Here is a 54169-nt window from a genome sequence, read left to right as displayed (position 1 = left end):
CCGTGGGGCGAAACCCTAGCTCCCAGTCCACGTGCAAACGGATCTGCCCCCGATTCCAGCCACACCTACGAAGCCATCAGTCCCGACACCGCTGTGGCGTTGTGTCACACCGCCCCCTCCGGCTTTGTTGATCTGGATCAACAGTCTCAGAAAGTGCTGTAGGAAAATTTCCACGCACCCCGACGAGTTCTAAACATGCCCGGTCCATTCGATTTCCTCAAACACCCGCTGGCAAAAGAAATCGGCCTGATCCTGCTGATCAAGCTCGTCCTGCTGATGGGCATCCGCAGCGTCTGGTTCGACGCCCCGGTCGACGTCAAGGATGACGGGGTGCAAGCAGGCCTGCATGTATTGGGCGCCCCTCCCGTATCTGATGAGAAGAACCCAAAATGATTTCGGAATCAGTCGTCGATCTCTCCCGGCTGCAGTTCGCGATGACCGCGCTGTACCACTTTCTGTTCGTCCCTTTGACGCTGGGCATGACGTTTTTGCTGGCCATCATGGAGTCGGTGTATGTCATGACCGGCAAACAGGTCTACAAGGACATGACCAAGTTCTGGGGCAAGCTGTTCGGCATCAACTTCGCCCTGGGCGTCACCACCGGCCTGACCATGGAGTTTCAGTTCGGCACCAACTGGGCCTATTACAGCCACTATGTCGGCGACATCTTCGGTGCGCCGTTGGCCATCGAAGGGCTCATGGCGTTCTTCCTGGAGTCGACCTTCATTGGCCTGTTCTTTTTCGGTTGGGACCGTCTCAGTCGGGTGCAGCACCTGGCCGTAACCTGGCTGGTGGCGATCGGGTCGAACATGTCGGCACTGTGGATTCTGATCGCCAACGGTTGGATGCAGAACCCGGTTGGCGCCGAGTTCAACTTCACCACCATGCGCATGGAACTGACGAGTTTCAGCGACCTGCTGTTCAACCCGGTGGCGCAGGTCAAGTTCGTGCACACCGTTGCATCGGGTTACGTGACTGGCTCGATCTTCGTGCTGGCGATTTCCAGTTGGTATTTGCTTAAAGGCCGCGACATCGGCTTTGCCCGTCGTTCGTTCGCCATCGCTTCGGCTTTCGGCATGGCCTCGATTCTGTCGGTGATCGTGCTGGGTGACGAGTCTGGATACGAGATCGGTGATGTGCAGAAGACCAAGCTGGCGGCCATCGAAGCGGAGTGGGAAACCGAACCGGCCCCGGCGGCGTTCACGCTGTTTGGCCTGCCCAACCAGGAAACCCAGCGCACCGATTACGCGGTGAAGATTCCTTACGTGATGGGCATCATCGCCACGCGCTCGGTGGACAAGCAGGTGACCGGCATCAAGGATTTGGTCAGCGAGCACCAAGGGCGTATCCGCAACGGCATGGTCGCCTATGACCTGCTGGGCAAGCTGCGCGCGGGCGACAAGAGCGAGCAGACCCTCAACGCCTTTAATGATGTGAAGAAGGATTTGGGCTACGGCCTGTTGCTGAAGAAGTACACCGACAACGTGGTGGACGCCAACGAGCAGCAGATCAAACAGGCCGCGCTGGATTCGATTCCTCACGTGGCGTCGATTTTCTGGACCTTCCGCCTGATGGTGCTGAGCGGCGTGCTGATGCTGCTGCTGTTCGCCTGCGCCTTCTACGCCTCCGCGCGCAAGAACGAAGCCAGCAAACGCTGGTTGTTGAAGTGGGCACTGTTCAGTCTGCCCTTGCCATGGATCGCCACACAGACCGGCTGGTGGGTGGCCGAGCACGGTCGTCAGCCATGGTCCATCGGTGAAGTGCTGCCGGTCCATCTGTCCGCTTCGACGCTGTCCAGCGGCGACGTCATGGGCTCGATCCTGGCGCTGGTGGGTTTCTACACCTTGCTGTTGATCATTGAGATGTACCTGATGATCAAGTTCGCGCGCCTGGGCCCCAGCAGCCTGCACACCGGTCGCTATCACTTCGAACAACGCGAACACGGCCCGTCCGCCATTCAACAACCGGCCCTGGCCTGAGGAGCCCATGATGTTCGATTACGAGACGCTCAAACTCATCTGGTGGGTCCTGGTCGGGGTCCTGTTGATCGGTTTCGCCCTGACCGACGGTTTTGACCTGGGGGCGGCGATGCTGATGCCGTTCGTGGGCCGCAGCGACAATGAACGCCGCGTGGTGATCAACACCATCGCCCCGCACTGGGATGGCAATCAGGTGTGGCTGATCACCGCTGGCGGTGCGCTGTTCGCGGCCTGGCCGTTGGTTTATTCAGCCGCTTTCTCCGGGCTCTACTGGGCTTTGCTGCTGGTACTGTTTGCCTTGTTCGTGCGGCCGGTCGGCTTCGACTACCGCAGCAAACTGGAAAACACCCGCTGGCGGCAAAGCTGGGACTGGGGCCTGTTCGTCGGCGGCCTGGTGCCTTCGCTGGTGTTCGGGGTGGCGTTCGGCAACCTGTTGCTCGGCGTGCCGTTCCAGTTCGATGACACCCTGCGATCCAGCTACCACGGCAATTTCTTTCAATTGCTCAGCCCTTTTGGCGTGCTGGCAGGCGTCGTGAGCCTGAGCATGTTGGGCCTGCATGGCGGCAGTTGGCTGATGATGCGCACAGACGGGGCGATTGCCCGTCGCTCGCGGCGTGCTACGCAGTGGCTGTCGCTGGTGTTCCTGGCGTCGTTCATCGGTGCCGGCGCCTGGTTGGTGTGGGGTGAGATTCAAGGGCTGTCGATCACCTCGACCGTCGAGGCAGGCGCGGCACTGAACCCGCTGGCCAAGACAGTCGAAGCCTCCAACCCGGGCTGGATGGCCAACTACCATGCGCATCCACTGACCGTGATCGCGCCGCTGTTGGGGATTTTCGGCGGTCTACTGGCACTGCTCGGTGCCAGCGCCGCGCAGGGCAGAACGGCGTTCCTCGGCAGCAGCCTGGCCATCGTCGGCGCGCTGTGCACCGCGGGCTTCGCGATGTTCCCATTCGTCATGCCCTCGAGCCTGGACCCGGCGTCGAGCCTCACGGTCTGGGACGCCGTTTCCAGCCACAAGACCTTGGTCATCATGACCCTGGCAGCGGCGATTTTCGTGCCGATCATCCTTTGCTACACCCTGTGGTGCTATGCCCGCATGTGGGGCAAGGTCACCACCGCGCACATCGACCAGAACCCCCACGGGCTGTATTGAACCCGGGACTGAAAAGAGGACGACATCATGTGGTATTTCGCCTGGATACTTGGCGTATTGCTGGCTTGCAGTTTCGGCATCATCAATGCCCTGTGGCTGGAGTCCTCGGACGCCAGCGCTGTGGAGAATGGCCGTGATCGCTGAGGTGCCGAGCACCCCCTACAAGCGTTCGTTGAGCCGGGCACTGTCGCTGCTGATGGCGGTGCCCTTGAGCCTGGTGCTGCTGATTCATCCGGCGTCGATGCTGGACGCCAACGGGCACTATTCCCACCGTATGCTGATGCTGGTCATGTGGGGCGTCGCCGCGGGCTTCGTCCACGGCGTGGGGTTCGAGCCGTATGCAAGGGCCTGGCGGCTGATGTTCCATCCGTTGCTGGCCTGGGGCTTGATGGCGCTGGGTTTTGGCATGTGGGTGATGGCGCGGCAGTGACCCTGGTGCAGGCGTGAACCTCGCCTGCCGGGTGTCCTTGGAAGCGCCGTGGAACGCCGCCGACCTTGTGTCGGCGGCGTTTTTGCGTACGCGGTTGTCCGGCACATGTGTTTCATGTCGGGTGCATCCGATCCTGCACCCACTTGTGCGAACCGCACCGCGCCTATGCCTTCGGTGCTGGTCTGCAACACCTCCCACAAGCAGCGCGCCTACCGATCCGCTACTATCCGGGCCACTTCAGTTAGCGCTTCAGTCGAGCCCCGCGATGGACAGATTTCAGGAAATGCAGGTTTTCGTTGCCGTGTGTGAAGAGCGCAGCTTTGCGACGGCGGCCCGCCGCTTGAACATGTCTGCACCCAGCGTCACCCGGGCGGTCGCGGCGCTGGAGAAACGCATCGGTACCTCGTTGTTGTCACGCACCACACGCAGCGTGCACTTGAGTGAGGCCGGGCAGCGGTACTTGACCGATTGCCGACGTATCCTCAGTGAGCTGGAGGAAGCGGAAGATTCGGCGGGCGGCAGCATCGCTTCGCCGGTCGGGCAGTTGACGGTGACGGCCTCCGTACTTTTCGGGGAGCTCTTCGTCATGCCTCTGGTGGTGGGGTACTTGAAGGCGTATCCGGGCGTGAGCGTCAATGCCTTGTTGCTGGACCGGGTCACGCAGATGGTCGAGGAGGGCATCGACGTGGCGGTGCGCATTGGCCATTTGATGGACAGCAGCCAGCATGGCGTCAAGGTGGGTGAAGTTCGCCGTGTGCTGTGCGCATCGCCCGGATACCTGGCGATTCACGGGCGTCCTCGTCATCCCACGGAATTGAAGGAGCACCGGTTGATCGTCTCGTCCGCCAGTGTGCTGGTTCGCCGTTGGGAATTCGTGGAAGAAGGTCGGCCGTTGCACGTGGATCTGCAGTCCCGCTTGACGGTCTCCGCGAACCAGGCGGCGATCACGTCTGCCAGGATGGGATGGGGCATTACCCGCGTGTTGTCCTATCAAGTGGCCAGTCAGGTGGCGAACGGCGAGCTGGAGCTGATTCTGCAGGATTTCGAAGAGCCGCCGCTGCCCATTCATGTCTGTTATCAGGCTGAACGCAAAGTCTCGGCCAAAGTCCGCACCTTCGTCGATTACTGCGTGGAGCACATGCAACAAGACCCTGCCATTCAAGCAGCAGGACGAGGGCACCGCTGATGGACCGTCATCGGCAGATGACGATTTTCGGCTGCGTCGCCCGCGAGCGGGGATTGGCGGCCGCTGCGAGAGCGCTGGGTGTGTCAGAGGCCACGGTCGGCCGCTCGCTGGCGGCACTCGAAAGGCGCCTTGGGACCCTGTTGTTTGAACGCAACACCCGAGGGGTCCAACTGACGGCGGCGGGTCGCCAGTTCGCGCTCGATTGCAGTCGCCTGCTGCAAGCGGCAGACGAGGCCGACGCATCCGCCAGCGGTCTGCACAGTGAACCCCGCGGATCGTTGACGCTGGTGACGCCCTTGCTGTTCGGCGAGCGGCTTTTGATGCCCGTCGCGCTCGATTTCCTCGACGCCTGGCCGGGCATCGAACTGTCGGTTGCCTATCAGGAACGGTTTCCCAATCTGCACGAGGAGGGCGTCGATGTGGCAGTGCTGATCGGCGCCTTGCCCGACGCCTACATGGTCGCGCGCCGGGTAGGGCAAGTGCGGCAGATGCTGTGTGCAAGTCCGAGTTACCTTCGGGATCACCCCGCCCCCGTCAGTCCGGACCACTTGATCAATCATTCGATGGTGGTGTGCGGTCACGACCATCGCGGGCTGGAGGAGTACTTGCAGCGCAGCGGCTCACCGCGCCGTTTGGCCCTTCGCCCTGGGTTGCGCTGCACGACGCAGCTAGCGACCCTCAAGGCAGCACTGGGTGGCCTCGGGCTGGTGTCTTGCTTGAGCCATGAGGTACAGGAGCACCTGAGAACGGGGTGTCTGCTCCCGGTGCTTGGGGCGTTCGAGCCCGAGCCGTTGCCCGTGCACCTGGTATACCGAGAGGGCCGACGGGCCTCGGCCAAGGTGCGCAGCTTCGTCGATTTTGCCGTCAACCGTCTGCGAGAGCACCCGCTGCTGAACATCCCGGGTGCTGATCATCGATCGTGAAGAGGGCTTGCGGAATGACCGGCGCTCCCAGGCAAACAAGGCGGTCCGTCAGGGATGTTCGGAGCGGGCTATCAGCTAAGTCCGAATAGAGGTTATTCAGGTGAGTTTCGAGGTATCGAAAATAAGCCGGACCGAAGATTGGGCCAGTTCCTGCGCCTGAGCGCGGACAGTTTCGAGCTCGGACCTCGCTGTTTCGTCCTGAGTATCATTGGCGCGGGCTTCGATTAATAGCGCCATTTGGTAAAGCGCATCAATCAGGCCATGAAGATTACGGTGCAATTGGTGCGTCACATTCTCAAAGTGTTCGTTATGCAGCGGATCAGGTGGGCGAGATGGAGACAAAGTGCTATCACTGTCACGCGGCCGTACGCCGGTCAACACATAGTTGATATCGACGCCTGCACCCAAGATGCGCAAAAGATAATCGGCTTTGGGCGAACGCACGCCATTTTCATAATTCCCCTGTGCATTGGTTTCAACCCCACCGATGGCGCCCAGTGCACTCTGCGATAACTTCAGGCGAGTACGTTCCTCTCTGAGTCGTGAACCGATCCCTGTCATGTGTGCCTCCCGCTTTTGTTCTCTGTTTTTAGCAATCCGTACCACACGATGACGGCATCAGAAAAACTCCATTGAAATATGAAATTATCGCCGGCCACTGCAAGTTGAGTGCGGTAAGGCAAGACAATACCGAATATCCGAATGGTGTGCGAAGGGATCCAAACGGTTGGGTGAAAATATTATTAAACAACCGTATGACACTCAGGGAATTCCAACATTTTGTCGGAAAGCTTTACTCGAATGAGTGTTGTTTTTTGAGTGATTAAATGAGGCACCCTTATTCGGATGCCTTAGTTCAAGTAATGGTGAGGCTGAACCCATTATGTCGGGCAGCGCAGATTGGGTTGACGGCTCCAGCCGGTGGCCGTTCTGGCAATTGCATCCGCCAGGGCCGAGACGGCTTTCTGGTGAGCCAGCACCAGGTTTTCCATCCCGCTGGCCGCAGGCTGGCGAATCACGCTGCTGCAGGTCAATGTCTGGCGAGGGGTGCCGGTGCTGCGCAGGCTGAGGTTCCAGACCACATCAATCAGTGCGTAATGATCCAGCACCGATTCGAACCGACGCACGTCGGTGCGGATGGTCAACACTGGCTGGTCGTTTTGCTTGGGCAGGCCCGCCAGATCCCGGCTGCCGAAGCGTCTTTCCAGTTCACCCGTCAATGCGTCATGGAATTCGTCGCCAAGCGGTGCCCCCCAGCGCTCGTTCTCCAGAATCGCCAAGCTGCCGTCTCCCTGGCGCACCACCAAGGGCGGTTGGTCCACTTGGACGGCCATCAGCACCGGTTGCATTTCGAATTGAAACGGGGCCTGCGCGGCGCTGGTTTGGGACTGACCGGCGGGGGCGATCAAGGTGTAATAGTGCGTCGGTGTGGACGCGCAGGCGCTCAGGCCCAATGCGCAGGCCAGCGTCAGTAAGCGAGAACGCACAATCATGGCGCGGGCTCCGGGGCAATTTCACGGGAAGAAGACGAACCTTTGTACGAACCGGGTGCTGCGTCGCCGCTGCGGCCACGGATCAGCGATTCGGGGTGGCGGCTGAGGAAGTCGGTCAACACCCGCACCGAACGCGCAGTGCGTTGCACTTCTTCCATCGCCTGGCCCAGCTGTTGACGCGCGGGCGAATCATCCGAGAACGTCGCATTGGCGTTACCCAAGGTTTTCTGGGCTTGCTGCAGCGTGCCCGTGACCTGGGGGAGCACCTGGCCGTTGACGTTTTTCATGGTCTTCTGCAGTTCGACCAAGCTGCCATTGAGGTTCGTGGCCAGCTCGTCGATCGGGATCTTGCCCAGCTTGTCCACGAACGCTTGAAGTTGTTCCTGCAACTTGTCGAAACTGCCGGGCACCGTCGGGATCTCCAGCGGGCGGGCCTTGGCGTTGTAAGCCACTTTAGGGGCCTTGGGATCGAAGTCCATGGCGATGTACAGCTGGCCGGTCAGCAGATTGCCGGTGCGAACCTGCGCACGCAGCCCGCGCTCGACGAACCGCCCGAGAATGCGCGACGTCTGTTCCTCCTCGTCGCCGCCTCCAGCCTGTTCCTTGAGCTTTTCGTTGGCCGCACCCAGGCGCTGCGGGTAAATCACCGCGCCCACGACGCCGGGAAACGCACCGGTGGCGGGGTCGTAATCGAGGTCCACCGACACCACACGGCCAATGTTCACGCCGAGGAAATCCACTGGCGCATTGACCACCAGGCCACGCAGTGACTGGTTGAAGCGCATGCGGATGTACTTGGGCTCGCCGTCGGGCGGTGCCAGAGCGGTGGCCTGATCCTCGAACAGCTTGAATTCGGTATTGGCCTCGGCCGGCTTGGCGTCCGGGCTGTACTTAGGCTCCCGGAACGCGATGCCGCCGGAGAGAATCGAGGTAAGCGACTGGGTCGACACCTTGAGGCCTGCGGCGCCGAGGCTGACATCCACGCCGCTGGCGTTCCAGAAGCGCGAGTCCGTCAGCACGAACTGATCATTGGGCGCATTGACGAAGATTTCGATGTCGACCCCTTTGCCATCTTTCGCCAGCTCATAGGCCACTACCTGGCCGACCTGGATCCGGCGGAAATAGACGGGCGAGCCGATGTCCAGCGAGCCGAGGTCATCGTTGTGCAGGATGAAACGTTTGCCCTTGTCGCCGTAGGTGATCGGTGGCGGTGTTTCCAGGCCTTTGAAGTTTTTCTCGGTCTTCTCGGAACTGCCGGGGTCGGCACTGATGAACGCGCCAGACAACAGGGTGTCGACGCCGGAAACGCCATGGGCACCGATACGTGGGCGCACCACCCAGTATTGGGTGTCGGCACGGGTGAACGGGACCGCCGACTGATTGAGGTCGATCGTGGCCAGAACGTGAGTCCGGTCGTCGCTCAACTCGATGTCGGTGACCGTGCCAATGACCACGTTCTTGTACTTGACCTGGGTTTTCTTGGCTTCCAGACCCTCCGCGGTGAGAAAGCTCACCACGACTTTGGGGCCGACGTTGAGAAAATCGTGGATGACCATCGACAGGCCGATCACACCGGCCACGATCGGCACCAGCCAGACCAGTGAAATGCGTGCCTTGCGGGCCTTGATAGTCGGTCGTACCGGCTCGGAGACCGGCGGGAGTGGGGTGCTATCAGACATCTTCAACCTCTGCGTCCCAGATCAACCGGGGATCGAAACTCATGGCGGCGAACATCGTCATCACCACGACCAAACCAAAGAACAGAATGCCCAGCCGCGGCTCGATGGTGCTCAAGCCACGAAACTGTACGAGGGCTGCGACCAGGGCCACCACCAGCACGTCGAGCATGGACCAATAACCGATCAGCTCGATGAAGCGGTACAGCCGGGAGCGTTCGCGCATGGCCCATTGGCTGCGCCGCTGGCACGTCACCAGCAGCATGCCGAGCACCAGGAACTTGACGCACGGCACCAGCACGCTGGCGATGAAAATCAGGATGGCGATGTCCCACGAGCCGCTTTCGGCGAACTCGATCACCCCGCTCATGATGGTGTTTTCACTGGCGCTGCCCAGCAGCGTGGTGAACATCACCGGCAGGGTATTGGCCGGAATGTAGAAAATCAGCCCGGCGATCAGGAAGGCCCAGGTTCGCGCGAGGCTGTTGGGCTTGCGCCGATGAACCGGTGAGTCGCAACGCGGGCAGTCATGGGCGTCTTCAGGGCAGACATAACTGCAGACATGGCACAGCGTGACCCGATGCTCGCGGGCGAAGGGAATACCGTTCATTCCGGCTCCACCCCCAGCTCGGTCCAGAGGCGGCGAATATCCTTGCCCGCGATCAGCACGATCAGCACCATCAGCATCGCCATGGCCCAAAGCCCTACGCCAGGGTGGACGTCCAGCATGCCGGCCAGTTTGATGATCGCCACCAGAATGCCCAGGAGACAGACTTCCAGCATGCTCCACGGCCGCAAATGTTCAAGGGTGCGCATGCAGGTCTTGAATCCCGGCGCGACCTGATTGCGGTGGGCGTGGACCAGTACCCAGAACAGCAAGGCGATCTGCAGCGCCGGGGCGAGAATGATGGCCAGCCCGGCAACCAGGGCGATCAAAGTGATCTGCCCCTGCGCCAGGGCCTGTACCGAGCCCCACAGCGTGACCTCGTTATGCAGCCCCTGCATGCTGATGCTGATCACGGGAAACACGTTGGCAAAGATGAACAGGATGCCCGCCGCCAGGCTCAGCGCCAGCAACTGCTCGATCGTCAAGCGATGGCCGCGATCGAGCAGGGCGGCGCAGCGCAGGCAATAAGCCGACTCGCTTTTGTGCAAGGGTTGGGCGGGGTACAGCGAGTCGCAATGCTCGCAGATGATCCACTGCTCGGGAGCGGTCTGCGGGCTCGGGCGATCGCTCATCGGCGCCGCGGTCGGGGATGTGGGCGTGTTCACGTTAGTCTGGCTTCAAAGGCGTGCGTGTCAGGACATTGACCACAATGCCAGCATGGCGTTCGGTGCCGGGCAGGGGGTCGTGAAAAACACCTGAATGAAAGCACGTTTGCGGTGGTGTCGGTGGCCGAGATGTTGCGGCATGTGTCGCCGAAAAAGGTGGCAAGTGTACCCTGTAACAACGGGTTTGGGCGTGCGAAAAAGCTGATAAGTCTCTGAAAAAAAGCGGCTCCTGCTGTGGGCGTAATCCAGTCCCGTCGGCGCCTCGCTTCCCCTGTTGGACAGTCTGCGCCCCAAGCGACTAGCATCGAGCCCTTTACCGGGTCGAAGGGGGGGCAGCAATGCCAACGCGACAAACGATCAGCTTGTGGATGGATCAACTCGATGAGCCCCCGTCACCCCGGCCCTCGCTGCAGCACGATCTGGATGTCGATGTCGCGATCATCGGTGCGGGTTACACGGGACTCTGGACCGCCTATTACCTCAAGCAGCAGGCCCCCGAGCTGAGCGTGGCGATCATCGAAGCGCAAACGGTGGGCTTCGGTGCTTCCGGTCGCAACGGTGGCTGGGTGATGGGTAACTTGCTCGGCGACGAGCGCCTGCTGTCCGGGTTGCCAGAGCCGGAACGGCGTGCCTCTTACCAACTGTTGTTCGACATACCGGACGAAGTGAAGCGTGTCATCGACCGTGAAGGCATCGCGTGCGATTACCGCAAAGGCGGCGCGCTGTATTGCGCGGCACGCTATCCCGAGCAGGAAAAAAGCCTGCGCGCACACTTGCAAGCCCTTTACGCGGCGGGCTTGACTGAAGCCGATTACCGCTGGCTCGACCCTGCACAGTTGAGCGAGCAACTGCGCATTGCCCGGCCCTTCGGCGCCATCCATTTTTCCCACTTGGCGACGATTCAACCCGCCAGACTTGTGCAAGGCCTCGCCTGGGCGGTGGAGCGTCTGGGTGTGTCGATTCATGAGCGCACCCCGGCTACCGACTGGCGTTCAGGGCATGTTTCGACACCCAATGGGCAGATTCGCTGTCGCTGGGTGGTCCCGGCCGTGGAAGGGTACGCCGCCGCGATGCCCGCGCTGAGCCGTTATCAGTTACCGGTCCAGAGTCTGATGGTGGCCACCGAGCCCCTTTCGGCGCGGGTGTGGGACGATATCGGTCTCAGCGAGGGGCAGGCCTTTGGCGAAAGCAGCCGCCAGGTGACCTACGGCCAGCGATCAGCCGATGACCGGCTGATATTCGGCGCGCGCGGCGGGTATCGTTTCGGCGGTCGCCTGCGAGAGAACTTCGACCTTACCGACAGTGAGATCCAGTTGCGCCGTTACCTGTTCGGCGAACTTTTTCCGCAATTGAAAGAGGTGCGCATCACCCATTCATGGGGCGGCAACCTGGGCATGGCCCGACGCTTTCATCCGCACATGCTGTGCGATCCGGCCCAGGGGATTGCCTTGTCAGGCGGCTACGGCGGGGAGGGCGTCGGCGCCAGCAACCTGGGCGGGCGAACCTTGGCGGATTTGATCCTGCAGCGCGACAGCCCACTCGTTCGGCAGCCTTGGGTCATCCGCGAAGGTGGCCTGAATCGCTTGCAGGCGTGGGAGCCTGAACCGCTTCGCTGGCTGGGTTACAACGCGATCATTCGCAGTTTCGTCAGCGAAGACCAGACCCTGGCCAATCCTCATGCAGCGCTTTGGCGGCGCAAGATGGCCAGCGGCATCGCCGACTTCATGGAGGGGTTCATGAAGTGATCGAGGGCTCGGCGGAACGAAATCGTGCTCGACCTGAGCCTGAGCCTACGCTCAGGCCAAACGAGCGCAGCAACCGACCATCGTTCATGGCGTACCCTCTGGCAGCGCTCGCCGTTGGCAGTTCGCTCATCTGGAAGACCATCGAACGCTGCCCCGCCAGCGCAGTTCAACCGCCGCTGGCGCCCAGGCTGCGTAATGCGGCAGCGGCCTGTTCGTTGCCTTGTTCGGACACGATGCGCAAGGCCGTCTTGCCTTCGACATCGACGTGGTCGGGATCGGCGCCACGCTGAACCAGCGTGGGCAGGAAATCCAGGCGGCCGAACAGCGCCGCGAAGGACAAGGCCGTCTGGCCGCTGTGGTTGCTTTGGTCGATCGGGCAGCGGTCCAACAGTTGCTCGGCGACCTCCTGTTCGCCTTTGAACAGTGCGCCCATCAGCGCCGTGTTGCCGTTGTTGTCGGGTATGCACGGATCGGCATGGCGGGCGAGCAGCGCGCGCACTTCCGGCAGATGGCCATGGTAAGTCGCCAGCACGAGTGCCGTGTAACCGGATGAATTCACGGCATTGACCGGGTAACCGGCATCCGCCAATGCATCGGTGATGTCTTGCCTGCCGGCGCGTGCAGCATCGAACCATTCCTGATCGTAAAGGTGAGGATCCACCCGCTCGACCTGGCCTCGCAACGGGATGCCACCCGGTGAAGCGGGCAACCATAGATTGGGCAGGAACAGATGGCTGGCCACGAGCGCGGCCCAGATGACGAGGACTGCCAGCAGGCAGACCACAGCCCAGCGCCATCGACGATCGATAGAGAACATAACGACTCCTGTTGAGAGTCGCTGGCCGGACGCAGGCGGCCAGCGAATCCGAGTGGATGCTGATCAGTCCTGAAGCCGGTCGGCCATGTCCTTGACCCGGCCAGCGTCAGCGTGAAGCGCTTTACTCAGGCGCGTCCCGTAATCGGCATCCGCCTTGTAGAAGTAAGAGAGCATGGTGTAGGTGTTCTCCTTGTTGTCGACGTGGGCAAGATCGCCGCTGAGCGCTTCTACCAACAACGTTTTATCCTTTTCACCCAGGCTTCGGTAATATTCGCCCGCCTGGAAGAAGTTTCGCGGCTTACCGGTCATCCGTTGTTGAGTTGTGCCGGTCACTGGCGTCTGGGCGTATTTGTATTTCGGGTCCTGATCCAGTGGTTTTATCCCGGAAGGCTCGTAATTGATTTCTCCCTTCCGGCCGCTTGCATTCATCGCCCCGTCCTGGCTGTTGTTATTGACAGGCGTGCGAGGCGCATTGATGGGAAGTTGTTGATAGTTGGCGCCCAGCCGATACATCTGAGTATCGGCATAAGCGAACAAGCGGCCCTGCAGCATTCGGTCTTCCGACGCTTCAATACCGGGGATCAGGCGAGACGGGGCAAACGCCGACTCTTCCGTCGACTCGAAGTAATTGTCTGGAACACGATTCAAGGTCAGCGTGCCCACTTTGCGTTCGGCGATGCCCGTCCAGACTTTTGTGTCATCCAGCGGATCGAAATCAAACTTGCCCAACTCACCCGGCGTCAATGTCTGGATGTACAAGTCCCATTTCGGGACGTCGCCTTTTTTAATCGCGCCATACAGATCATTCGTCATCAGGTTCCAGTCATTACCCACCGAGCCTGCGATTTGCTTCGGCTCCAGCCCGTGGACGCCTTGGCGACTGCGCCAACTAAATTTCACGTAATGAACAGTGCCTTGGGCATTGACGAACTTGAACGCGTGCACCGCAGAGCCATTCATGTGGCGGTACGAGTCCGGCATGCCCTCTACGGTGTAGAGGTGGGTCAGCATGTTGGTGGCTTCAGGTGTGTGGGCGAAAAAGTCGAACGCCAGATTGGGGTCTTGAACGCCGGTGACGGCGCTGGGCTTGTTGGCGTGTACAAAGTCGGGAAACTTGATGGCATCACGGATAAAAAAGATCGGCCAGTTGATCCCGACCATGTCCCAGTTGCCTTGCTCGGTATAAAACTTCACCGCGAAACCGCGTGGGTCGCGGGCTTGCTCCGGCGAGCCGCGATAGCCCATCACCGTTGAAAAGCGCACGAATACCGGCGTCTGGCTGCCGGGTTTGAAGACTTGAGCGGTTGTCAGGTCATGGATATCGCTGCTGGGTTCAAAGACGCCAAACGCCCCCGTGCCTCGCGCATGTACCACACGTTCAGGAATACGTTCACGATCGAAACGCTGCAGCTTCTCGATCAAATGGGCATCTTGAAGTAAGACCGGCCCAGTTTCGCCCGCTGTCTGAGAGTTTTCATTGTCACCGACCGGGCTACCGCTGTCGCGCGTCATGTATTCAGCGTGCACGGTGGTCACACTGGCTGCGGTCAGCATCGCAGCGAACGACAGGCGCCATAAGGAGGATTTATTGATCACTTTTAGATTCTCCGGAGTTTTTATAAAGGCGCTCGGATAATGGGTGGGGAATATTTAGCGAGCTATTTTGTTCTGTGCATGGTGTCGATCGAATTATTTGATCATCCCCACGATTCACTTTTTTTAATGGATTGATTATTCGGATGCGCGCGAATACGCCAAAGTGTGCAATCCATAAAGACTGGCATATTGATGTTGCGGCGCCTGAAGTCGTAGCGTCGGCAAGCGGACCGCTCGTGCACTGGCGGGCGGCTTCGCCGCCATCGCGTTGCCGATTGAATGTTCGACAAAAGCGCTTGCCCTTCCGCGGGAGGACTGTCGCAAGGTATTTCAGGAGGGCAGGAGCAGAAACGCACGCGCACCGAAAACGTCAAGTGGGTTCGGGGTCATGACCGGCAATCCTGAGTCAAGCTGGCCGAGCGCAGCTGTGAAGGAAGGCGCAAACCCGGACAGCCGGTGAAGGCTGTCAGTGATAAACTCCCGCCACTTCAGACGAGGAGCGACAGACGTGCGCAAGATGGCAATGATGGTGGCGGTGTTGATGCTGGCGGGCTGCGACGGTGGAAAGCCGAGCCCGACCGCCAAGGTGCCGAGCGTTGACTCGGTGGCGGAGGCTCCGACCCCGGCTTCGTCGCAATGGACCATCCGCGTTCATTTGAAAGAAGCGCTGAGCGACATGACCTACTGGCTGGTGGAGCACCATTACCCGTCCTACGTGGTCAAGGTCGATGGCAAGGAAGTGGTGATGATCGGCCCGTTTGAGTCGGAGGAGGCCGCGAGCAAGGCCAAGACCGATATCGACGCGGCGCTGGTGAAAGGTCATCGGTTGTCGCAGTTGGAAGTGATCGCCCCGAAACAGTAACGCGGCCGACGCGCTATAGGCTCAACCGCCCCCCTCAACGAAACGGCCTGCCAGCGGTATTGCGACCGCTGGCAGGCCGTATTGCTTGGGGTTGGACCCCGTCCTCGGGCAGGCGCTAACTCAAGCGGCGCGCCTGGCGGTGCCGTGGGCAAATCAACGGCGGCCGAGCAACAATCCCACGACCAGACCGAATCCTGCAGAAATGGCGACGGTCTGCCAAGGATGGCCACCGATGTAGGTTTCCGTGGCCTCTACGGCCGGTTTGGTTTTGTCGCGAACGCGTCCCAGCGAGTCCACAGCCTGTTTCAATTTCAAGCTCAGTTGTGCGCGAACGGTTTCTGCCTCTTCGCCCACCAGCGAAGCGCTGTCCTTGAGCAGTTTATCGGACTCTTCGATGAGGGCCGCCAATTCACTGAATGCCTGATCCTGGATCTGTTCGGCGGTGTTTTGGACAGCGGGTTTACGAGCCATGGCACATTTCCTTCAATTGATGATGGCAGTGAGCAATGGAGTCCCGTGGGACGAGAAAAGTTGCAGGGGATTGCCCGCCTCGCGCAAAAAGTCGGGCCGATGGGGTCGGGGATCGAGGACCACGGGTGTAAGATGCTGACGCTCCGCCACCGGCCATCGCCCGGGCACGGACCGTTTTGTTTTTGCACACAGAGGTAACGTCATGAGTTTCAACCTGGCCAACAAATCCCTTGCCGAGCGCGCTGCGATCGAAGACGAGAAATCCCGCCTGTTCGAACTGTGGCAGAGCAACCTGGGCAAGGCCAAGGGCGAAGCGGCCCGGCTGATGGGCGAGCGGTCCAAGCGCAAGGGCAAGTGGTCGGAATGGGTGCGCGCCGAACTCGATGCCATGTCGCCGCCGGAATACGCCAACATGGTGCGCGCCGAAGTGAATCGCCTGGTCGCTGCGGCGCGCGGCTGAATCAGGCCGCTGAATGCGGGAATGGCCTGCGCCGAGTGGGTCGGGATGTTCGAGGCTGCGTCGGTGCCCCTGAGCACGTGAGGCAGCGCCGCGCGGTGTGTGGTCGATGCGCACACCCTGCGGGTGAGTCCCAAGCTCGACAAACTTCATCCGCCATGCCGATGAAGCTGCCAGACGGCACCAGAATCTGCTCCCGGGCCACGAACTCTTCCAGGCTCAGGACCTGTGGCCCCCGGCGCCAGGCTGGCCGAATCGACCAGACACCGATAGTCGTCCCGGAATGGCCTTGCCAGCCCGTAGTCGACACAGTTGCGATCGCTATGGAAGTTGCGAAGCTTCAGGTTTGCCTGCGCATCTTCGAAGAAGCCTTCCGCGAAAGCCGAGCCGGTGGAGCCGATGCCACTGACGGCCACGGACGACAAAGATAAGCCTCCGTGATTTAGCTGTTCGGCTCCTTATCAATTTGTGTGGGACGATTTAACAATAACGGCGTGGGGGTCAGCCCACTGTTTGAAATCGATTGGCGCAAAACGAATGCACTTCCTCGGCGACCCTTCTCCCTCCGTTTTCGGTTGAGAATATCTCTACTTCTGCTGATCCGACATAGCCTGACGCTTCAATGAGGCGCCGCAACCTCGAAGATCAATGGCCCCATCACCCATCATGCTTCGATCAAGAAGAAGTCCTGGGTGTCGTGAAGCTAGTCGCAGACGTTGGCGTTCCCTGCCGATGCGACACCTTGAGCCCCGTCAAGACGTCAGGCTTGAACGGAAACGTCGCAGCGTCAGGTAGAAAAACATCAGGCCGAGTACTGCAAGCGCCAGCACCTGAGGCCATATCAATATCAAACCGGCATTGCGAAACAAGATCGCGGTGCTGAGGCTGACAAAGTGGGTAGAGGGCGAAAGTTGCATCATCCATTGCAGCCATAGGGGCATGCTTTCAAGCGGAGTGGAGCCTCCCGAGAGCAACAGCATCGGGATGATCACCGGAATCGCCAACAAGCCAAATTGCGGAGTGGAGCGCGCCAATGTCGCGAGGAATATGCCCAGTGAGTTTGTGGCGAACAGGTACATGGCGGTGAGGACTAAAAACAGCGTCTTAGAGCCTGTCAGTGGCACATCAAGGGCGAGCCTCACCACACCTTCCAGTGAGGCCCAACTGCAGGCGACCACGACGATGGCATTGGCACTGATTTTCGACAGCATGACCTCTCTGGGACTCAGAGGAAGCACGAGCAAATGGTCGAGCGTGCCGTGCTCACGCTCCCGAAGCACGGCAGTCCCCGAAAGGATGATCGCCAGTAGGGTGATGTTATTGACGATCTGGATCACGGCCAGAAACCACGCACCTTCAAGATTGGGGTTGAACAGCACTCGAGTCGTCAGTTGTATCGGTGGCGGCGACGCTGATTTGCCCTGGCTGCGGTAGTCTTGCAACACCGTTTGCAAAATCCTTGAGAGGTAACCGGCGCCCATGAATGCCTGACTCATGGCAGTGGCGTCGACATTGACCTGTATGGCGGGACTGCGACCGGCGTTCAGATCGCGTTGAAAATTCGCCGGTATATCGATGATGAAGGTGAAACGGCCGCTGTCCATTGACCGGTCCAACTGATCGTAGGGCAGGAGCACTGCCGTTTGAAACTCGGGAGGCAGCAGCGCCTCTATGATCAAGCGGGAGAGATGGCTGCGATCCTCATCGACGACCGCCACACTGGCGTTGTGCACACCCATCACCGAGCCTGCGGCCGGCATGTAGATGGCGATCGAGAAGGCGTAGGTGAGAAACAACAGCAGAACGTGGTCGTAACGCAGACTGGTCAGCTCTTTCATCGTCAACGACAGCACATTGGCAGCTTTGCTCATCAGTGCTCCTGCTTTTTCAACATCAATAGGCTGACGCCGCTGAAAGTCACAAAGAACCCCAACAGAGCGACACATTCCGGCCACAGATGGCGAAGATCTAAAGCCTTGGTGAATGTTCCCACCGCGATGTCCAGGAAATAGCCAGCGGGGAACAACGCACCCATCACGGCGGACGCGCCCTGCAACGACGACTTGGGCACGATCAGCCCGGAAAACTGGATGGTGGGCAGGCTGGTGATGATCATGGTCCCCAGGATGGCGGCGATCTGGGTGCGGGTGAAAGCGGAAATCAGCAGGCCCAGACTGGTGGTTGCCATCACGTACAAAATGCCGCCCAGCGCGAGGGTCAGCAGGCTTCCCTTGAATGGTACTCCAAACACCCATCGGTTCATGGCCGTGAGCAGGCACAGATTGACCAGACTCACTGCTATGTAAGGCAGCTGTTTACCGAAGAGGAACTCCACTCGCGTCAAAGGGGTGGCGAAGAAGTTGGTGATAGACCCCAACTCCTTTTCTCGGACGATGCCCAGCGCCGTGAGCATGGCCGGAATGAATGCAAGGATCAGCGCCATCACGCCGGGACCTATAGCATTGACGCTGACCACGTCCTGGTTGTATCGAAAGCGCATCTGGAGCTGGGCGTCGGGCGTCGCAGATGCCGGATGGCTGCTCAATCGCGCCATCTGTTGCAGGTTGGCGGCGTGCACGGCTTCAACATAGTTACGACTGGTTTCGGCTCGGAACGGCATGCCGCCCTCCAGCCAAGCCGCCACGGCCGGGTGCCGATTGGCGTACAGGTCGCGACCGAATCCCGGTGGGATCTCCAGCGCCAGTTCGATTTCCGAACTCTGCAAACGTTGATGCAGCTCCGCAGGATTTCGAATGGACGCATGCTCGGAGAAATAGCGTGAACCCCTGAATGCTTCCAGATATGCCCGACTTTCCGCTGTCTGGTCCTGATCGAAGGCAGCAAAAGCCAGGTTCTCGACATCCAGTGATATGCCCAGGCCAAAGATCACCATCATCAAGATGGCGCCCAGCAGGGCAAATGCCAGACGCACCCTGTCACGCAGCAGCTCCCGGCGCTCCTTCCCAGCGACCGCAAGCATGCGGCTGATGGGAGCGTAGCGGTGCGTCATAGGGGCATGGCTTACGGGTGCCGCGAAGGAAAAGTCGGCGATAGGTGCCGGGCTTTGCTCTGCCTGAGCTTGCTCCAGACAATTGATGAAAGCGAGCTCCAGCGTCTGCGATCCATACTGTTCCTGCAACTGCGCGCAGGTGCCACAAGCCAAGACTTTTCCGGCATGCATGAAGGAAATACGATCACACCGCTGCGCTTCATTCATGAAGTGGGTTGAGAGGAAAATCGTCACCCCCTGATGGCGGGACAATTCGGTCAGCGCCTGCCAGAAAGTATCCCGTGCCGCCGGGTCCACGCCGGAGGTTGGCTCATCAAGGATCAGCACCTCGGGCTCATGCAGGATCGCGACGGCCAGCGACAGTCGTTGGCGAATCCCCAGCGGCAAGGAGCCGGAGGGTTGGTCAGCGATGTCGGCCAGATCGAAGCGGTCAAGCAGGCGAGTGATGCGCTGTTCTCGCTCGTCTGCAGGTACATCGTAAAGCCTGGCATGCAGGGCCAGGTTCTGGCGCGCCGTGAGCTCACCGTAAAGCGAGAAGCTTTGGGTCATGAAGCCAATGCGCTGGCGGGTGTGCAGGTCGCTGGCGTCCACGGGTTTGCCCAGCAACGTTGCCGTTCCGGTTGTCGCGGGGATCAGGCCCGTAAGCACCTTCATGGTCGACGTCTTGCCGCAGCCGTTGGAGCCAAGAAATCCGAATATCTCGCCTTTGCCGATAGAGAAGCTGACGTTGTCGACTGCGGTGAAATCGCCGAAGCGTAAGGTCAGCGCACGGGCTTCGATGGCAATTATGTGTTTGTCCGACTGCTGGCTTTCGAGCACTTGGGGTGCTGGGGCAATCCTTGGCGTGCGGCCCTGAAAGTGAGTGAACGCATGGTCCAGCTTGCCACTGGGGGTGCTCGCAGCCAGCGCCGCGCGACTTCCTGCCGCGATCAACCGGCCCTGATCGAGCATCAGGCAGTGCTCGAACTGCTCCGCTTCTTCCATGTAGGCGGTGGCCACCAGAATGGTCAAATGCGGCCGTTGCAGACGCACCTGCTCGATCAGTTCCCAAAAGTGTCGTCGGGAAAGAGGATCGACGCCGGTGGTTGGCTCATCCAGTATCAACAGTTCAGGGTCATGAATGAGGGCGCAACACAACCCCAGTTTCTGTTTCATGCCACCCGACAATTTTCCCGCGCGTCGATCTTGGAATCGCAGCAGATCGGTCGCAAGCAGGAGCGTCTGCACGCGCTCGTGGATCTGGTCGGAACTCAGGCTGAAAAGCGCGGCGAAATAACGCACGTTCTCCTCAACGCTAAGGTCGGGGTAGAGGTTATTGCCCAATCCCTGCGGCATAAACGCAATCCGCGTGTACAGGGTACTGCGATGGGCACGGTCATTGATCTCACCGCCGAGCACTGAAAGCTGCCCGGTTTGTAGCGATCTCACACCCGCGATCAGCGCAAGCAGCGTCGACTTTCCAGCCCCGTCGGGTCCAATCAGGCCACAGCGAGTGCCGGCTGGAAGCTCAAGGTTGACGGCGGTCAATGCGGGAACGGAGCCGTAACAATGGCTCAGACCTTGAATAGACAGTGATGGGCCGGTCATGGCAGCACACTCGGCCACGGGACCGGGCGCGTCCTGACATAGCCTGTCCCTGGCATGCCAGGTTTGGCCTGTGGTGTTCGGGCAGGATCGATCAAGTTCACCTTCACCCGAAAGACCAGCTTCTGACGCTCATCCCGTGTTTCCACCTCTTTGGGCGTGAATTGGGCCTTGTCTTCCACGAAGCTGATACGGGCGGGCAGGGGCGTGTCGGCAAGCGAGTCGAGCACGATCCGCGCCTCGTCCCCCAGGGTCAGCTTGCCCACGGTTGCCGTCGGCAAATAGAGGTTCATGTATTGATCCTCGGTATTGATCATGACGAGCACCTGGCTCCCCGCAGCCACCACTTCGCCCGGCTCGGCCACCCGTAGTTGGATGACACCATCCACCGGTGCGCGCAGGCTGTCATCGTCGATCTCGCTTTGCAGGCTCGCGACCTGCGCCAAGGCTGCTCCGATAGTGGCCTGGAGCGCTTCGACTTGAGCTCTGGCAGCGCGCACTGCTGATGTCGCGGTGTCCAGGCGCGACGTCTGCTGATCAAGGGCCTGGGCGCTGTAGTAGCCGCGTTCGTACAGTTGGCGGCCGCGTCTGAGCTCCTGCCGAGCAAGCAACTGTTCGCTCTGACGCAATTGCAGCGTGGCCTGCGCTGCAGCCACGTTTTGCCGGGCGCCAGCCACGCCAGCTTCGGCTTGCCTCAACTGTGCATCGAGCGTGCGGGTGTCCATGCGAGCCAGCAGTTGCCCAGCCGTGACCTGATCGCCCTCGTGCACCAGCACCTGCGCCAGACGTCCCGCGGTCTTGCTGGCGATCTGTACTTCGGTCGCTTCCAGTCGGCCGTTGGACATATCGAAGTCCGGCGACAGTCGAGGCTTGCGCAGTTGCCAGTAACCGAAGACACCGCCGCCCAGTGTCAGAACCAAAATTGCGACTGTCCAGGTGATCCATTTTCGATGCTGTGCTGGCATAAAGCGTCCCCTTGTGTGAGGGGAGTCTGGACCGGTCGAGACCCCGGAGTTTGATCCTTATCAAACACACAGCCTTTTGACACCCACGTCTCGGTCACGCATCGGCAGAGCGATTCTGATCTACATCAAACCCGGCTGCCCCCGGTGCCGGACAATGGCAGCACATCCGCATCGGTTGAACCGCTGCGACCCGGTAAACAATGGAGGTGTGAGATGGCCGACATCGAGCGTTTGTTGCTTATTGCCCCACCACTGATGCAGCGTACCCCCGCGTTCGACCGAGCTGCAGCGCTGGCCAAGGTCAAATCCGCAGCGTTGCATATCGTTGCGTTCGATTATGTGGAGGGCATTGCGTCCGCGGGCCTGGTCAACGAGACCGCGATAAAGGAGGTGCGTGAAGGTTATCTGCATAGCCACCGACAGTGGCTGGATGAGCAGGCCAAGGGTATCCACCACATGGGTGTTCAGATCACCACGGAGGTGATGTGGGTCAAGCGCCCTCAGGAGGAAATCCTGACCCATGTGCGTGACATGAAGCCAGCGATGGTGATCAAGGATCTTCAGCATGAGTCCTGGCTGACACGGGCGCTTTTCACCACGCTGGACATGCGCCTGCTATACGACTGTGAGGCCCCATTGCATCTGGTAGCCAAGGTGCAACATGGCATTCCGCGCAAAATTGTGGCGGCTGTAGACCCGTTCCGGTTGGATGATCAGTTCGAGCGGCTTAACGACCGGATTATCAGGATGGCCGAGCAACTGGCTTCGCAATGCGACGCGCAACTGGACCTGTTGTACGCCTACGATTTGTCCTACATCTACGCGCTGGACGGCGGATTCGGGTATCAGCCGTCGGTCATGGACGAGCTGTACGACAACGAAATGCAGGTATTTCATCGGTTGGCAGACCGCTTCGGGGTTCCGGCAGACCGCAGGCACATGATCACGGGAAACCCTGCTCGGGTCATTGAGTCGTTTATGACCGATAACGCTGTGGATGTGGTGGTGCTCGGTACGGTTCACCGTGATGCCATGAACAAACTGCTGGGCAGCACGACCGAGCAACTGGCGAATCACTTGCCCAGCAGCCTGCTGACCATCAATCCGCGCAGCGCCGAATGATCCGGCTGGAGATCAGCAGACAGACGTGTGAGCGCCTGTCTGCAAAGCGTCGGCGCAATCCTGGTATCGACCCATGAGCCACTCATCAGGAGGCGAGCGTGCATCCAACGACGGATGTAACGACCGCTACGATGCCTTGCGGCGTCTGGCATTTGATCTGGGCATTCGCTGGTCAGGGGCGAACGAAGACATCTGGATGCGCTTGAATCCTGACGTGTGGCAGATGACCCATAACCCGTGTCTGGTCCTGAACGCTGTATCTCGGGAAAAAATTGACGAACATTTGGCTGACGACACGTTCGCTGTCCAACTGCAACGCATCATCGATCAGCATCAGAAACATTTGGCGGCACCCACATGGTTCACGACGCTGCCCGATGCTTCAGCGATTGGCCAAATCGCCTATTTCTCTATGGAATACATGCTCAGTGAGTCATTGCCGCTTTACTCTGGCGGATTGGGTAACGTGGCAGGCGATCAGCTCAAGGCGGCCAGTGACCTCGGTGTCCCCGTGATTGCGGTCGGCATGCTGTGGCAGCATGGCTATTTCCGTCAGGAGATCGACAGCGCAGGTCGTCAGCACGCGTTGTTTCCTGTCAATGACACTGCGCAGATGCCAATCGAGCCGCTGCTGCGACCGGATGGCAGTCTGTTGAGACTAGCGATCGATCTGCCGGGGCTGACCGTCTGGCTTCGGGGCTGGCAGGTGCGAATCGGGCGCAGCCGGTTATTGCTGCTCGACAGCAACGACCCGATTAACCCTGTGCCCGTGCGCTTAATCACTGAACAACTGTACGGCGGCGACGCTGAAATGCGTCTGCGCCAGGAAATCGTCCTCGGCATCGGAGGCTGGCGGCTGCTGGAAGCCGCCGGCCATCATCCCCGCATATGCCACCTCAATGACGGCCACGCCGCATTCGTGGCCCTAGAGCGGGCTCGCAATTACATGTGCGTACATTCGGTCGATTTTCAGGTGGCGCTGACTGCCACGCGTGCCGGAAACCTATTCACGACGCACACGCCGGTCAGCGAGGGGTTTGACTGTTTCGAGCCCGCCCTGATCGGCAAATATCTACGGCGCTACATCGAGCAAGAGCTTGAGCAGCCGTTGCAGAACATCATTTCGATGGGGCAGGCGCCCGGTGGCGCCGCGGATTCTGCCTTCAACACGGCCTGGTTCGCTCTGCGCTGTTCAGGGGCGGTGAATGCAGTCAGTCAACTGCACGCTCAGACCAGTCGCCGCTTGTTCCAGCCACTGTTTCCAAGGGTGCCCACCGATGAGGTGCCTATAGGGCATATCGTCAACGGAATTCATATTCCGACCTGGATGTCGACTGACGTTCAAGAGCGCTGGCAATCCACCCGCGGGGAGCAACACCCTTGGTCGGTCTCGATACCTGCGGATATCGGGCGGCTCTTGGGGGAAGTTGACGATGGACTGCTGTGGCAGTTGCGTCAGCAGGCGCGAGCAGTATTGGTTGCATTCGTCCGTCAACAATTGGCCAGAAGCGAAGCTGTCCGTGGAGAGTCTCTGTCAGTGATCGAGTGTGCCGGTGCCGGACTTCATCCCGAGGTGTTGACGCTAGGCTTTGCACGACGGTTTGCCCCTTACAAGCGGCCCAATCTCTTGCTCGCAGATCCTGATCGGCTGCTGCGTCTACTCAATCATCCTGCACGGCCGGTGCAATTGCTCATCGCTGGCAAGGCTCACCCTGCCAATCAGGTCGGGCAGGAGATGATTCGGCAGTGGCATCAATTCATTCGCAGGCCTGAAGCCCGAGGACGTGTCGCGTTCATCGAAGACTACGACATGCGTATCGCCCGGCATCTGGTTCAGGGAGTGGATGTCTGGATCAACACGCCGCGACGGCCATGGGAAGCCTGTGGCACGAGCGGAATGAAGGTTCTGGCCAACGGCGGGCTGAATCTCTCCCAGCTCGACGGTTGGTGGGCTCAGGCTTATGCCGCCGATCTGGGGTGGGCCTTAGGAGACGCGCAAGAGCACAGTGCTGAGCATGACACTGCCGACGCCGAGCAGCTTTATCTGCTGCTTGAAAAGCAAGTGATACCCGCCTTCTATGATCGTGGCGGGGATGGTCGTCCCGCGGGCTGGATAAAACGAATGCGCGCCAGTATGGGGACCCTTGTCGCTCAGTATTCCGCCGACAGGACCGTACGCGAATACGTGGAGCACTATTACGCACCGATGGCGCGGGCTTACGTTGCACGTGCCGGGCACGACTGTGCGCTGGCGAGGAATCTGGTCGCCAGATACGCCGATCTGGTCAAGCATTGGCCCGGTCTGAGCATCGATGATCCGGTGTTCGCGCAGGGTGAGGCCGGTTATGACATTCGAGTGATGGTGAAGCTCGGAGGAGTGGATGCTTCGCTGATCCAGGTACAGGTCTATCGATCCGCGCAGTCCTCCGAGCCTTGGAAAACCTGGAATCTGACGCCGGTTGCAGGTCCCGGCTCGGCCTCGGCTGTGTGCTATACAGGGGCGATTGCTGAAGCTTATCCCGTCGACTTCTATACCGTGCGGATCGTCCTCAAGCGTGAGGCGGAAATGGACGCGTGCGTGGCGGTGCCGTGGATCCTGTGGCAAAAGTAAGCCCGGTGGCGGCCTGCCACCGGCCGAGGGGTAAACAGTTCAGGCGATCAATATGTAGTTCTCTACGTGGGTTACTCCAGGGATGGACCAAGCGGCATTTTCCGCTGCTTTTCGCTCTAGCCACTGGTGCACGTGACCTTCCAGCTTTACGGTCTTGCCTTCGACCGTCACGCGCAGTTTTCTGCTGTCCAGCGCCGCATTGCGCGCGAACGCTGCTTCTATACGCTCTTTGATGTTTTCGGGCGTTTCTTTGGGCTTGAGTATCAGCATGTTGTTGATTCCGACCACCCCCGCCAGCTTGCGTACAGCACTTTGCGCGGCTTCTTTCTGATATTGCCAGTCGACTTCACCTTCGAGGGTGACCCAACCATTCTGAACCTTGATCTGCAAGCGCTCGTCGGGGATTGCGCTGTTCCAGCGGATCACATCCAGGCATCGGCCAGCGATTGCTTCATCGCTGATATCAAGGTCTTCGTTGGAGACGACCTTGATCTCCTCCGCCACGGCTTTCACCCCCTTGACGCTTTTGACCGCGCGTTCTGCAGCGAACTTCTGGGCGTAGGTCCTGACGTGTCCGGTCAGGCTCACCACCCCGTTTTCGATGGCAACGCCGATGGCGGCTGCATCGATATTGGGCTGAAATTCAAGCTCATCCAGGATCATCCGCCGCAATTCGAGATCGCTCATATTGCCTCCTCATGAAATGACTGGACTCAACGCGTGAGCCCGGTGCCGAACTGTGGGTATTAACCCTCTTGTCGAAGAGGCAGACATTGAGTTTTGTCAGACTTGCTGATGGACGCGCAATCCGCACCGGCCTCCATGGGTTTTCTGATATTCGTCAATAATGCCTCGACGCTTTCCTCGCAGTCTGAATCTGACGCATCCGCGTGTGACCCGCATGGCGCGGCGGACGGTGACAGTGACCCGATAGAGGACAGTGCGATGAAACCTTCCGATCAAAATGTTTATGTGTACGACAGTCATCACGACGCAGAAGAAGCGATCCGCTCGCTCGGCAAGGCAGGTTTCGACGTCAAGCAGCTTTCACTGGTAGGGAAGGGGTATCACACCGAGGAGCATCCGGTGGGTTTTTACTCCACAGGCGACCGAGTGAAATCCTGGGGTGCGACGGGGGCCTTCTGGGGTGGCATCTGGGGCATGCTGATCGCACCAGCGGTATTTCTGTTGCCGGGCGTAGGGGTGCTGGCGATGGCGGGGCCGGTTGTATCGGTACTGGTCGGTGCGCTGGAGGGGGCGATTCTGGTGGGCGGTATTTCCGTGTTGGGTGCCGTGCTCAAAAGTATCGGTGTCGATGATGATGAGGTCGTCAAGTACGAAACCGCGCTGAAAGCCGATAAGTACTTACTGATCGTTCACGGCACGCCGGAAGAGCTGTCAAAAGCCCGAACCGTACTGCATCGCTGACCGTAACTGCCCGGCGCAGCGCCAGGTTCCATCGTTGCCGAGGTCCGGGCTGCGTTGCATTCGTCTACCCATCCTCGTGTCGGAGACCTGCCATGTTCGCCAACCCCCACACTGCCGCCCTTATTGCAGAAATGAACAAAGCAACACCCGGCGAGCACTGGCTGGAAGCCTTGCGCGGGGGAACACATGTGCTGATTCGGCCCGTGTGTGCGCAGGATCATCAGCGTTTGCTCGCATTCTTTCAGCGGCTGTCCCCGTTGTCGTTGAGATTCCGGTTTCTAGGTGCGATCGCCCACGTCGATGACTCTGTTGTCGATGCCTTCATGAGCGTTCCCGACGACTCATGCATGGTGTATGTGGCACTCATTCACAACTTCGGGGAGTTGCAGATCATCGGGATCAGCCGTTACCGACGCCTGGATGACCCGCACGCCTGCGGATGCGCGGTGGCCGTGGCGGACGCCTGGCAGCGAAAAGGCTTGGGCCGGCTATTGCTCACCCACTTGATCACCGCCGCTCGGCGAAATGGTTTCGAGCAAATGACCTCCACCGACCTGTCCACTGACTATCCTGTACATCGTCTGTACAAAAGGCTTGGGTTTACGTCGGCCTACCTCGGGAAAGATTTCGAGCGGATCGTTCATGATTTGCGACTCTGAATGCGCCGACCCAATCCTGCGTCTACACGGGTTCTCTTTCGTCGCAAAATCTCTGAGTCGCCCCTTGTGCTCTAGCGTTTAGCAGGGCGACTCAACCGTCCGGCCGATCGGGCCGTTGACGTTATTTGCGTGTGGCTTTTTCCAACATCCTAGTGGCGCGCTCGTTGGCCTCGTCCGCGGTTTTCTGGGCTTGCGCCGCAGCGCTTTGTGCCATGTCGGCCTTGTTGTACGCCTCATCGGCTCGCAGCCGTGCAGTGGCAGCAGTGTTCTCAACGGCCTCGAGTCGCATGTCTACTTCCTGGGCATGTTTATGGCTGCAACCCGTTGTCAGGGCCAGGGCTGTGGTCAGCATCGTGATCAACCGTGTGCGTTGCATGGCGAGTATCTCCATTGATGTACAAGTCGGATGTTGCAATGACCTTGAAACGGTAACGGCGGGGTACCTACGGCGCTTGATCAAGGTCAATCTTCGGGGCTGATCAGGCTGGAAACTCACCCTCATTCTCAGCGTTTGGGGAGGCAAAACCGGAAGTTCGGGCCAGTTGATTTTTATCAAGTCCACGAAGAGTCAAAGCGCGACATTAAACGGGCAACGTCCGGGATGCGACGCCACGCCATCCTGTTTTTCCAACCCTTCCCATGAGGATCCTGCCATGGCTCAGTCCTTGAAGAAGCTCCACTCCCGCAATGACGAACAAAATCGCGAGGTCGCTATCGACTCCGGGAGCTGGCATCCCTTTGAGCATGTACGTCGTCAGTTCGAACACCTGTTTCAGGATGTAGCGAACATGCCCTCGCTGTTTTCCAGGCAACCACGGTTCGATCTGGAGCCTTTCTGGAACAGTGATTTCACGATGATCAAATCGCCCGCCGTGGACATCGTGGAAAACGAAAAGGTGTTTGAAATAACGGCGGAAGTGCCAGGCGTCGATGAGAAGAACCTGTCCGTCAAAGTCGTCAACGGCACATTGCTGCTAAAGGGTGAAAAGCGTGAGGAGCGCGATGAAACCTCAAAAAGTTATCACCTGACCGAGCGTCGCTATGGCGCTTTCGAGCGCGTGTTCAATCTGCCGAAAACCGTCGACGCTGATCACATCAAAGCCGCTTTCAAATCCGGTGTGCTCACGGTCACGCTGCCAAAAAAAGCAGAAGCGATGCAGCCGGAAAAAACGGTCGAAATCAACATCAACTGATCATTGATATTCATGCTCTGCCCGCTGAGTCAGGAGTCCGGCGGGCTTTATCTGGAGGTGTCTTGTGGCACAACCCAAACGACTATTGTTAATCGCGCCCGGCAAGATGATCACCACGCTGGCCTTTGAACGTGCCGCTCAACTCGCCCAAGGTTTGGATGGAACATTGCGTATTGTGGCGTTCGTCCCGCCAGACCAAGGGATCGTCTCGGCAGCGCGGTCCGATATCCCTGGCAGCCAGCGTTCCCCGTTGTGGGCATTCCAGCGCTGGCTCAACGCAGAGGCGGGCCTGCTAGGCAAAGGTGGATTGCATGTCTGCGCAGAAGTGCTGTGGTGCCCGCGCACGATCTCCAACCTATGCAGTTATATCAGGGAGGCAGAAGTCGATTACGTTATCAAGGACATGGAAGAGGATCAGTCGGCAGAGGGGCCGACGCTCTCTGCACTCGACTGGCAATTGCTACACGAAAGCCCGGTTCCTGTGCTGTTGGTCAAACCCCGGGGAGATAAACCATCGCGCCGGATCATTGCCGCTGTAAATATCCTTCACTGTGAGCCTGAAGTCAGGGAAATGAATCGCTGCCTGATTGAAACAGGTTATCTGCTGGTCAGGTCCTTCGGCGCCAGCCTACACCTGTTGTCCGTTTATGACCGACATGCGTTACCCGTCGCGCAAGTGGATGAGCACCGTCCAGCTTCGATGCTGAGCTACCACCAGGCTCGCCAACGCTTCGATGCCTTGGCGGACCAGTACGCCATCGCCTTGCAAAATCGTCATTTCGTCGTCAGTGAAGCGGCCGGCAATATCGGCCACTACGTCAGCCGAAACGGATTCGATGTGCTGGTGTTCGGCACCAAGGACTACCTGTCCACCGATCTGTTGCTTGGACGCACGGAGCACTGCGTGCTGGGCGATCCACCTTGCAGCGTGCTGGCCTATAAATCCCCCAGCTTTTCGACGAGTAACGTGATCCATGAGGCCAACAACTTCGTGGCGATGCATGCTCCTTGACGCCAGTTTTCATAGCGGCGTCCGACGTCATCCGAATGCCCTGGATGACGCTGGCCGCCTTCACATCGATGCAGGTGCCTTATGACCGTGATCAAGACCGCGAGGAAAAGCGATGCTGCAGGCCACCGATGGCAAACCGCTGTCTCGACGGTCAAAACCCGGCTGGTGTTGAAGATTCGCACATGGCGACATGAACTTCTGGTGCTGGCGCTCATCGTCGCGGTCACGTTCGCAGGCTATGCCTTCATCGTGCATTCGGCAGCGCTGGCGATGGAAAACCTCACGCAGAGCTGTGCGGCCCGGTTCGAGATCGAACTGCAAAGTGAGGACAACCCGCCTCCGCCACCTGTCCTGCTAAACGCGATGTGCCGATGCCTGGCTCAGGCATTGGCCGAGCGCAATAGCGTGTGGCAGCTGGCTTTGGTCCAGCAGGGCTGGCGGGATCTGCGAGCCCTTGAGCCGGTGACCGAGGATGATGAAATGATGTGTGTCGATGCGATCATCGAACCGGAAGTGGAACTGGCAAAACGTTAGAGCGTCTGAGTGCCGCACGGCGACCTCGCTCTCAATGTAGCTCACAGGTTGTAACGGGATCGGACAAGGCGTGCGATCTGTCCTAGGGCGCTCTCGCTGGCCATCTTGCTGTCGGATTCGATCAGGTAAGTTTGATTGGCCAGCATGTCGTCGTGAATCACCTCACGGAACCAGTGTGAGAAGTCGTGAGCGGCCAGGTGTGAGCCAAGCACTGAATCCTGAAGTTGCGATGACAGCGTCAGAAAGTCCGTGAGATTGACTGCGCGGCGGTCCAGTGCAGGAAAGTAAAAGGCATGCCAAGGGCCAACATCGCCAGCAACATATTTGCCGCTGTGTCGGTGATGTCTCTGCTGAGGCCGAACCAGGTCCAGGACCTTAACCTCCCTGTCGTCATGAAGGTCCCATAGGCACGCGTATTCGAGATTCTGGGCGCGCTCCGGGAACGCCGGGCAACTGCGCTGTCTCAGTTGAGCGAACCGCACAATCAGCTCCCTGTTGGTACTGCCGAGCGCCACCAGTGTGTCGACGCTCTCCAAGACAGCTGGGCAGACTTGCTCGAAATCCAGGGCCACGATGATAGCGCCCATGTTGCCGAGAAACCCGGACGGCCACACCGCGCAGTGGGGGAGCATGTAATGAGCCTCATCAAGGATGAGCCAATAGGGGCGACCGGAGGTTTTGCGAAGCGCTTGCAAAAATGGCAATAGATCACCAAACAACTGCACGCGCTCTTGAGCGCTGAGAGCCAGCGCGCTGACCACAACATTGAGTTCGGCCTGCAACAGATGATGGACTGACTCTTCGGTGGTCGGCGGAGCGGTTAACCCCCCAATCGTGACGGCGTTATCCAGACTCAGGTAATCACCCTCGGGATCGACAATGCAAAACCCCTGGTGTGCTTGAACCATGCGCTCGGTCAACCAGGTGACGTAACTGGATTTGCCAGCGCCGGAATTACCGACGATGAGCAAGATCGATTCCGGAGGCAACCAGACATCCTTCGCATCGCCGGCTTGACCCAAATGTATTCCGATGCGGTCGACCGGTACCAGCGCGGCATCCTTGAGCAACAGCTGATCGATCAGTTCACAGACGCCTTGACCGTGATCACGCTCCAGACGTATGTCGGCGCAGGACTTGATCGAGGCGATGGCGTTGCTGACGGCGGCGGAACAGCCACAGATCGACAGAAAGGAATGGTCATTTTCGGCATCCCCAACGCCAACCACGTTCTGCTCGCAGATGCCCAAGTTTCGCAACGCGGCGCGCAAGCCGAAAGCCTTGTTGACGCCGGGCGGCAGCACCATGATCGCATCCTTGTTGAAGGTCATCTGCAGTTCCAGGCCCAGATCCCGAATACTGTTGATCACAGCTTCCTCGAACGGGTGCCAGGTGGCGATAACCGAACGCCCGACCGATAGCGGCGCAACTCTTTTTTCGCGCAAACTGCGGACCAACTCGGTCGAGGCACCGTCCGTCAGGAGTTCATCTCTATCGGTCGCTGGGTCATAAAGCACGGCGCCGTTTTCTGCGATCACGCGGTCGAACAGTGCCAGTTGCGGAAAATGATGCTTGAGGGCTTGCAGTTCCCGACCCGTCACCAGCAGCAATTTGCGTCCGCTGTTCTTGAGCTGGAGCAACGCTGCCTGGACTTGCGGTGACACGTTGCCGTTCTGGGCAATGGTCCCGTCATAGTCCACTGCCAGGGCCAGGAAATGCATGCGCTCATCCTTCAGGGCTGATGCTCGAGGGGACAGGATCACTGCCTGCTACGGATTTGATGACTGACGTGGCCAGGACCTACGCCACCACCAAGTGGTTTTCCACTTTTCTCACGCCAGGCACCGACCAGGCCGTGCGCTCTATCGCGTCGCGCTCATGCAGGATATTGATTCGCCCCTCCAGCGTAACTACGTCGTCCTTGACGCTGACCTGGATCTGCTGGGCGTCGACCTCGGCACTGCGTTGAAGCGCGTCATCGATCCGCTGTTTTATGTCTGATGCAACGGGGTGCCTGCGGAGTCTGATGAGGTTGGTCACGGCAACCACGCCGCTTAACATGCGCACAGCGCGCACGATGGCGTCACGCTGATATTGCCATTCCACTTCACCGTCCAACTCGACCCAGCCGTCCTGGACCTTGATCTTTATCGTTCCTTCCGGCAGATGAGCCGTCCAGTTGATGATGTCGGCGGCGCGGGTCGCGATCTGATCATCGGCAACCTGTTTACCCACGGCGGGACGGACCTTTATTTCTTCGGCAATCGCGCGAACGCCCTTCATGCCTTTGACAATCTTCTCGATTGCGGCTTTCTGGCTGTAGGCGCGCACATGGCCTGAGAGCGTCACCACCCCGTGTTCAACGGTAACTCCGATCTGGGCGGGATCGATATCTCCTAATAACTCAAGCTCATCAATGATGTTATCGCGCAGGTTATGGTCGTTCATGGGGGCTCTCCAGTGTATGTACAGGGTCACACGCCCTGATGGTGGAGCCTGTAGTTCAACGCCGGCGCGAGGTTCCGGTATTGAGTTTTATCAACTCTCTTTCTCTACCGATCCGACGTCATCATCGATGCGCGGCAGCCATGGCCACACCGTATCGAAGTGCGTAAACCTTGATGCAGGTCAAGCGCGCTCAAGGCGCAGTGGTCACGCTCACACTCAATACTGGCGGGAGGGCCGCACATGGTCACGCGCGTTGTTTTCAAAGCGCCAATGCCGATGCTATTGCGTGCGTGCTGGCAGGTGTCGGGGTTGTGCAGCGCCGCCATTCTCCTGAGCTGTACACCTGCCGAACAACCGCCAATATCGCCTCCTGGTGCCCTTGTGGCCGATGAAGTCTGCTCGTTCTGCCATGGGGTGACAGGCCAGTCCATCGCCCAAGAGGTTCCGAAGCTGGCCGGACAACAGAAGGCATACCTGACCAAGCAGTTGACCCGTTTCAGGGGGCATGAGCATCTGGGCGAGTTCAGTGCCCGGTATATGCGCCAGTTCGCGCAACTCACCGATGGCCAGATTGATGAGTTGAGCGAGTATTTCTCTGAGCAGCCGCCCATGACTGCCCAAGGTGACGGCGAGCATACCGTCGGCGAAGCAATTTACCGCAGCGGGTTGCCAAACATAAGCGTACCTGGCTGCGCTTCCTGTCACGGTGCGCAAGCGCAGGGGAGCGGCAGTATCCCTCGTCTTGCCGGGCAACATGCTCGGTACCTGAGTCAACGGCTTGAAGTGCTTGCCGCTGCGCAAGGCAGCGTTTCATCCAGCCATTTGCTGCCGCCTGCCGCGGCTGAAATGGTCGCCCTTTACCTGGCGAGCCTGGGGGCGAACAAATGAATAATTGCATGCGCCCCTTTGGTCGTCACAAGCCCCGCGAGAACCTGAGCCATGAACACCGCCGATCGTCTTGTTTTCCGTATTCTGAGTTTGCAGGTCAGGCTCTATCACGACTTCGTGCGCGTGAAAGAGTCAACCGATTCGGAAGCGCTACATGATTTGCGTATCGATGTCAGACGCCTCAGGAGTGTGTTGCGCCCGTTGCGTGCGTCTTCTGAAATCGCGTCGCTCGACCAGGCTGCCGCTGCGGTTGCCAACCTGACGACCCGTGCGCGCGATCTGGAAGTGCTCATCGCGGAACTCAAACGCCACGGGCAGGCACGACAAGCGATCACGCGACAGGCTGCCTTGCACGCGCTTTACTCCCGGGTAAAGCGCAGCTCGGTGATCCCGACGTTGCTAACTGCGCTGGATGATTGCCCCGAGGCAGTGCGTGCCGTTGAAAACGAGCGGGGCAGCCACCGTATGAAGATCAGGATTCAGCGCGCTGTTTGCAAGCAACTGAAACGTCTAGAACATGCCATTGAAACGCCGGGCTTTGATCGGCACCGCTTGAGGTCGACACTCAAGCGGGTGCGTTATCTGATCGAAGCATTCCCGTCCATTTCCCCCATTTCTCGTGAGGCAGTGCAGGCAATGGCGGCCACCCAGGCGGCACTGGGTAAGTGGCATGATCTCGACCTGTGGTGCCAATTGTCGTTCAAGGAAGACGACCTGCAACGCCTGCGCCATGACTGGAGCCAACGGACGGAGGCGGCACTCGATAACGCCGAGGTGCATCTGAGGTCACTGGCACATCGTCTTCCCAAAACCAAAGTGTCACGTGTCGCCGTTCGCGGGCTCCCCGCCGCTCACACAGCCGATAATCCGTTTGAAGGCGTGATCGATGTCGAGACCGGGCTGCCTGTTTGAGTGTCCGGCGACTCAGGCGGGCTAAACAATCAGCGCTGATCGAGGCTTTGGTAAAGCTCTTCTTCCTGGGCAAAGTGCAATGCGACGAGGGTGTCCAGGCGAATCAGCGTGTCGTGCACTTCGTCGACCCCAAAAACGTTGGGGTCCTTGGCAAGGCCGGCGCTCATGCGTGATAGCAACCTGACCAGACGGAAAATCTCTCGATGGGAATGGCTGAGCGGGGCCAAAGGGTCGTGCCCGCGTAAATAGGCGATCAGGTAAGGGTGCAGCTTGCTTTCATCGTCGCGTTCATGGGGCACGAGTTGCCGCTCCAGCAAGTCGGTCAGCTCGCCCAGTTCCGATCTGGCCGTTTCGGGTGTCAACCGCCGGAAGTTATGACTCAACTGATCAAGCTTCTCCAGGACCTGCTTCAGATCAGTGTGGTCACTGGCCATCTGCTGCAGCCGCAAAGCGTCCAGCGCCGGTGTCGGTAGCCACCCCGGAGCACCGAGCGCACGCAGTGCGTTGAGGATCACACCGACGTCGATGATCTCCTGCAGGATCGCGCCCGCCAGAGGGGGCAGATAGCCGACTGCGGCCACCAGCATGGCGACGGCAGAAAGGCCCATCCCGACCAGCATGCTCTGGCGGGCGATACGACAGGAGCGTCCGGCAATTTTCAAGGCCTCCGCCACCCGATCCAGGCGGTCGAGTAACACCACCACACCGGCAGCTTGTGACGCCGCGCCGGCGCCATTGGCCCCCATGGCCACCCCGACGTCTGCCGCTGCAAGTGCGGGAGCGTCGTTAATGCCGTCGCCGATCATCAACGTGATGCCTTGGGTTCGGCTTTTCTGCACAGCCTTGACTTTGTCCTCAGGACTCATGTCTGCCTGGACCTCGTCCACACCGGCAGCGATGGCGACCGATTGGGCAGTGGCCAGCCGATCCCCCGTGATCATGGTGACGCTTTGCGCGCCGAAGTGCCTGAAATTGCGTACGGCGGTGGCGGATTCTCGGCGTAATGGATCCGCGAAAAGAATGGCGCCTTGTAACGCATCATCCACCGTGATGAAGCTCGCGCCCAGGCCCTGATAATCCAGACGCATCAGCAGCGTCGATGACCAGGCGTTGCCGTCACCGCTGACAAAGGCCAGCGTCCCCAATTTGATCCGGTGGCCGTCCAGGTACCCACTGATGCCAGCGCCGGGGGTCTCTTCTCGCATGGACGGCGTGCCCAACGGTTGTCCGGCACGCTCGGCAGCAGTGCTGATCGCAGATGAAACAGGATGGGAGGAGCCTTGGGCGAGCGACGCGGCCAGGCGCAGCAGGTCGTCGCGGCTGATGTCTCCCGATGTTTCGACGCTGTGTACAGACACATGGCCAGTGGTCAGGGTGCCGGTTTTGTCCAGCAGGATATGACGGGTCTGCGCGAGCGTTTCGAGTGTGGCGCCATCCTTGACCAGAATGCCCCGTCGCGCACAGCGCGAAATGCCTGACAGCAGGGCAATTGGAGCGGCCAGAATCAAAGGGCAGGGCGTTGAGACAACAATGACGGCCAGCGCGCGAAGCGGGTCTTTGGAAATTAGCCAGGCCCCACTGGCAAGTATCAGCGTGAGGGGAACCCATAGCAGCGCATAGCGATCCGCAGCGCGCATGAAGGGGGCGCGTGAGCGTTTGGCGCTTTCGGCCATACGCACGATGCCGGCGTACGTACTGTCTTTCGCGCTACGGGTAACTCGCAGGGCGAAGGACTCGCCAGCGTTGACGCACCCGCTGTTGAGCATCTCTTCGCTATGATGCACCACGGGAACGGGCTCGCCGGTCAGCGCTGACTCATCGATTGTGGCCGTGAGCGCCAGCAGTTGGCCGTCGAGAGGGATGACATCGCCCATGCGGACCATGATGGTGTCGGCAGGCATGATGCTTTCGACCGAAACACGCCGGAGCGTGTCGCCGTCCTTTTTCAAGGCGAAGGCGGGGGCACGATCAATCAGGCGTTTAAGCTCACGCTCGGCGCGCTGTGAACTGAGGTACTCCAGCGTACGTCCCGAAGCCAGCATGACGGCAATAACGGCAGCGACCAGATATTGAAGGAAGTACAACGCACCGGCGATCGACAGCAGTGCGGTCAGGTCAACGCCAATCTGTCCTTTGAGCAGATCGGCGATGACTTCAACCGCGAGTACCACGCCCATCAGGATGGACGCCGACGCCCAGATCCAGTGGCACAGCACCACGTCGCCGCTCGCATTGATCATGGCCCCGACAGCGAGCGCGGCGGACGATATCAGCAACAGTGCGGGATCGAAAATACTTCTGTTCATGCTCGACTCGCGCTGACGAGAAGTTGACCGCCAACCGTAGGGGGACAAACACGGGCGGGGATGCATGCAATGGAAAAAAACCCCCGTGGCCTTTCGCACGCGGGGGTAACTCCATGCCCTTTGCTCGGGCGTTTTTTCAGCCCTTTGTAGACGGCCTTCTGGGGTGGACGTTTCGAGCGCAGGCAACTCGGCAGTCCTTTGCCGTGTTTCGTAGATCCGGATCAAGCGACCTTCAAGTGATCTTCGATTTTGCGAACCCCGGGGACGGCCCAGACGGCGCGCTCGACCACGTCACGCTCATGCAGCATATGCACCTGACCTTCGAGCGTGACGACATCGCCTGTGACCTGAACCCGGATTTGCTGGGCATCCACCTCGGCACGGCGTTCGAGCGCTTGCTCAATGCGATGCTTGATATCCGTGACGCTCAGACGCGGCCGCAGGGTCAGCATGTTGGTGACACCCACGACACCTTCTATTTTGTGCACTGCACGCAGAATCGAGTCTCTCTCGAACTGCCAGTCAACCTTGCCTTCAAGGTCGACCCATCCGGCCTGGACTTTGATCTTGATCGCGCCCTCCGGCAGGTTGGTGGTCCAACTGATGATATGCGCAGCGCGCGCTGCAATCATGTCGTCCGTCGGCCTCATTGTCCCCTCGGGGCGAACCTCGATTTCTTCGGCGATGCCCCGTACTCCTTTCATGGTTTTCACGGCGCGCTCAGTCGCGATTTTTTGGGCGTACGTTGTCACATGGCCAGAGAGGGTCACGATGCCATTCTCGACGGTCACGCCGATGTGGGCGGGATTAATGTCGGGGCGGAATTCAAGCTCGTCCAGAATGTTTTTGCGAAGGCTCAAGTCACTCATGGCAGTGTCTCCTTGGCAGGAAGATGGGCGTATTTCCCTTCACGGGTGCCTGTTTTTGTACGCGCCTGCACCTCGGCCGTATTGAGTTTTATCAATTCTTGGTCAACAAGACCGAACGTGCCGGGTAGTACACCGGCCAGAGACCCTCACGTTTTCTGATGTGCATCAAGCGCGCACGCTCGCCATTGCCGATGATTCTGGCTTTACGGTGTCCATTGGGAGGCCTGCATGGCTGCTGATACTGTCAGTCCAGAGATTCCTGGTACCGACCGGCTGGAAGAACCGCCGTTCAGCCGGTCCGCCCTTTGGATCACCTGGTTGCTGGGTGCGGCCACGCTGGCCGCAGTCATCGCAATGGCCTTGCACTTGAGCGACGTCGAATCGTTTATGACCCTCTTCATGAACGCCCAACCGCTCTGGCTCATTGCCGCAGTACTGGCGCAAAGCCTGACATACGTCGCCCAAGGGCAAATCTTTCGCACCGTGCTCGCACAGGGAGGCCATGCGCTTACCCGCTGGGCGGCGATCAGACTCAGCCTGGTGAAATTGTTTGTCGATCAGGCTTTGCCCTCGTCAGGCATCAGCGGGGCGTTCGCCGTCGTAGCATTCTTCATCAGGCTCGGCCTGCCCAGGCCGGTGGTATTGGCATGCCTGGCGCTAGACCTGGCAGGCTACTTTCTCGCTTACGTGGCGTCGGTCGGGGTGGCCGTTCTGATCCTGATGGTGCAAGGCCATGCTTCTGCGCCCCTGGTTGCGGCCTGTCTGGCTTTCATCTGCGTTGGGTTGATTCTGGCGCTATCCGGACCGAGACTCGCGGGTAACCGATCATTGGCAAGGCGGGTTCCAGGACAGCGTTTTGCCTTGGTGAGCAAGGCGCTGGCCTTATTGACAGGCGCCGATGTGCGGCTGGCCCGGAGTCGGCTGTTGTTGCTCCGCGTCACGCTCCTTGAGCTGGCGATCATCGTGCTGGACAGCGCCACGCTGTGGCTGCTGGTCTTGGCGCTGGGGGTATCCGCTCCCGCATTGGGGCTGTTCGCCGGGTTCATGGTCGCCAGTGTCGTACGCAGTGTAGGCATCATGCCGGGAGGGCTTGGCGCCTTCGAAGGCGTTCTGGTCGTCACGTTGCATTGGGCAGGCGTGGATCTGGCCGTGGCCTTGTCCGCGACTCTGCTGTTCAGAGGATTGACGTTCTGGCTCCCTATGGTACCGGGCCTCTGGATGGCACGTCGCGAATGGCTGCACGATGCGTCGCCAACGCGCACTCAACCTCAGGCCGACTACTGGAGCGGTCCGATCGAGCAGTTGTTCATCGACTGCAACAGCGCCCCCTCAGGTTTGAGCGACGAACAGGCCCGCGCGCGCCGACAGCCTTCAAACCACCCATTCAAGCAACGACCGCAAGGATTCATGTCGCTGGCGCTCAAGCAACTCATGACGCCGCTGGTCTTGATCCTGATGACCGGGGCGATTATTGCGCTGGTCATCGGCGACTGGCTGGACGCCGCCATTGTCTGGTGCATCGTGGCGTTGAGCGCGGTGCTCAGTGCCTGGTACGAAAACCGCGCCAGCACGGCCGTCGAGCAATTGCGCAATAAAGTGGCGGCCCGTGCGACGGTAGTAAGAGACGGCAAATCGCGTGATGTGCCTGCCAGTGAAGTGGTGCCCGGCGATGTCATGCTGCTGAGTGCTGGCAGCCTGATCGCAGCGGATGGCCGTATCATCGAGGCAACGGACTGTTTCGTCAGCGAAAGTCTGCTCACCGGTGAGACCTTTCCGGTTGAAAAAATGCCCGGGCAAAGCGCACCGGATTCCAGCCTGGTCGATCGTCGTAACTGTGTGTTCATGGGGACTTCAGTGCGTAGCGGAACGGCTCGGCTGTTGGTAACGCGCCATGCAGAGGACAGCGAGATGGGGGCTATTGCCCATGCGCTGTCATCAAGACCCCCAGAAACCGAATTCGAACGCGGTCTTCGCCATTTCGGCGGTCTGCTGCTGCGCATCATGCTGGTGATCACGATTGTCGTGATGGGTACCAACATCCTCCTGCAGCGCCCGCCACTGGATACTTTGCTGTTCGCCATCGCATTGTCGATCGGCATGTCGCCAGAGCTGCTCCCGGCAATTTTGAGCATCACGCTGGCCAAGGGTGCCCAGCGCATGGCCGCCAAAGGGGTGATCGTGCGTCACCTCAATTCAATCGAGAACCTGGGTTCGATGGATGTACTGTGCACTGACAAGACTGGCACTCTGACCCGTGCTTTGGTGGTGCTTGACCGGGCCGTCGACGTCTGGGGTGTCGCAGACGCTCACGTGTTATTGCTGGCCACCCTCAATGCAACGCTACAAACCGGAATGCGCAATGCCATAGATGACGCCATCGCTCTGGCGGGCAAAGACGTCGACGTATGGCCTGGCATCGTCAAGCGCGACGAAATTCCCTATGACTTCGTGCGCAAGCGGTTGAGCATCATCGTGGGTAACGTGCCGCACACGGGATGCCTGATGATCACCAAGGGCGCGGTCGAGACGGTGCTGCAAGTGTGCACGCACGCCCAGTTCCGGGGGCAGACCTGTGCCTTGGGGGCCGCCGAGCTCGCTTCCATCGGAGAACGGTTCGCGCAATGGAGCGAGCAGGGTTATCGCGTATTGGGTATCGCCAGCCGCGCGATGCCGGAGCAGCCGCACTACGGCAAGCAGGATGAGACAGGCCTGACTTTCCTCGGTTTTCTGCTGTTCTTCGATCCGCCGGAGCCCGAGATCAACGACACCCTGACCGCGCTGGAGCGCCTTGGCGTGCAGGTGAAGATCATTAGCGGCGACAGCCACCTGGTCACACGTCATGTGGCCCAAGCGGTGGGGCTGCCGGATTTGCAAATGCTCACCGGCGCACAATTGATGCAGATGAAGGACGAGGCACTGATGAGGCTTGCGCCGACAACGACCTTGTTCGCTGAAGTCGATCCCAATCAGAAGGAGCGGATCATTCGAGCGCTCCAGAAAACCGGGCACGTCGTAGGTTATCTGGGGGACGGGATCAACGACGCGCCGGCTCTACAGACGGCGGATATCGGCATTTCCGTGGACCACGCGGCGGACGTCGCGAAACAGGCGGCGGACTTCGTCCTTTTGGAACATGACCTGAACATCGTTCGGGAGGGCATCGAAGAGGGACGTCACACGTTTGCCAATACGCTCAAATACCTCTCGATTGTTTCCAGTGCCAACTTCGGCAACATGGTGAGCATGGCGCTGGCTTCGCTCGTTCTGCCGTTCTTGCCGTTGCTGGCCAAGCAGATTCTGCTGAACAACTTTCTGGCTGACATTCCCTCCATGAGCATTGCCAGCGACAACGTCGATCGCGAGTGGGAGCGAACTCCGCATCGCTGGAACATGATTGATATCCGAAACTTCATGGTGGTCTTCGGGCTGGTCAGTTCGGTGTTCGATATGGCGACCTTCGGAGTGCTGTACTTGATGGTCGGAGTCGCGCCTGACCTGTTTCGCAGCGGCTGGTTCGTCGAGTCGCTGCTGACCCAATTGCTGACGATCTTCATCGTTCGAACTTACAAACCCTTTTACCGCAGCAGACCCGCACGGTTGCTGCTGATCAGTGCAGTGACCATTGCCGCCGCAACGGTCGCCTTGCCTTATAGCGTCGTCGGCCAGTGGTTTGGTCTGATCCCGCTCCCTGCGCAGTTGCTGCTGGCGGTATTGGCCGTCAGCCTGTTTTATGCAGCAGCGGCTGAGCTCACCAAGCGGGTGTTCTACCACCGCTCAGACGCTGCGCTTACGCTGACGTCTGGACATACTTCCTCGAGCGGTGCTTGAACCAAGGACAGTTCCTCAATCGTCACGTCGCCACGTGATGCTCAGGAAGAAGGTGTCATCATTGTAGTGATAATGCGCCTCTCCCTTGAATGCATCCCTCAGGGCGTGGGCAATACGGCCCGCCAAATGCAGGCCTGTGGTACTGACGACCAGCTCACCGTTTTTCTCTTCGACGCTCATTAATCGTTCTAGGGCGTGCTCGGATTTCTCCAGCTTTTCAGCGTGGTAGACCAAATTGCTGATGGCGTCGCGATGGACCGCCCAGAACTTACCCGAAAGGGTCACGACGCCCGCGGGCATGTGCTCGGCGATGCGCCTGCACGCGGGGCAGGTGACTTGGCGCGGTGCCTGCGTCAATGCTTCCGGCCGTCGCCATTTCCAATTGCCTGAGTAGTAGAACGCCTCGCATCCAGGGCATATCGCGCTGCCAGTGAAACGTTGTGAGGCGAAGGGGTCATGGAATCTGGTTTTGAACAGCTTGTTTTTCTGGCTGTGCTGATATTTGGTCACAACATCCTCCCAGCCTGCGACGCGCATCTGCCCAGGCTAACAGTTCATTGACCTGAAACGACCGGATTCAGGGAGCGCTCCATTGAAGCACCACAGCCCGCCGGCAGTTTGATTAATGTCAGCTGATGGTGTGACCCATGGTCGGACGCTGGCACCCGCCCGCGAGAAGGTGTTGTCGGGTGCGACTCAGTTGGCCAATGCGGTCAGGGTGACACTGGGGCCAGAATCCAAATCGATTCTCATGCAAAACAAATGGGGCGGTCCGACTGTATGCAATGACGGCGTCATCTTCGCTTACAGGATTGATCTGCCTGATCCTGAAGGGAATCTGGGCGCCCAGATTCTGCGCGAGGCCGCTTGGCGCCGGGTGATGCCGTCGGCAACGGCACGAGTACGGCAACAGTGCTGGCTCCTGCGATGCTTGCCGATGCGCTGGAAAGTCGGCGTCGACGGTGTCGTGAGCATTGAGGAGTCGAAAACCATCGAGACTGTGGTTGAGATCATGGAGGGGATGCGTCTGGATCGCGGCTCTGTCTCCCCCTATTTCGTCACCGATCTGGAAAAAATGCAGGTTGAGCTCGACGAGCCTGATCTGCTGCTTTGCGACCCTAAGGTCGGCATTCTGAAAGACTTGCTAGGTTACTGGACATGACCGCCAAGAGCGGCAGACCGCTGGTGCTCATCGCCGAAGACATAGAAGGCGAAGCATTGAGCACGTTGGTCATCAATCACATTCGCGGGGTTTTGAAAGCGGTGGCGATCAAAGCCCCCGGTTTTGGCGACAGGCGCAGGGAGACGTTGCAGGACATCGCCGTACTGACAGGCGCGACCGTCGCGGCGGATGAGCTGGGTATCAGCCTTGAACAGTTTTCCCTGGACCAGTTGGGTCGGGCTCATCGAGTGATGGTGCAAAAGGACAGTGCATCGCTGATCGGTGGTGCGGGAAGCGATGAGGCGATCAACACCCGCAAGCAACAGATTCGCGCTCAGATCGACAATACCAGCAGCGAATATGATCGTGAAAAACTACAGGAAAGGCTGGCCAGGCTGGCCGGAGGTGTCGCGGTAATACGCGTCGGTGCGCCCACTGAAGCAGAGATGAAAATCCGCAAGGACGCGTTGGATGATGCGATTTCAGCCACGCGGGCAGCGATTGCCGAAGGCATTGTCGCCGGAGGCGGATTGGCGTTGCTTAAAGCCACGTCGGCAGTCCGGGCGAAACTTGCCGGGCACGAAGGTGATGTGCGCACCGGTCTGCAGATTGTATTGCGAGCACTGGAAACGCCTGCGCGGGTGATTGCAGAAAACTCAGCGGTAGATGGCGGTGTCGTGGTCGCCCGGATGCAGGACGAGCCCGGTAACCAAGGTTTCGATGCAGCGACAAACCAGTACGTCGACATGTTCAAGGCCGGGATCGTGGACCCGGTCAAAGTGGTGCGCATTGCACTTGAAAACGCGGTCTCGGTCGCCAGCGTCGTGCTGCTGACCGAAGGCATCATGACCGAGATTCCCGAACCGGCATCAGAGCCCGCTGAGAACGCGCCCTTCGCGTCATGACGTATTAACGGCGATTGATGCCATGGGGCTTGGGCGAGCTTGATAAGTATCAAATTCAGGTCGCAGCGCATATGGCATGTTGTAATTGTCCTGTGCAGCCCGGGGTTTGGTCTCGGTCAGGATGAGCCGCCATCACTGATCCCGTACCGTCATTGCCAGATTGCGCGAGGTGTCCAATGACCATGTCTGCTTCAAATGAAACGCTCTATGCTGACCGCATTGTTGCAGGTCAAAGCTTGGTCACACTGCTATTGCATTACGCTCATCAACCATCGGTTGTCGTATTGGCACTCCCGCGTGGGGGTGTCCCCGTGGCGTATGAAGTGGCCACTGCGCTGAACGTTCGACTCGACGTGATGCTGGTTCGCAAACTGGGTGTGCCGTCACATGAGGAGTACGCAATGGGCGCGATTGCCAGTGGCGGAGTGAAAATCCTTAATGAAGGTGCGCTGCATGCCTATGAGGTTGGTGCCAGTCAGCTTCAAGAGGTGTTGGACCGTGAGGCTGGGGAGTTGCAGCGCCGTGAGCAGGTCTATCGAGTGGGACGGGCGCCGTTGCAGCTCAAGGACCAGACCGTGATCCTGATCGATGACGGAATGGCCACCGGTGCCACCATGATGGCCGCCGTTCATGCGGTACGGACTTATTCACCTGCGCGCATCGTCGTAGCAGTGCCTGTGGCTGCACTCGAACCTCTTGAGGTGCTCCGCGGGGAGGTCAACGAAGTCATCTGTCCGATGGTGCCGCAATGGCTGATATCCGTGGGTTACTGGTACCAGAATTTCCCTCAAGTCTCCGATCAGGATGTCATTGCGCTGCTCAAGCGCGCATGGATGAGAGAGGCCCAGGCAACTCTTTGAAGGTGTCCATCCGACCGGCTCTCGACTTCGATATCATCGTGCACAGCCTCTTGGCAAAGAGGCTTGCCCGCATGTTCATACGCCAAACGGGTAAAGCTCATTTTCTGGCTCCATATGCTGGGATTCAGGAAGGGGCAGGGCGGTTACCGACCGCGTCTGTTCAAACCAGATCATTGCGTCGAACTGATCCGCCAACACCGACTCAAAGTAGTGGCTCATGCGTTCGGTGTCGGGGCGGTAGATGACCCCGATGGCGCGGGCGAGCAGCGGGATGCAAAGGCTCTCACGCAGCGCGTTTCGGCCCGGGTTGCGCCAGTCGGTAAGAGATGCGGCGACGCCGGCTTTGAGAAATTGGTGTTCCCAGCTGTCTGGTCGGGACGCAAGAACGTCTTTGATCTGCATTTCGCCATCCCAGTCATCGGCGGCGGCGACTTGACCGCGGTCTGTCGCCATGCCAATGAGCACGACATCCCTGCCAAAGGCTTGGCGGGCCAGTTGACCTATATTGAACTGCCCCTTCCATCCCATCTCGGTTGCACCCGCGTTGCCGATATGGGAATTGTGAGCCCAGACCACAGCCCTGGCGTCGGATCCGCGGTGTTCCAATAGTGCACGCAGTGTGTCGAACATGTGCCTGTCACGCAGATTCCACGAGGTCGTGGACCCTCGGTAGATCGCTCGGTAGTACTGCTCAGCGGCCATCACCACCCGCGCATTTTGCGTCGCATTGAAGAGCACTTCGTCGTTCTGAACGAGTCCCGTCAGTTGCTCTGCCAGCATGACATTGAGCTGCTCGACGACGCCTTCTTCACAGGGCATTACCCCGTCACGCTCGACGAAATGGCCATACAGCGAAGGGTCATCCTGCCACGGTGTCAGACAGCCATAGCGGCGTCTCGCTTCGCCGGCCTGCTTCGCGTCGACACGATCAAGATAGCTCAGCACCTCATGTATGGAATTGCGTAAGCTGTAGACATCCAACCCGCGGAATTCGACGCGAAGGCTGGGCTGCAGTGAGTGATTGTAGTCATGCAGCCAGTGGGTAAATGCCTTCACTTCACTGTTACGCCACATCCAGGTCGGGAACCGGCTGAAGATGTGGCGCTTCCAAGCCGAGTGCGCTAGACCTCGGACGTATTGATCGACGTGGCCGGCGTCCGGCCAGTCCGCCTCTGCAGCGACGATATTGAACCCGTGCCGTTCAATCAGCCGTCGCGTGATCGCAGCGCGGGCGAGATAGAAATCGCGAGTGCCGTGGGTCGCCTCGCCAATCATTACAACCCGCGAGTCGGCATAGCGGTCGAACAACTGGCCGAATTCAGGTGTGTCTATCTCCGGCAGCGGTTCAGCGTATTGGCGTAGCAAAGGTGGCAGATGAGCTACGTCGATGGACGGTTGCTTGCCATGGAGTGTTTCCAGCCATTGATGGGAGGTCATGTTCATGAACGTTATCCCCTTGAGGTGGGTCGTTCTCAGCAGCGTTACGCGCTATGCCGGGTGCTCCGGCACGGGGCCGATCGGTTCGCGGCACATTGATTGACCCCATGCCTCATGGGGACTGCTGACTTATTCCACTGCGACTTCGTGGGTGATTGGTTGAGGTTTGTCAATAAACCAGACCATTCAGGGGTAGAGGATTCTTCAGGCTTATCGAGAAGAGCTCATCCATGGCGCAGCTACGCGGTGTTTTATACCCAAAGTATTCTGGCAACGATGTCATTGCGGTTCACTTCGACGAGATGGCTGACCTTCTGGAGCTTCAGGGTGCCAATCCCTTCAGAGTTCGCGCGTATCGTAATGCAGCAAGTACCGTGCGAAAGACGAACATCGATTTGGGGCAGCTTATCGCCTGCGGAAAACCGCTGCCCAAATTGCAGGGTGTTGGTGATGATCTGGCCAGCAAGATCAGGGAAATCGTCACCACCGGAGACTGCGCTCTCCGTCAACGCTTGCGTGCCACGGTGCCGTCGGGGATGGTCGAATTGTTATCCATCGCAGGTCTTGGCCCCAAGCGAGTCGGCCGCCTTTATCAGGAACTGGGCGTCGAGAACATTCAGCAGTTGTGCCAAGCCGCTCAACAGGGCCGCATTCGCCAGTTGACCGGTTTTGGCCGGAAGATAGAGGCACAGTTGTTGAATTCAGCGCTGAGGGGACTCAATAAGCATCGGCGCTTTCCGCTGGCTGACGTCGCTCCGCTGGCTCAGGGGTTGATTCGAGAAATTGCCCGCATTCCGGGCGTCGAGCAAGCCACTGTCGCAGGAAGTCTGCGACGCATGCGCGACACGGTTGGCGACATCGATATCCTGGTGGCTGCTGGGCCGGAGGTAGGTGTCATCGCACGGTTCATTCAGCTTGAGACGGTATCCACTGTACTGACGAAGGGGCATACCCGGGCAAGTGTTTTGCTCAGATCGGGCTTGCAGGTTGATCTGCGCGTCATCAACCCGGACGTTTACGGGGCCGCGCTCGTGTATTTCACCGGCAGCAAGTTGCACAATATTGCGCTCAGGAAAATGGCGCACAAAGCCGGTCTTAAACTCAGTGAGTACGGCCTGTTCGGGGCCCACGAAACCTTCACGTGCCGTTCCGAAGCCGACGTTTATCGAGCGCTGAAGTTGCCCTGGATTGCGCCCGAATTACGAGAGGACCGAGGTGAAATACAGGCTGCGCTGGCTGGCCAGTTACCCAGACTGGTCGAACTTGGTGACCTCAAAGGTGACCTGCACGTCCATACGCTGGACTCGGATGGTGATAACAGTATCGAAGAAATGGCGTTGGCCGCGCGAAAATCGGGGTTGGAGTATCTTGCGATCACGGACCATTTCCATTCGCTTCAGATGGCCCACGGTCTGATCCGTGAGCGTCTGCTCCAACAGATCGATCAGATAGATGCCCTTAACGCGCGTATGGGCGGAGTCACACTGCTCAAAGGCATTGAGGTCGATATTCTCGAGGACGGTAGTCTGGGCCTGCCTGATGATGTCCTGAGTCGCCTGGATGTGGTGATAGGAGCCGTTCACACCCATTTCAACCTGTCACGGAGCAAACAGACGGCGCGCTATTTGAAGGCTATTGAACATCCTTATTTCTCTATCCTTGCACACCCGCTTTGCCGGCTCATCAACAAGCGCGAGCCGGTAGACCTGGATCTGGACGCAGTTATCAGGGCCGCTGCTGCTCGTGGCTGTAGTCTTGAACTCAATGCACAACCTGAGCGGATGGATCTTTTTGATATCCATTGCCAGCACGCAAAAAGTGAAGGTGTACTCATCAGCGTCAGCTCCGATGCACGTGATGTGGCTGATTTCTCCAATTTGTACTTTGGAGTGGCCCAAGCCCGAAGGGGCTGGCTGCGAGGCCAGGACGTACTCAACACACGTCCCGTCTGCGCCATCAAGTCTCTTCAGTGCGGAGTATGACCAATATCAAGTTCTGAGCTGCACATCAGCGCAAACTGATCATTCCCAAGCAGAGAATGCGAAGGCAAGGAGGTCAGTATGAGCCTGATGAAAGCCGCTGTGTTCGTTGAAAAAAATCGCATCGTCCTAGAAGACAAACCCATTCCTGACGTCGGACCGCTCGACGCCCTTGTACGCATTACCACGACAACGCTGTGCGGCACCGATCTGCATATCCTCAAGGGCGAGTACCCGGTCGTGCCTGGGCTGATCGTCGGTCATGAACCTGTCGGGGTGATCGAGCGTCTGGGCAGTCAGGTCAAAGGCTTCGCAGAAGGACAACGTGTGATCGCAGGGGCCATTACACCCAGCGGACACAGTTACGCCTGTCTCTGCGGTTGCGGGGCGCAGGATGGTCCAGCAACGCGACACGGCTTCAAGGCGGCGGGGGGCTGGAAGCTCGGCAACACGATCGATGGATGCCAGGCCGAATACGTGCGGATTCCAGATGCCATGGCCAATCTTTGTGCCATACCGGACACGTTGAGCGATGAGCAAGTGCTGATGTGTCCGGACATCATGTCTACGGGTTTTTCCGGTGCCGAGCGCGGTGAAATTACCATTGGCGATACGGTGGCGGTCTTCGCCTTAGGTCCTATCGGGCTATGTGCAGTCGCGGGTGCGCGGTTGAGAGGGGCGTCGCGCATCATCGGCATCGACACCGTCACCGAGCGTCTCAAAGTGGCGCGAAAAATGGGCGCGACCGATGTGATCGATTTCAAGACCGCAGATGTGGTCGAGCAGGTGTTGGCACTGACCGATGGTCGGGGCGTCGATGTGTCGATTGAAGCGTTGGGTACGCAGACCACATTCCAGTGGGCGCTGCGGACACTGCGGCCAGGCGGACGGCTGTCTAGCCTGGGCGTATATTCCCAGGATCTGAATATTCCCCTCGGCGGGTTTGCTGCGGGGCTGGGGGATTACAGCATCGTCAGCACCCTCTGCCCCGGTGGCAAGGAGCGTATGCGCCGTCTGATGACTGTTGTCGCAGCGGGCTCCGTCGACCTGGCCCCTCTGGTTACCCACCGTTTCAAACTCGATCAGATCGAAGCAGCGTATGAGCTCTTCGCCCACCAGCGGGACGGGGTGATCAAGGTGGCTATTTCGCCTTGAACGATCAGGCGCCCGTCCTGCGGATAAGGGCAGGGCTGACGCCATTCGCGTTCACAGGCTTTGGTTTCGATGAGTTTCCACTGCTGTCTCGTGAAGGGCGACTTGGCCCGCTTTGTGAGAAGGCTTATGGCGCTCCAGCGTTCAATCTGCACAAGCGCTTCACTGAGCAACGTGGCTCAAGCGTGTTGTATCAGTTCCCCCAATACCGCAAGACAGTGCAGGCATTGGAGAAACGGACATCGATCAGACAGACCTGCGAACCAGCGAGATCCTGACTTCACCAAGGAGCATGATCATGAGCCAGTATCAACGATTGTTGTTGGTCATTAACCCAGATTTGCGCCATTCCCCGGCGATCCTACATGCTGCGGCGCTGGCCAGGGTATGCGCTGCAACTCTGCATATCACAGCCTTTGCATTACGCTCGAGCATGCTGGCGTTGCTTGAAAAGGAGGAGCGGGAAAAACTCCTCAAGACCTATCTTGAGGACCATCAGCGCTGGCTCGACATCCAGGTGAAGCGCCTGCTTGATCGTGGTCTATCGGTCACCGCTGAGCTCATCTGTGCCGAAGACCTGCCGCACGATTTGCTTGATTACGTGAAAGAGCAAAATCCCGATCTCCTGATCAAGGACGTCGAGTATGAATCCATGCTCAAGCGGGCCTTTTTCACCCCGCTGGATTGGCGTCTGCTGCGCCACAGTTCCGTCCCTGTGTATCTGCTGGGTGGCTGGGAACATGCTTTGCCGCGCAAAATCGTGGCTGCGGTAGATATTTCCAGTGCCACCTCAACCGATGAGGAGCTGAATGATCGCATCATTCGACACGCCTTGAGCCTGGCGGTGCAATGCGCCGCCGATTTGCACCTGTTGTATGCATGCGAGCGCTTCGCGGGGTATCTGGCTGATGTCTATGCCTTAGGTTTTGGTGATCTGATGGGGGCGTTGCACAGGGCTGAGGAACGAGCGCTCCGCGATCTGGGCGACCGCCATGGCATCGCTGCGGATCATGTGCATTTTGTGGCCGGCCCCGCTGTTTCCGTACTGAGCCAGTTCGCCGTACAGCGTGAGGTCGACATGGTCGTGATGGGGCGCGTCCGGCCCAAGGGACTTGAAAAGTGGCTGGGCAGCACGACCGAGCATGTCTTGTACCAAGTGTCCTGTGACGTGGTCGCGGTTTGACAGTATGCCGTTTGGGACAGTCGATATTCGCGGGTAAATCGGTAGGTCCCATCGTGCCGGAGATCTGCTGATCTGCCGCATTGGCTGGGGACTGTGCAGGTCGAGCGCTGCCTGTATTCTGCGGTGAACCTCGCGCTGACGTTATTCTCTGATCCATATCAAGCGTGCCAAGTCGAGCTCGGAAACAATATATCCAGTGCCTCGGCGCGGCGAGTGCTGAGGATCATCCCGTCAGGAGGTGCGAGATGGCCGAGATCGAACGCTTGTTACTCATTGCTCCACCACGGATGAACCGCACGCCAGCCTTCGACCGCGCAGCTGCGTTGGCAAAAGTCAAATCGGCTTCTCTTCATATAGTGGCGTTCGACTACGTCGAAGGCGTCGCTAAAGCTGCGCTCGCCAACGATGAGGCGATCCATGTCATGCGCGAGGGTTACATGGACAGGCATCGTCACTGGCTGGAGATGCAAGCCGATGGCATCAGACACCTGGGGGTGCAAGTCACGACAGAAGTGGTCTGGGTGGCTAAGCCATTCGACGAGATACTCGCGCATGTCCGAGGTATCAATCCGACCTTGGTGATCAAAGACCTGCACCACGAGTCGTGGCTGTCACGCGCCTTCTTTACCTCGTTGGACAGACGATTGCTGCATGATTGCCCGGTCGCGGTGCATTTGGTCGCCAGCGTGCGGCATGGCATTCCACGCAAGATTCTGGCCGCCGTGGACCTGTTTCGGGTCGACGATCATTTCGCACACCTGAACGATCAGATCATCATCACAGCTCTGCGCCTTGCCGAGCAGTGCGATGCTCAGTTGCACCTGCTGCATGCCTACGATTTGTCCTATATCCACTCCCTCGATGGAGGTTCCGGATATCGGAACGCGGTCATGGATGAGTTATATGAGAACCAGCAACGGGCGTTTAGCTTTTTCGCCGACCTTTTCGGCGTACCGGCAGAGTGCAGGCACCTTGTCACCGGAAATCCTGTGCAGGTGATCGAGTCGTTCATGAACGACCACGACATCGACGTCGTCGTTATGGGCACCGCACACCGTGATTGGATGAACCGATTACTGGGCAGTACCACTGCACACCTGGTCAACCATTTACCCAGCAGCCTGCTCACCGTTATCCCGCGAGCTGATGAAACGCCAAACGCGCAGGTATGAGCCGGCTGGAGCCGAACATCGAGCAGAAACATTCGGAGGCTTCGTATGTACGCCATGTTGCTGCGCGCACCTGGGACCCCGCTGGTGTACACCCGATTGCCTGACCGGCTGCCCGGCAATGATCAGGTTTTGATCGAAGTGGGTGCTTGCGGCGTTTGCCGAACGGATTTGCACGTCGTTGATGGCGAACTTGCGCATCCCCATCTGCCGCTGATTCCAGGGCATGAAATCGTTGGGCGCATCACAGCGTTGGGTAGAGGCGCCAATGGGTTGGCTCTCGGCCAGCGCGTCGGCGTGCCCTGGCTGGGACTGACATGTGGCGCGTGTGCCTATTGTCTGAGCGGGCACGAGAATCTGTGCGACCATCCGGGCTTCACCGGTTACACCCTCGATGGGGGATTTGCCACGGCGGTCGTTGCCCATCAGCGCTATGTCTTCCCTCTCGGAGAGCGCGGCTCGGACGAGTCCCTTGCGCCACTGCTGTGCGCGGGGCTGATCGGCTGGCGAGCGCTGAGCATGGCAGGCCACGGCAGACGCCTGGGGTTGTATGGCTTCGGCGCCGCGGCTCACATCATCATTCAAGTGGCGATCGCGCAGGGAAGGGAGGTCTTCGCCTTTACCCGCCCAGGTGACGTGGCGGCGTGCACGTTCGCCCGACAATTGGGGGCGATCTGGGCAGGTGGTTCGGATGAACACGGGCCGGAGCCGCTGGATGCGGCGATCATCTTCGCGCCTGTCGGCGCATTGGTTCCCGTGGCGCTGAGGGCTGTGCGCAAAGGTGGGCGGGTGGTATGCGCAGGCATACACATGAGCGACATTCCAGCCTTTGCCTATCGCTTGCTGTGGGAGGAGCGTTCGCTGCTGTCGGTCGCGAATCTCACCCGGGAAGACGGCGTGACGTTCTTGCAGTATGCCGCATCGATGGACATTGCCACTCACACCCGATCCTATCCCTTGCAGCAGGCTAACCAGGCCCTCGACGATCTACGCAATGGCAATCTGCAGGGCGCTGCGGTGCTGATTCCTTAACCGCGGGAACACCTGTGAGTCGTGCCGGCAACATGCACAGTAGGTCATTTCTTCCAATACTTCTGCATTTCGATGAAAAGGAAGGAGGCCGTCCAAGTGATCAGCACGAGGCCGGTCAAGGCTTCCAGTCCCGTCAAAAACTTCAGCGGGCCGATGGGAGTTATGTCGCCAAAACCGATGGTCGTGAAGGTGGTGAAAGAAAAGTACACCGAGTCCAGAAAGCTGCCGTCATGGTTGCCCGTCAGCTTGCCCATGCTGTCGGAAGCGTTCATCAGGTAATAGCCCAATGCGAATATCCACACTTCGATGGCGTGGGCCACCAGGGCGCCCAATACACCGAACACCACTCTGAATCGGTGCCAGATGTTTAGCGCCGGCATCAACAGGTTCAATCGCAGCAGGCACTCGTAGTGAACGAAGACGGCGCTGGTGATGATCAAAAAGTTGATGAGGGTGGCGAAGATCATGACATGTTCTCCCGGACCTCATCAGTCTGCGACGCGGCGAGGCCACAAACGTTGACGCAGATCATCCTGCCGACTGCCTGCCTTGCATGGGGAAATTATGATCTGCATCAATTCCACGCCCGAGCCAATCTCCACACTGATCATGAATGCGCCGCCGACGGCTTTGCACGGCGGTGTCAGGTTCTAACCTACGTCTGAGGTTGCCATGAACGAGTCGCCCCGTTTGTTGCTAATCGCGTCATCCCGCATGGAGCGCACTGCTGCCTTCGAACGGGCAGTCGCGTTGGCTCGCGCTGGTGGCATGAGCCTGCAGATCGTTGCGCTGGACTACATACGGCTGCTGGAGCTGTTGGGACTGTTTAGCCAGGACACCGTCCCCACCTTACGTGACGGTTATCTGCAGACCCATCGGCGCTGGCTGGAGCAAGAGGCAGCCTTCGAGCGCGAGCAGGGCCTGGACTGCAGCGTGGAAGTGATCTGGAGTGATCCCACCTATCAGGAAATCATTGACTGCGTCAGGAGACTGCAGCCGGCCATGCTGATCAAGGATGTGCACCATGAGTCGACGTTGAAACGGCTGTTCTCAACGCCCCTGGACTGGCACCTGATCCGCGATTGCAAGTGTCCGCTGCAGTTCGTGAGCCCTGGCCCGCATCGCTTGCCTCTGAAAATCCTTGCCGCGGTCAACCTGTATCGCAGCGAGGACATTGATTTGCGTCTGAACGATCAGATCTTGAGCGCCGCGAGTTCCCTTGCTGCGATGTGCCAGGCCAGTCTGCACGTGATTTATGTCTATGACTGGGCGACCATTTACGCTGCGGGCATGCCTTGGCTGGGCTCGATGCCGATCGAAACCGGTTTTCGCGAAGCGCTGGCGGACGCCCACGAGGAATCGTTCAATCTGCTGTGCGACGGCCATGGGATAGACAGCCGCCACCGGCATTTCATCTCTGGCACGCCATTGAGTGTGGTGGACGGCTTCGCCCGCCAGGACGGTTTCGATTTGTTGGTCATGGGTACTCTCGGCCGCCACGACCGCGTGCGCAGCATGGGCGACACCGCTGAGGTGCTGCTGGGACATGCACCCTGCAGCATGTTGATTGTCAAGTCTCCGGAAAGTCCTGCCAGCATCAACCTCGTTTAGCGTCCCGCGCACACCCGTTGACCATAGCACGCAGTTTCTCAATATCGAGGATCTCTACCGCTCTGCCGGAAACTCTGACAACGCCCTTGTCGCGCAAATAGGCGATGGCTCTGCAGATGGTCTCCAGACGTAAACCAAGATAGGAGCCGATGTCCTCGCGGGTCATGCGTAGTACAAAGGCCGTCGGAGAATAACCACGCGTAAACATGCGCGTGGAGAGATTAAGCAAGAACGCAGCAAGTCGCTCCTC

At 59.1% G+C, this 54169-nt stretch carries 48 protein-coding genes and 2 pseudogenes (1 of these 50 only partly in view); 28 read left to right on the top strand and 22 right to left on the bottom strand.

Going from position 1 to position 54169, the window contains the following annotated elements; genetic code table 11:
- Nucleotides 1-195 precede the first annotated feature (195 nt).
- The 7 genes from cydP to N5D61_RS12810 all read left to right on the top strand — a co-directional run bounded on the left by cydP (nt 196) and on the right by N5D61_RS12810 (nt 5671).
- The gene (cydP, locus tag N5D61_RS12840) at nt 196-393 is read left to right on the top strand and encodes a cytochrome oxidase putative small subunit CydP (protein ID WP_108239605.1); all 198 of its coding nucleotides are present in this window, start codon (nt 196-198) and stop codon (nt 391-393) included.
- Entirely contained in the window at nt 390-1979 is a 1590-nt protein-coding gene (locus N5D61_RS12835; protein ID WP_279893069.1) for a cytochrome ubiquinol oxidase subunit I, read from the top strand. Before cydP ends, N5D61_RS12835 begins: the two co-directional genes overlap by 4 nt.
- 10 nt (nt 1980-1989) lie before the next feature.
- Entirely contained in the window at nt 1990-3132 is a 1143-nt protein-coding gene (gene cydB / locus N5D61_RS12830) for a cytochrome d ubiquinol oxidase subunit II (RefSeq protein WP_279893067.1), read from the top strand.
- A 27-nt stretch (nt 3133-3159) separates the two neighbouring features.
- Entirely contained in the window at nt 3160-3276 is a 117-nt protein-coding gene (gene cydX / locus N5D61_RS12825; protein ID WP_108239677.1) for a cytochrome bd-I oxidase subunit CydX, read from the top strand.
- Nucleotides 3260-3562, top strand: a complete 303-nt coding sequence (locus tag N5D61_RS12820; RefSeq protein WP_108239607.1) for a cyd operon YbgE family protein — start codon at nt 3260-3262, stop codon at nt 3560-3562. The genes cydX and N5D61_RS12820 overlap by 17 nt, the downstream gene beginning before the upstream one ends.
- Before the next feature lie 265 nt (nt 3563-3827).
- On the top strand, nt 3828-4748 hold the full coding sequence (locus N5D61_RS12815) for a LysR family transcriptional regulator (protein ID WP_108239608.1): 921 nt from the start codon (nt 3828-3830) through the stop codon (nt 4746-4748).
- Nucleotides 4748-5671: a LysR family transcriptional regulator gene (locus N5D61_RS12810; RefSeq protein WP_108239609.1), complete on the top strand. Its 924-nt coding sequence runs from the start codon at nt 4748-4750 to the stop codon at nt 5669-5671. The genes N5D61_RS12815 and N5D61_RS12810 overlap by 1 nt, the downstream gene beginning before the upstream one ends.
- Before the next feature lie 96 nt (nt 5672-5767).
- On the opposite strand, the gene N5D61_RS12805 is transcribed toward N5D61_RS12810, so the two are convergent.
- The 5 genes from N5D61_RS12805 to N5D61_RS12785 form a co-directional block, all read right to left on the bottom strand.
- A complete protein-coding gene (locus N5D61_RS12805; RefSeq protein ID WP_108239610.1) occupies nt 5768-6232 on the bottom strand; it encodes a helix-turn-helix transcriptional regulator in 465 nt (154 codons plus the stop codon).
- A 320-nt stretch (nt 6233-6552) separates the two neighbouring features.
- Complete coding sequence (locus N5D61_RS12800; protein ID WP_279893062.1) at nt 6553-7164, bottom strand: PqiC family protein; 612 nt, start codon at nt 7162-7164, stop codon at nt 6553-6555.
- Nucleotides 7161-8843 carry an MlaD family protein gene (locus N5D61_RS12795; protein ID WP_279893060.1) on the bottom strand — a complete coding sequence of 561 codons (1683 nt, stop codon included), beginning with the start codon at nt 8841-8843 and terminating at the stop codon, nt 7161-7163. Before N5D61_RS12795 ends, N5D61_RS12800 begins: the two co-directional genes overlap by 4 nt.
- Nucleotides 8836-9450, bottom strand: coding sequence for a paraquat-inducible protein A (locus tag N5D61_RS12790; protein WP_279893058.1), 615 nt, complete (start codon nt 9448-9450; stop codon nt 8836-8838). The genes N5D61_RS12795 and N5D61_RS12790 overlap by 8 nt, the downstream gene beginning before the upstream one ends.
- The gene (locus N5D61_RS12785) at nt 9447-10079 is read right to left on the bottom strand and encodes a paraquat-inducible protein A (RefSeq protein WP_108239614.1); all 633 of its coding nucleotides are present in this window, start codon (nt 10077-10079) and stop codon (nt 9447-9449) included. Before N5D61_RS12785 ends, N5D61_RS12790 begins: the two co-directional genes overlap by 4 nt.
- 371 nt (nt 10080-10450) lie before the next feature.
- Between N5D61_RS12785 and N5D61_RS12780 the strand changes: the two genes are divergently transcribed.
- A complete protein-coding gene (locus N5D61_RS12780) occupies nt 10451-11857 on the top strand; it encodes an FAD-binding oxidoreductase (RefSeq protein ID WP_279893055.1) in 1407 nt (468 codons plus the stop codon).
- A 166-nt stretch (nt 11858-12023) separates the two neighbouring features.
- Here N5D61_RS12780 and N5D61_RS12775 read toward each other — a convergent pair whose 3' ends face one another.
- The gene (locus N5D61_RS12775) at nt 12024-12674 is read right to left on the bottom strand and encodes an ankyrin repeat domain-containing protein (protein WP_279893053.1); all 651 of its coding nucleotides are present in this window, start codon (nt 12672-12674) and stop codon (nt 12024-12026) included.
- A 63-nt stretch (nt 12675-12737) separates the two neighbouring features.
- The gene (locus tag N5D61_RS12770; RefSeq protein ID WP_279893091.1) at nt 12738-14228 is read right to left on the bottom strand and encodes a catalase; all 1491 of its coding nucleotides are present in this window, start codon (nt 14226-14228) and stop codon (nt 12738-12740) included.
- Nucleotides 14229-14778: 550 nt separating this feature from the next.
- Between N5D61_RS12770 and N5D61_RS12765 the strand changes: the two genes are divergently transcribed.
- Nucleotides 14779-15132 (top strand): hypothetical protein, encoded by a 354-nt coding sequence (locus tag N5D61_RS12765; protein ID WP_279893052.1) that lies wholly within the window; start codon nt 14779-14781, stop codon nt 15130-15132.
- Nucleotides 15133-15285: 153 nt separating this feature from the next.
- Here the strand turns inward: N5D61_RS12765 and N5D61_RS12760 are convergent, their stop codons facing one another.
- Entirely contained in the window at nt 15286-15603 is a 318-nt protein-coding gene (locus tag N5D61_RS12760; RefSeq protein WP_108239618.1) for a DUF883 family protein, read from the bottom strand.
- Between the two features lie 202 nt (nt 15604-15805).
- On the opposite strand from N5D61_RS12760, the gene N5D61_RS12755 reads away from it, so the two are divergent.
- Nucleotides 15806-16063: a hypothetical protein gene (locus N5D61_RS12755; RefSeq protein ID WP_108239619.1), complete on the top strand. Its 258-nt coding sequence runs from the start codon at nt 15806-15808 to the stop codon at nt 16061-16063.
- Between the two features lie 2 nt (nt 16064-16065).
- Here N5D61_RS12755 and N5D61_RS12750 read toward each other — a convergent pair.
- The 4 genes and pseudogenes from N5D61_RS12750 to N5D61_RS12735 all read right to left on the bottom strand — a co-directional run.
- Nucleotides 16066-16332, bottom strand: a pseudogene (locus N5D61_RS12750) (LysR family transcriptional regulator); the annotation flags it as partial.
- Between the two features lie 480 nt (nt 16333-16812).
- Entirely contained in the window at nt 16813-17931 is a 1119-nt protein-coding gene (locus tag N5D61_RS12745) for an ABC transporter permease (RefSeq protein WP_279893049.1), read from the bottom strand.
- Nucleotides 17931-20657: a ribosome-associated ATPase/putative transporter RbbA gene (gene rbbA, locus N5D61_RS12740; protein WP_279893047.1), complete on the bottom strand. Its 2727-nt coding sequence runs from the start codon at nt 20655-20657 to the stop codon at nt 17931-17933. The genes N5D61_RS12745 and rbbA overlap by 1 nt, the downstream gene beginning before the upstream one ends.
- Nucleotides 20654-21619 (bottom strand): biotin/lipoyl-binding protein, encoded by a 966-nt coding sequence (locus tag N5D61_RS12735; protein ID WP_279893046.1) that lies wholly within the window; start codon nt 21617-21619, stop codon nt 20654-20656. Before N5D61_RS12735 ends, rbbA begins: the two co-directional genes overlap by 4 nt.
- Nucleotides 21620-21832: 213 nt before the next feature.
- Between N5D61_RS12735 and N5D61_RS12730 the strand changes: the two genes are divergently transcribed.
- Both N5D61_RS12730 and glgP read left to right on the top strand, forming a co-directional pair.
- Nucleotides 21833-22741 carry a universal stress protein gene (locus N5D61_RS12730; RefSeq protein ID WP_177411113.1) on the top strand — a complete coding sequence of 303 codons (909 nt, stop codon included), beginning with the start codon at nt 21833-21835 and terminating at the stop codon, nt 22739-22741.
- A gap of 73 nt (nt 22742-22814) precedes the next feature.
- The gene (glgP, locus tag N5D61_RS12725; RefSeq protein ID WP_279893043.1) at nt 22815-25352 is read left to right on the top strand and encodes an alpha-glucan family phosphorylase; all 2538 of its coding nucleotides are present in this window, start codon (nt 22815-22817) and stop codon (nt 25350-25352) included.
- A gap of 39 nt (nt 25353-25391) precedes the next feature.
- Here glgP and N5D61_RS12720 read toward each other — a convergent pair whose 3' ends face one another.
- Complete coding sequence (locus tag N5D61_RS12720) at nt 25392-26039, bottom strand: BON domain-containing protein (RefSeq protein WP_108239624.1); 648 nt, start codon at nt 26037-26039, stop codon at nt 25392-25394.
- Nucleotides 26040-26147: 108 nt separating this feature from the next.
- Here N5D61_RS12720 and N5D61_RS12715 point away from each other — a divergent pair, with 108 nt between their 5' ends.
- Together N5D61_RS12715 and N5D61_RS12710 are read left to right on the top strand one after the other, a co-directional pair.
- Entirely contained in the window at nt 26148-26780 is a 633-nt protein-coding gene (locus N5D61_RS12715) for a hypothetical protein (protein WP_279893040.1), read from the top strand.
- Between the two features lie 92 nt (nt 26781-26872).
- The gene (locus N5D61_RS12710; protein WP_108239625.1) at nt 26873-27439 is read left to right on the top strand and encodes a GNAT family N-acetyltransferase; all 567 of its coding nucleotides are present in this window, start codon (nt 26873-26875) and stop codon (nt 27437-27439) included.
- A gap of 121 nt (nt 27440-27560) precedes the next feature.
- Here N5D61_RS12710 and N5D61_RS12705 read toward each other — a convergent pair whose 3' ends face one another.
- On the bottom strand, nt 27561-27815 hold the full coding sequence (locus N5D61_RS12705) for an Lpp/OprI family alanine-zipper lipoprotein (RefSeq protein WP_108239626.1): 255 nt from the start codon (nt 27813-27815) through the stop codon (nt 27561-27563).
- A gap of 277 nt (nt 27816-28092) precedes the next feature.
- Between N5D61_RS12705 and N5D61_RS12700 the strand changes: the two genes are divergently transcribed.
- From N5D61_RS12700 to N5D61_RS12690, 3 genes are all read left to right on the top strand, one after another.
- Nucleotides 28093-28632, top strand: a complete 540-nt coding sequence (locus tag N5D61_RS12700; RefSeq protein WP_108239627.1) for an Hsp20/alpha crystallin family protein — start codon at nt 28093-28095, stop codon at nt 28630-28632.
- A 64-nt stretch (nt 28633-28696) separates the two neighbouring features.
- On the top strand, nt 28697-29644 hold the full coding sequence (locus tag N5D61_RS12695; RefSeq protein ID WP_279893037.1) for a hypothetical protein: 948 nt from the start codon (nt 28697-28699) through the stop codon (nt 29642-29644).
- 81 nt (nt 29645-29725) lie between these two features.
- A complete protein-coding gene (locus N5D61_RS12690) occupies nt 29726-30178 on the top strand; it encodes a hypothetical protein (RefSeq protein WP_108239629.1) in 453 nt (150 codons plus the stop codon).
- A 41-nt stretch (nt 30179-30219) separates the two neighbouring features.
- Here N5D61_RS12690 and N5D61_RS12685 read toward each other — a convergent pair whose 3' ends face one another.
- Nucleotides 30220-31899: an HAD-IIB family hydrolase gene (locus N5D61_RS12685; protein ID WP_279893035.1), complete on the bottom strand. Its 1680-nt coding sequence runs from the start codon at nt 31897-31899 to the stop codon at nt 30220-30222.
- 79 nt (nt 31900-31978) lie between these two features.
- The gene (locus N5D61_RS12680; protein ID WP_279893033.1) at nt 31979-32626 is read right to left on the bottom strand and encodes a BON domain-containing protein; all 648 of its coding nucleotides are present in this window, start codon (nt 32624-32626) and stop codon (nt 31979-31981) included.
- Between the two features lie 240 nt (nt 32627-32866).
- Here N5D61_RS12680 and N5D61_RS12675 point away from each other — a divergent pair, with 240 nt between their 5' ends.
- Both N5D61_RS12675 and N5D61_RS12670 read left to right on the top strand, forming a co-directional pair.
- A complete protein-coding gene (locus tag N5D61_RS12675; RefSeq protein WP_279893031.1) occupies nt 32867-33514 on the top strand; it encodes a c-type cytochrome in 648 nt (215 codons plus the stop codon).
- A gap of 51 nt (nt 33515-33565) precedes the next feature.
- Complete coding sequence (locus N5D61_RS12670) at nt 33566-34426, top strand: CHAD domain-containing protein (protein WP_279893030.1); 861 nt, start codon at nt 33566-33568, stop codon at nt 34424-34426.
- A gap of 29 nt (nt 34427-34455) precedes the next feature.
- On the opposite strand, the gene N5D61_RS12665 is transcribed toward N5D61_RS12670, so the two are convergent.
- Entirely contained in the window at nt 34456-36732 is a 2277-nt protein-coding gene (locus N5D61_RS12665; RefSeq protein ID WP_279893029.1) for a heavy metal translocating P-type ATPase, read from the bottom strand.
- Nucleotides 36733-36953: 221 nt separating this feature from the next.
- On the bottom strand, nt 36954-37601 hold the full coding sequence (locus N5D61_RS12660) for a BON domain-containing protein (RefSeq protein ID WP_108239635.1): 648 nt from the start codon (nt 37599-37601) through the stop codon (nt 36954-36956).
- Between the two features lie 228 nt (nt 37602-37829).
- On the opposite strand from N5D61_RS12660, the gene mgtA reads away from it, so the two are divergent.
- Entirely contained in the window at nt 37830-41429 is a 3600-nt protein-coding gene (gene mgtA / locus N5D61_RS12655) for a magnesium-translocating P-type ATPase (protein ID WP_279893027.1), read from the top strand.
- Between the two features lie 15 nt (nt 41430-41444).
- Here the strand turns inward: mgtA and N5D61_RS12650 are convergent, their stop codons facing one another.
- Nucleotides 41445-41966 (bottom strand): BCAM0308 family protein, encoded by a 522-nt coding sequence (locus N5D61_RS12650; RefSeq protein ID WP_256600851.1) that lies wholly within the window; start codon nt 41964-41966, stop codon nt 41445-41447.
- A gap of 88 nt (nt 41967-42054) precedes the next feature.
- On the opposite strand from N5D61_RS12650, the pseudogene N5D61_RS12645 reads away from it, so the two are divergent.
- Together N5D61_RS12645 and N5D61_RS12640 are read left to right on the top strand one after the other, a co-directional pair.
- Nucleotides 42055-43496: pseudogene (locus N5D61_RS12645) on the top strand (molecular chaperone GroEL).
- Nucleotides 43497-43672: 176 nt separating this feature from the next.
- Nucleotides 43673-44356, top strand: a complete 684-nt coding sequence (locus N5D61_RS12640; RefSeq protein WP_108239637.1) for a phosphoribosyltransferase family protein — start codon at nt 43673-43675, stop codon at nt 44354-44356.
- A gap of 75 nt (nt 44357-44431) precedes the next feature.
- On the opposite strand, the gene N5D61_RS12635 is transcribed toward N5D61_RS12640, so the two are convergent.
- Entirely contained in the window at nt 44432-45799 is a 1368-nt protein-coding gene (locus N5D61_RS12635; protein WP_279893025.1) for an erythromycin esterase family protein, read from the bottom strand.
- Between the two features lie 224 nt (nt 45800-46023).
- Here N5D61_RS12635 and polX point away from each other — a divergent pair, with 224 nt between their 5' ends.
- The 5 genes from polX to N5D61_RS12610 all read left to right on the top strand — a co-directional run bounded on the left by polX (nt 46024) and on the right by N5D61_RS12610 (nt 52308).
- A complete protein-coding gene (gene polX / locus N5D61_RS12630; protein ID WP_279893024.1) occupies nt 46024-47775 on the top strand; it encodes a DNA polymerase/3'-5' exonuclease PolX in 1752 nt (583 codons plus the stop codon).
- Nucleotides 47776-47853: 78 nt separating this feature from the next.
- Nucleotides 47854-48927, top strand: coding sequence for an NAD(P)-dependent alcohol dehydrogenase (locus tag N5D61_RS12625; protein ID WP_279893023.1), 1074 nt, complete (start codon nt 47854-47856; stop codon nt 48925-48927).
- Nucleotides 48928-49222: 295 nt separating this feature from the next.
- On the top strand, nt 49223-50107 hold the full coding sequence (locus N5D61_RS12620; protein ID WP_279893021.1) for a universal stress protein: 885 nt from the start codon (nt 49223-49225) through the stop codon (nt 50105-50107).
- Nucleotides 50108-50352: 245 nt separating this feature from the next.
- On the top strand, nt 50353-51279 hold the full coding sequence (locus tag N5D61_RS12615) for a universal stress protein (protein WP_279893019.1): 927 nt from the start codon (nt 50353-50355) through the stop codon (nt 51277-51279).
- A 45-nt stretch (nt 51280-51324) separates the two neighbouring features.
- Nucleotides 51325-52308, top strand: coding sequence for a zinc-dependent alcohol dehydrogenase family protein (locus tag N5D61_RS12610; RefSeq protein ID WP_279893016.1), 984 nt, complete (start codon nt 51325-51327; stop codon nt 52306-52308).
- 44 nt (nt 52309-52352) lie between these two features.
- Here the strand turns inward: N5D61_RS12610 and N5D61_RS12605 are convergent, their stop codons facing one another.
- Nucleotides 52353-52775: a potassium channel family protein gene (locus tag N5D61_RS12605; protein WP_279893015.1), complete on the bottom strand. Its 423-nt coding sequence runs from the start codon at nt 52773-52775 to the stop codon at nt 52353-52355.
- 205 nt (nt 52776-52980) lie between these two features.
- Here N5D61_RS12605 and N5D61_RS12600 point away from each other — a divergent pair, with 205 nt between their 5' ends.
- Complete coding sequence (locus tag N5D61_RS12600; protein WP_279893013.1) at nt 52981-53919, top strand: universal stress protein; 939 nt, start codon at nt 52981-52983, stop codon at nt 53917-53919.
- Here N5D61_RS12600 and N5D61_RS12595 read toward each other — a convergent pair.
- A protein-coding gene (locus tag N5D61_RS12595; protein ID WP_279893012.1) for a helix-turn-helix domain-containing protein crosses the window boundary here: on the bottom strand, nt 53906-54169 show its 3' end. 474 nt of this gene lie beyond the right edge of the window; the window shows 264 of its 738 coding nt (coding positions 475-738); the start codon falls outside the window, past its right edge; the stop codon is at nt 53906-53908. The genes N5D61_RS12600 and N5D61_RS12595 overlap by 14 nt on opposite strands.

The sequence above is a fragment of the Pseudomonas sp. GD03842 genome (assembly GCF_029841165.1).
Taxonomy (GTDB): Bacteria; Pseudomonadota; Gammaproteobacteria; order Pseudomonadales; family Pseudomonadaceae; genus Aquipseudomonas.
Note: the sequence above shows the minus strand (reverse complement) of the source record. Positions and strands in the feature narration are given on the sequence as shown.

Coding starts and splice junctions, on each gene's coding strand:
- cydP (WP_108239605.1), top strand. CDS start 196: ATGCCCGGTCCATTCGATTTCCTCAAACACCCGCTGGCAAAAGAAATC.
- N5D61_RS12835 (WP_279893069.1), top strand. CDS start 390: ATGATTTCGGAATCAGTCGTCGATCTCTCCCGGCTGCAGTTCGCGATG.
- cydB (WP_279893067.1), top strand. CDS start 1,990: ATGTTCGATTACGAGACGCTCAAACTCATCTGGTGGGTCCTGGTCGGG.
- cydX (WP_108239677.1), top strand. CDS start 3,160: ATGTGGTATTTCGCCTGGATACTTGGCGTATTGCTGGCTTGCAGTTTC.
- N5D61_RS12820 (WP_108239607.1), top strand. CDS start 3,260: ATGGCCGTGATCGCTGAGGTGCCGAGCACCCCCTACAAGCGTTCGTTG.
- N5D61_RS12815 (WP_108239608.1), top strand. CDS start 3,828: ATGGACAGATTTCAGGAAATGCAGGTTTTCGTTGCCGTGTGTGAAGAG.
- N5D61_RS12810 (WP_108239609.1), top strand. CDS start 4,748: ATGGACCGTCATCGGCAGATGACGATTTTCGGCTGCGTCGCCCGCGAG.
- N5D61_RS12805 (WP_108239610.1), bottom strand. CDS start 6,232: ATGACAGGGATCGGTTCACGACTCAGAGAGGAACGTACTCGCCTGAAG.
- N5D61_RS12800 (WP_279893062.1), bottom strand. CDS start 7,164: ATGATTGTGCGTTCTCGCTTACTGACGCTGGCCTGCGCATTGGGCCTG.
- N5D61_RS12795 (WP_279893060.1), bottom strand. CDS start 8,843: ATGTCTGATAGCACCCCACTCCCGCCGGTCTCCGAGCCGGTACGACCG.
- N5D61_RS12790 (WP_279893058.1), bottom strand. CDS start 9,450: ATGAACGGTATTCCCTTCGCCCGCGAGCATCGGGTCACGCTGTGCCAT.
- N5D61_RS12785 (WP_108239614.1), bottom strand. CDS start 10,079: ATGAGCGATCGCCCGAGCCCGCAGACCGCTCCCGAGCAGTGGATCATC.
- N5D61_RS12780 (WP_279893055.1), top strand. CDS start 10,451: ATGCCAACGCGACAAACGATCAGCTTGTGGATGGATCAACTCGATGAG.
- N5D61_RS12775 (WP_279893053.1), bottom strand. CDS start 12,674: ATGTTCTCTATCGATCGTCGATGGCGCTGGGCTGTGGTCTGCCTGCTG.
- N5D61_RS12770 (WP_279893091.1), bottom strand. CDS start 14,228: ATGCTGACCGCAGCCAGTGTGACCACCGTGCACGCTGAATACATGACG.
- N5D61_RS12760 (WP_108239618.1), bottom strand. CDS start 15,603: ATGGCTCGTAAACCCGCTGTCCAAAACACCGCCGAACAGATCCAGGAT.
- N5D61_RS12755 (WP_108239619.1), top strand. CDS start 15,806: ATGAGTTTCAACCTGGCCAACAAATCCCTTGCCGAGCGCGCTGCGATC.
- N5D61_RS12745 (WP_279893049.1), bottom strand. CDS start 17,931: ATGAGCAAAGCTGCCAATGTGCTGTCGTTGACGATGAAAGAGCTGACC.
- rbbA (WP_279893047.1), bottom strand. CDS start 20,657: ATGACCGGCCCATCACTGTCTATTCAAGGTCTGAGCCATTGTTACGGC.
- N5D61_RS12735 (WP_279893046.1), bottom strand. CDS start 21,619: ATGCCAGCACAGCATCGAAAATGGATCACCTGGACAGTCGCAATTTTG.
- N5D61_RS12730 (WP_177411113.1), top strand. CDS start 21,833: ATGGCCGACATCGAGCGTTTGTTGCTTATTGCCCCACCACTGATGCAG.
- glgP (WP_279893043.1), top strand. CDS start 22,815: ATGAGCCACTCATCAGGAGGCGAGCGTGCATCCAACGACGGATGTAAC.
- N5D61_RS12720 (WP_108239624.1), bottom strand. CDS start 26,039: ATGAGCGATCTCGAATTGCGGCGGATGATCCTGGATGAGCTTGAATTT.
- N5D61_RS12715 (WP_279893040.1), top strand. CDS start 26,148: ATGGACGCGCAATCCGCACCGGCCTCCATGGGTTTTCTGATATTCGTC.
- N5D61_RS12710 (WP_108239625.1), top strand. CDS start 26,873: ATGTTCGCCAACCCCCACACTGCCGCCCTTATTGCAGAAATGAACAAA.
- N5D61_RS12705 (WP_108239626.1), bottom strand. CDS start 27,815: ATGCAACGCACACGGTTGATCACGATGCTGACCACAGCCCTGGCCCTG.
- N5D61_RS12700 (WP_108239627.1), top strand. CDS start 28,093: ATGGCTCAGTCCTTGAAGAAGCTCCACTCCCGCAATGACGAACAAAAT.
- N5D61_RS12690 (WP_108239629.1), top strand. CDS start 29,726: ATGACCGTGATCAAGACCGCGAGGAAAAGCGATGCTGCAGGCCACCGA.
- N5D61_RS12685 (WP_279893035.1), bottom strand. CDS start 31,899: ATGCATTTCCTGGCCCTGGCAGTGGACTATGACGGGACCATTGCCCAG.
- N5D61_RS12680 (WP_279893033.1), bottom strand. CDS start 32,626: ATGAACGACCATAACCTGCGCGATAACATCATTGATGAGCTTGAGTTA.
- N5D61_RS12675 (WP_279893031.1), top strand. CDS start 32,867: ATGGTCACGCGCGTTGTTTTCAAAGCGCCAATGCCGATGCTATTGCGT.
- N5D61_RS12670 (WP_279893030.1), top strand. CDS start 33,566: ATGAACACCGCCGATCGTCTTGTTTTCCGTATTCTGAGTTTGCAGGTC.
- N5D61_RS12665 (WP_279893029.1), bottom strand. CDS start 36,732: ATGAACAGAAGTATTTTCGATCCCGCACTGTTGCTGATATCGTCCGCC.
- N5D61_RS12660 (WP_108239635.1), bottom strand. CDS start 37,601: ATGAGTGACTTGAGCCTTCGCAAAAACATTCTGGACGAGCTTGAATTC.
- mgtA (WP_279893027.1), top strand. CDS start 37,830: ATGGCTGCTGATACTGTCAGTCCAGAGATTCCTGGTACCGACCGGCTG.
- N5D61_RS12650 (WP_256600851.1), bottom strand. CDS start 41,966: ATGCGCGTCGCAGGCTGGGAGGATGTTGTGACCAAATATCAGCACAGC.
- N5D61_RS12640 (WP_108239637.1), top strand. CDS start 43,673: ATGACCATGTCTGCTTCAAATGAAACGCTCTATGCTGACCGCATTGTT.
- N5D61_RS12635 (WP_279893025.1), bottom strand. CDS start 45,799: ATGAACATGACCTCCCATCAATGGCTGGAAACACTCCATGGCAAGCAA.
- polX (WP_279893024.1), top strand. CDS start 46,024: ATGGCGCAGCTACGCGGTGTTTTATACCCAAAGTATTCTGGCAACGAT.
- N5D61_RS12625 (WP_279893023.1), top strand. CDS start 47,854: ATGAGCCTGATGAAAGCCGCTGTGTTCGTTGAAAAAAATCGCATCGTC.
- N5D61_RS12620 (WP_279893021.1), top strand. CDS start 49,223: ATGAGCCAGTATCAACGATTGTTGTTGGTCATTAACCCAGATTTGCGC.
- N5D61_RS12615 (WP_279893019.1), top strand. CDS start 50,353: ATGGCCGAGATCGAACGCTTGTTACTCATTGCTCCACCACGGATGAAC.
- N5D61_RS12610 (WP_279893016.1), top strand. CDS start 51,325: ATGTACGCCATGTTGCTGCGCGCACCTGGGACCCCGCTGGTGTACACC.
- N5D61_RS12605 (WP_279893015.1), bottom strand. CDS start 52,775: ATGATCTTCGCCACCCTCATCAACTTTTTGATCATCACCAGCGCCGTC.
- N5D61_RS12600 (WP_279893013.1), top strand. CDS start 52,981: ATGAACGAGTCGCCCCGTTTGTTGCTAATCGCGTCATCCCGCATGGAG.